Source organism: Streptomyces sp. NPDC025806, from assembly GCF_055558275.1.
In genome coordinates this window covers 223,013-277,529 of the sequence record NZ_JBVHMU010000006.1, presented here as the reverse complement: position 1 = coordinate 277,529, position 54,517 = coordinate 223,013, and the positions used below count along the sequence as shown (strand labels likewise).

General features: G+C 73.1%; 56 protein-coding genes (1 of these 56 only partly in view). 30 read left to right on the top strand and 26 right to left on the bottom strand.

Annotation, left to right across the window (positions count from 1 at the left end; all coding sequences use genetic code 11):
- The first annotated feature begins 106 nt into the window (after positions 1–106).
- Complete coding sequence (locus tag ACZ4E1_RS16735; protein WP_467539834.1) at positions 107–1,639, top strand: class I adenylate-forming enzyme family protein; 1,533 nt, start codon at positions 107–109, stop codon at positions 1,637–1,639.
- A 220-nt stretch (positions 1,640–1,859) separates the two neighbouring features.
- Here ACZ4E1_RS16735 and ACZ4E1_RS16730 read toward each other — a convergent pair whose 3' ends face one another.
- Positions 1,860–2,354 (bottom strand): EF-hand domain-containing protein, encoded by a 495-nt coding sequence (locus ACZ4E1_RS16730; protein WP_467539976.1) that lies wholly within the window; start codon positions 2,352–2,354, stop codon positions 1,860–1,862.
- A gap of 169 nt (positions 2,355–2,523) precedes the next feature.
- Positions 2,524–2,898 (bottom strand): STAS domain-containing protein, encoded by a 375-nt coding sequence (locus tag ACZ4E1_RS16725; protein ID WP_467539833.1) that lies wholly within the window; start codon positions 2,896–2,898, stop codon positions 2,524–2,526.
- A 342-nt stretch (positions 2,899–3,240) separates the two neighbouring features.
- Between ACZ4E1_RS16725 and ACZ4E1_RS16720 the strand changes: the two genes are divergently transcribed.
- Both ACZ4E1_RS16720 and ACZ4E1_RS16715 read left to right on the top strand, forming a co-directional pair.
- Complete coding sequence (locus tag ACZ4E1_RS16720) at positions 3,241–3,813, top strand: sigma-70 family RNA polymerase sigma factor (RefSeq protein WP_188337555.1); 573 nt, start codon at positions 3,241–3,243, stop codon at positions 3,811–3,813.
- Positions 3,810–5,078 (top strand): zf-HC2 domain-containing protein, encoded by a 1,269-nt coding sequence (locus ACZ4E1_RS16715; protein ID WP_467539832.1) that lies wholly within the window; start codon positions 3,810–3,812, stop codon positions 5,076–5,078. Before ACZ4E1_RS16720 ends, ACZ4E1_RS16715 begins: the two co-directional genes overlap by 4 nt.
- Before the next feature lie 285 nt (positions 5,079–5,363).
- Here ACZ4E1_RS16715 and purU read toward each other — a convergent pair whose 3' ends face one another.
- Positions 5,364–6,242: a formyltetrahydrofolate deformylase gene (purU, locus tag ACZ4E1_RS16710; protein WP_467539831.1), complete on the bottom strand. Its 879-nt coding sequence runs from the start codon at positions 6,240–6,242 to the stop codon at positions 5,364–5,366.
- A gap of 103 nt (positions 6,243–6,345) precedes the next feature.
- Positions 6,346–6,846, bottom strand: a complete 501-nt coding sequence (locus tag ACZ4E1_RS16705) for an SCO4402 family protein (RefSeq protein WP_467539830.1) — start codon at positions 6,844–6,846, stop codon at positions 6,346–6,348.
- A gap of 117 nt (positions 6,847–6,963) precedes the next feature.
- Here ACZ4E1_RS16705 and ACZ4E1_RS16700 point away from each other — a divergent pair, with 117 nt between their 5' ends.
- On the top strand, positions 6,964–8,238 hold the full coding sequence (locus ACZ4E1_RS16700) for an ABC transporter substrate-binding protein (RefSeq protein WP_467539829.1): 1,275 nt from the start codon (positions 6,964–6,966) through the stop codon (positions 8,236–8,238).
- 45 nt (positions 8,239–8,283) lie between these two features.
- Here ACZ4E1_RS16700 and ACZ4E1_RS16695 read toward each other — a convergent pair whose 3' ends face one another.
- Positions 8,284–9,984, bottom strand: coding sequence for a hypothetical protein (locus ACZ4E1_RS16695; protein ID WP_467539828.1), 1,701 nt, complete (start codon positions 9,982–9,984; stop codon positions 8,284–8,286).
- 143 nt (positions 9,985–10,127) lie between these two features.
- Positions 10,128–11,516 (bottom strand): transcriptional regulator, encoded by a 1,389-nt coding sequence (locus tag ACZ4E1_RS16690; protein WP_467539827.1) that lies wholly within the window; start codon positions 11,514–11,516, stop codon positions 10,128–10,130.
- 300 nt (positions 11,517–11,816) lie between these two features.
- On the opposite strand from ACZ4E1_RS16690, the gene ACZ4E1_RS16685 reads away from it, so the two are divergent.
- From ACZ4E1_RS16685 to ACZ4E1_RS16675, 3 genes are all read left to right on the top strand, one after another.
- Positions 11,817–12,503, top strand: coding sequence for a bifunctional DNA primase/polymerase (locus ACZ4E1_RS16685; protein WP_467539826.1), 687 nt, complete (start codon positions 11,817–11,819; stop codon positions 12,501–12,503).
- A 131-nt stretch (positions 12,504–12,634) separates the two neighbouring features.
- Positions 12,635–13,426 carry an ABC transporter ATP-binding protein gene (locus ACZ4E1_RS16680; protein ID WP_467539825.1) on the top strand — a complete coding sequence of 264 codons (792 nt, stop codon included), beginning with the start codon at positions 12,635–12,637 and terminating at the stop codon, positions 13,424–13,426.
- Entirely contained in the window at positions 13,423–14,988 is a 1,566-nt protein-coding gene (locus ACZ4E1_RS16675) for a transporter (protein WP_467539824.1), read from the top strand. Before ACZ4E1_RS16680 ends, ACZ4E1_RS16675 begins: the two co-directional genes overlap by 4 nt.
- 297 nt (positions 14,989–15,285) lie before the next feature.
- Here the strand turns inward: ACZ4E1_RS16675 and iscB are convergent, their stop codons facing one another.
- Complete coding sequence (gene iscB / locus ACZ4E1_RS16670; protein WP_467539823.1) at positions 15,286–16,950, bottom strand: RNA-guided endonuclease IscB; 1,665 nt, start codon at positions 16,948–16,950, stop codon at positions 15,286–15,288.
- Between the two features lie 302 nt (positions 16,951–17,252).
- Between iscB and ACZ4E1_RS16665 the strand changes: the two genes are divergently transcribed.
- A complete protein-coding gene (locus ACZ4E1_RS16665; protein ID WP_467539822.1) occupies positions 17,253–18,629 on the top strand; it encodes a PAS domain-containing protein in 1,377 nt (458 codons plus the stop codon).
- Between the two features lie 19 nt (positions 18,630–18,648).
- On the opposite strand, the gene ACZ4E1_RS16660 is transcribed toward ACZ4E1_RS16665, so the two are convergent.
- Positions 18,649–19,413: an SIS domain-containing protein gene (locus tag ACZ4E1_RS16660; protein WP_467539821.1), complete on the bottom strand. Its 765-nt coding sequence runs from the start codon at positions 19,411–19,413 to the stop codon at positions 18,649–18,651.
- A gap of 301 nt (positions 19,414–19,714) precedes the next feature.
- On the opposite strand from ACZ4E1_RS16660, the gene ACZ4E1_RS16655 reads away from it, so the two are divergent.
- Both ACZ4E1_RS16655 and ACZ4E1_RS16650 read left to right on the top strand, forming a co-directional pair.
- Positions 19,715–20,407, top strand: a complete 693-nt coding sequence (locus ACZ4E1_RS16655; RefSeq protein ID WP_188337565.1) for a metal-dependent transcriptional regulator — start codon at positions 19,715–19,717, stop codon at positions 20,405–20,407.
- Between the two features lie 497 nt (positions 20,408–20,904).
- A complete protein-coding gene (locus ACZ4E1_RS16650; RefSeq protein ID WP_467539820.1) occupies positions 20,905–21,768 on the top strand; it encodes an alpha/beta fold hydrolase in 864 nt (287 codons plus the stop codon).
- A 285-nt stretch (positions 21,769–22,053) separates the two neighbouring features.
- Here ACZ4E1_RS16650 and pdxH read toward each other — a convergent pair whose 3' ends face one another.
- Positions 22,054–22,689, bottom strand: coding sequence for a pyridoxamine 5'-phosphate oxidase (gene pdxH, locus ACZ4E1_RS16645; protein ID WP_467539975.1), 636 nt, complete (start codon positions 22,687–22,689; stop codon positions 22,054–22,056).
- A gap of 284 nt (positions 22,690–22,973) precedes the next feature.
- Between pdxH and ACZ4E1_RS16640 the strand changes: the two genes are divergently transcribed.
- Positions 22,974–24,086, top strand: a complete 1,113-nt coding sequence (locus tag ACZ4E1_RS16640) for a citrate synthase 2 (protein WP_467539819.1) — start codon at positions 22,974–22,976, stop codon at positions 24,084–24,086.
- Positions 24,087–24,336: 250 nt separating this feature from the next.
- Here the strand turns inward: ACZ4E1_RS16640 and ACZ4E1_RS16635 are convergent, their stop codons facing one another.
- On the bottom strand, positions 24,337–25,065 hold the full coding sequence (locus ACZ4E1_RS16635) for a helix-turn-helix domain-containing protein (RefSeq protein ID WP_467539818.1): 729 nt from the start codon (positions 25,063–25,065) through the stop codon (positions 24,337–24,339).
- A 255-nt stretch (positions 25,066–25,320) separates the two neighbouring features.
- Between ACZ4E1_RS16635 and ACZ4E1_RS16630 the strand changes: the two genes are divergently transcribed.
- From ACZ4E1_RS16630 to ACZ4E1_RS16615, 4 genes are all read left to right on the top strand, one after another.
- A complete protein-coding gene (locus ACZ4E1_RS16630; protein ID WP_467539817.1) occupies positions 25,321–25,989 on the top strand; it encodes a DUF4097 family beta strand repeat-containing protein in 669 nt (222 codons plus the stop codon).
- Positions 25,990–26,020: 31 nt separating this feature from the next.
- Positions 26,021–27,004 (top strand): ATP-binding cassette domain-containing protein, encoded by a 984-nt coding sequence (locus tag ACZ4E1_RS16625; protein ID WP_467539816.1) that lies wholly within the window; start codon positions 26,021–26,023, stop codon positions 27,002–27,004.
- 1 nt (position 27,005) lies between these two features.
- On the top strand, positions 27,006–27,785 hold the full coding sequence (locus tag ACZ4E1_RS16620; protein WP_467539815.1) for an ABC transporter permease: 780 nt from the start codon (positions 27,006–27,008) through the stop codon (positions 27,783–27,785).
- A 76-nt stretch (positions 27,786–27,861) separates the two neighbouring features.
- Positions 27,862–28,149 (top strand): hypothetical protein, encoded by a 288-nt coding sequence (locus ACZ4E1_RS16615; RefSeq protein ID WP_467539814.1) that lies wholly within the window; start codon positions 27,862–27,864, stop codon positions 28,147–28,149.
- Positions 28,150–28,235: 86 nt separating this feature from the next.
- Here ACZ4E1_RS16615 and ACZ4E1_RS16610 read toward each other — a convergent pair whose 3' ends face one another.
- The gene (locus ACZ4E1_RS16610; protein WP_384625910.1) at positions 28,236–28,646 is read right to left on the bottom strand and encodes a rodlin; all 411 of its coding nucleotides are present in this window, start codon (positions 28,644–28,646) and stop codon (positions 28,236–28,238) included.
- Positions 28,647–28,799: 153 nt separating this feature from the next.
- On the bottom strand, positions 28,800–29,870 hold the full coding sequence (locus ACZ4E1_RS16605; protein WP_467539813.1) for an LCP family protein: 1,071 nt from the start codon (positions 29,868–29,870) through the stop codon (positions 28,800–28,802).
- Positions 29,871–30,058: 188 nt separating this feature from the next.
- Here ACZ4E1_RS16605 and ACZ4E1_RS16600 point away from each other — a divergent pair, with 188 nt between their 5' ends.
- The gene (locus ACZ4E1_RS16600; protein ID WP_467539812.1) at positions 30,059–30,259 is read left to right on the top strand and encodes a hypothetical protein; all 201 of its coding nucleotides are present in this window, start codon (positions 30,059–30,061) and stop codon (positions 30,257–30,259) included.
- Positions 30,260–30,336: 77 nt separating this feature from the next.
- Here the strand turns inward: ACZ4E1_RS16600 and ACZ4E1_RS16595 are convergent, their stop codons facing one another.
- Positions 30,337–30,747, bottom strand: coding sequence for a rodlin (locus tag ACZ4E1_RS16595; protein WP_188337575.1), 411 nt, complete (start codon positions 30,745–30,747; stop codon positions 30,337–30,339).
- A 169-nt stretch (positions 30,748–30,916) separates the two neighbouring features.
- On the opposite strand from ACZ4E1_RS16595, the gene ACZ4E1_RS16590 reads away from it, so the two are divergent.
- Positions 30,917–31,327, top strand: coding sequence for a rodlin (locus ACZ4E1_RS16590; protein ID WP_467539811.1), 411 nt, complete (start codon positions 30,917–30,919; stop codon positions 31,325–31,327).
- Between the two features lie 413 nt (positions 31,328–31,740).
- Positions 31,741–33,009, top strand: coding sequence for a glycoside hydrolase family 26 protein (locus ACZ4E1_RS16585; RefSeq protein ID WP_467539810.1), 1,269 nt, complete (start codon positions 31,741–31,743; stop codon positions 33,007–33,009).
- Between the two features lie 31 nt (positions 33,010–33,040).
- Here ACZ4E1_RS16585 and ACZ4E1_RS16580 read toward each other — a convergent pair whose 3' ends face one another.
- The 8 genes from ACZ4E1_RS16580 to ACZ4E1_RS16545 form a co-directional block, all read right to left on the bottom strand.
- Positions 33,041–34,162: a GNAT family N-acetyltransferase gene (locus ACZ4E1_RS16580; RefSeq protein WP_467539809.1), complete on the bottom strand. Its 1,122-nt coding sequence runs from the start codon at positions 34,160–34,162 to the stop codon at positions 33,041–33,043.
- On the bottom strand, positions 34,162–34,815 hold the full coding sequence (locus ACZ4E1_RS16575) for a YveK family protein (protein ID WP_467539808.1): 654 nt from the start codon (positions 34,813–34,815) through the stop codon (positions 34,162–34,164). The genes ACZ4E1_RS16580 and ACZ4E1_RS16575 overlap by 1 nt, the downstream gene beginning before the upstream one ends.
- A complete protein-coding gene (locus ACZ4E1_RS16570; RefSeq protein WP_467539807.1) occupies positions 34,812–35,960 on the bottom strand; it encodes a glycosyltransferase in 1,149 nt (382 codons plus the stop codon). Before ACZ4E1_RS16570 ends, ACZ4E1_RS16575 begins: the two co-directional genes overlap by 4 nt.
- On the bottom strand, positions 35,957–36,754 hold the full coding sequence (locus ACZ4E1_RS16565) for a polysaccharide deacetylase family protein (RefSeq protein WP_467539806.1): 798 nt from the start codon (positions 36,752–36,754) through the stop codon (positions 35,957–35,959). The genes ACZ4E1_RS16570 and ACZ4E1_RS16565 overlap by 4 nt, the downstream gene beginning before the upstream one ends.
- Complete coding sequence (gene murJ, locus ACZ4E1_RS16560; RefSeq protein WP_467539805.1) at positions 36,744–38,393, bottom strand: murein biosynthesis integral membrane protein MurJ; 1,650 nt, start codon at positions 38,391–38,393, stop codon at positions 36,744–36,746. The genes ACZ4E1_RS16565 and murJ overlap by 11 nt, the downstream gene beginning before the upstream one ends.
- Positions 38,390–39,754, bottom strand: coding sequence for an O-antigen ligase family protein (locus tag ACZ4E1_RS16555; protein ID WP_467539804.1), 1,365 nt, complete (start codon positions 39,752–39,754; stop codon positions 38,390–38,392). The genes murJ and ACZ4E1_RS16555 overlap by 4 nt, the downstream gene beginning before the upstream one ends.
- A 4-nt stretch (positions 39,755–39,758) precedes the next feature.
- Positions 39,759–41,222 (bottom strand): exopolysaccharide biosynthesis polyprenyl glycosylphosphotransferase, encoded by a 1,464-nt coding sequence (locus ACZ4E1_RS16550; protein ID WP_467539803.1) that lies wholly within the window; start codon positions 41,220–41,222, stop codon positions 39,759–39,761.
- A gap of 124 nt (positions 41,223–41,346) precedes the next feature.
- Entirely contained in the window at positions 41,347–42,549 is a 1,203-nt protein-coding gene (locus ACZ4E1_RS16545) for a glycosyltransferase family 4 protein (RefSeq protein WP_467539802.1), read from the bottom strand.
- A 339-nt stretch (positions 42,550–42,888) separates the two neighbouring features.
- On the opposite strand from ACZ4E1_RS16545, the gene ACZ4E1_RS16540 reads away from it, so the two are divergent.
- The 9 genes from ACZ4E1_RS16540 to ACZ4E1_RS16500 all read left to right on the top strand — a co-directional run bounded on the left by ACZ4E1_RS16540 (position 42,889) and on the right by ACZ4E1_RS16500 (position 48,149).
- Complete coding sequence (locus ACZ4E1_RS16540; protein ID WP_188337585.1) at positions 42,889–43,128, top strand: chaplin; 240 nt, start codon at positions 42,889–42,891, stop codon at positions 43,126–43,128.
- A gap of 177 nt (positions 43,129–43,305) precedes the next feature.
- Positions 43,306–44,007 (top strand): hypothetical protein, encoded by a 702-nt coding sequence (locus tag ACZ4E1_RS16535; protein WP_467539801.1) that lies wholly within the window; start codon positions 43,306–43,308, stop codon positions 44,005–44,007.
- Between the two features lie 131 nt (positions 44,008–44,138).
- The gene (locus tag ACZ4E1_RS16530) at positions 44,139–44,420 is read left to right on the top strand and encodes a hypothetical protein (RefSeq protein WP_467539974.1); all 282 of its coding nucleotides are present in this window, start codon (positions 44,139–44,141) and stop codon (positions 44,418–44,420) included.
- 101 nt (positions 44,421–44,521) lie between these two features.
- Positions 44,522–44,761 (top strand): chaplin, encoded by a 240-nt coding sequence (locus ACZ4E1_RS16525; RefSeq protein WP_467539800.1) that lies wholly within the window; start codon positions 44,522–44,524, stop codon positions 44,759–44,761.
- A gap of 203 nt (positions 44,762–44,964) precedes the next feature.
- A complete protein-coding gene (locus ACZ4E1_RS16520; protein ID WP_467539799.1) occupies positions 44,965–45,462 on the top strand; it encodes a DUF5949 family protein in 498 nt (165 codons plus the stop codon).
- Positions 45,463–45,569: 107 nt separating this feature from the next.
- Positions 45,570–46,118: a vitamin K epoxide reductase family protein gene (locus ACZ4E1_RS16515; protein ID WP_467539973.1), complete on the top strand. Its 549-nt coding sequence runs from the start codon at positions 45,570–45,572 to the stop codon at positions 46,116–46,118.
- 61 nt (positions 46,119–46,179) lie between these two features.
- Positions 46,180–46,701 carry a hypothetical protein gene (locus tag ACZ4E1_RS16510; RefSeq protein WP_467539798.1) on the top strand — a complete coding sequence of 174 codons (522 nt, stop codon included), beginning with the start codon at positions 46,180–46,182 and terminating at the stop codon, positions 46,699–46,701.
- Between the two features lie 128 nt (positions 46,702–46,829).
- The gene (locus ACZ4E1_RS16505) at positions 46,830–47,273 is read left to right on the top strand and encodes a tyrosinase family oxidase copper chaperone (protein WP_467539797.1); all 444 of its coding nucleotides are present in this window, start codon (positions 46,830–46,832) and stop codon (positions 47,271–47,273) included.
- 6 nt (positions 47,274–47,279) lie between these two features.
- A complete protein-coding gene (locus ACZ4E1_RS16500) occupies positions 47,280–48,149 on the top strand; it encodes a tyrosinase family protein (protein WP_467539796.1) in 870 nt (289 codons plus the stop codon).
- A gap of 72 nt (positions 48,150–48,221) precedes the next feature.
- Here the strand turns inward: ACZ4E1_RS16500 and ACZ4E1_RS16495 are convergent, their stop codons facing one another.
- A complete protein-coding gene (locus ACZ4E1_RS16495) occupies positions 48,222–48,539 on the bottom strand; it encodes a chaplin (protein WP_467539795.1) in 318 nt (105 codons plus the stop codon).
- A gap of 245 nt (positions 48,540–48,784) precedes the next feature.
- Between ACZ4E1_RS16495 and ACZ4E1_RS16490 the strand changes: the two genes are divergently transcribed.
- The 3 genes from ACZ4E1_RS16490 (at position 48,785) to ACZ4E1_RS16480 (ending at position 50,579) form a co-directional block, all read left to right on the top strand.
- A complete protein-coding gene (locus ACZ4E1_RS16490; protein ID WP_467539794.1) occupies positions 48,785–49,984 on the top strand; it encodes an FAD-dependent monooxygenase in 1,200 nt (399 codons plus the stop codon).
- A gap of 59 nt (positions 49,985–50,043) precedes the next feature.
- Positions 50,044–50,232 carry a hypothetical protein gene (locus ACZ4E1_RS16485; protein ID WP_467539793.1) on the top strand — a complete coding sequence of 63 codons (189 nt, stop codon included), beginning with the start codon at positions 50,044–50,046 and terminating at the stop codon, positions 50,230–50,232.
- A gap of 95 nt (positions 50,233–50,327) precedes the next feature.
- Positions 50,328–50,579, top strand: coding sequence for a chaplin (locus ACZ4E1_RS16480; protein WP_467539792.1), 252 nt, complete (start codon positions 50,328–50,330; stop codon positions 50,577–50,579).
- A gap of 58 nt (positions 50,580–50,637) precedes the next feature.
- On the opposite strand, the gene ACZ4E1_RS16475 is transcribed toward ACZ4E1_RS16480, so the two are convergent.
- The 4 genes in view from ACZ4E1_RS16475 to ACZ4E1_RS16460 are tightly spaced (at most 35 nt apart) and all read right to left on the bottom strand, a layout consistent with a single transcriptional unit that may run on beyond the window.
- The gene (locus tag ACZ4E1_RS16475) at positions 50,638–51,246 is read right to left on the bottom strand and encodes a TetR/AcrR family transcriptional regulator (RefSeq protein WP_467539791.1); all 609 of its coding nucleotides are present in this window, start codon (positions 51,244–51,246) and stop codon (positions 50,638–50,640) included.
- Complete coding sequence (locus tag ACZ4E1_RS16470; RefSeq protein ID WP_467539790.1) at positions 51,234–51,977, bottom strand: enoyl-CoA hydratase family protein; 744 nt, start codon at positions 51,975–51,977, stop codon at positions 51,234–51,236. The genes ACZ4E1_RS16475 and ACZ4E1_RS16470 overlap by 13 nt, the downstream gene beginning before the upstream one ends.
- A 7-nt stretch (positions 51,978–51,984) precedes the next feature.
- Positions 51,985–53,547, bottom strand: a complete 1,563-nt coding sequence (locus tag ACZ4E1_RS16465) for a 4-coumarate--CoA ligase family protein (protein WP_467539972.1) — start codon at positions 53,545–53,547, stop codon at positions 51,985–51,987.
- A gap of 35 nt (positions 53,548–53,582) precedes the next feature.
- Positions 53,583–54,517, bottom strand: the 3' portion of a protein-coding gene (locus ACZ4E1_RS16460) for an acyl-CoA dehydrogenase family protein (protein ID WP_467539789.1). The gene runs 229 nt beyond the window's last position; only the last 935 of its 1,164 coding nucleotides appear in the window; its start codon lies off the right edge, out of view; the stop codon is at positions 53,583–53,585.

Sequence of the window (54,517 nt, the reverse complement as noted above, 5' to 3'; positions counted from 1 at the left end):
GCGGGGCCAGTCGCCCCGGTTGCCTCTCTCTCGCTCTCGCTCTCGTTCTCGTTCTCGTTCTCGTTCTCGTTCTCGTTCTCGTTCTCGTTCGCAGGGGGTCACGCACATGACGGACACCGCACACGCCCTGGGGGCCGCCCGCACCCTGTGGGAGCTGGTCGAGCGCCGCGCCGCCCTCACCCCAGACCGGCCCGTCCTGATCCAGGGCGACCGCACCCTGACGTTCGGGCAGCTCAGGGACCGTGCCGAGCGCGTCGCGGCCGGCCTGTACGAGCGCGGGGTGCGCCCCGGCAGCGTCGTCGCCTGGCAGCTGCCCACCCGCATCGAGACGGCCCTGCTCTCCTTCGCCCTGGCCCGCCTCGGCGCCGTCCAGAGCCCCGTCATCCCCTTCTACCGGGACCGCGAGGTCGGCTTCGCGCTGCGCGAGTCGGGCGCCGAGTTCTTCGCGACCCCGGGCGTGTGGCGCGGCTTCGACCACACCGCGATGGCACACCGGCTCGGTGCGCGCGGCGTCTTCGAGGCCTACGCGGACCTGCCCGAGGCCGACCCCTCGGTCCTGCCGCCGCCGCCCGCCGACGGCACGACGGTCCGCTGGATCTACTGGACCTCCGGCACGACCTCCGACCCCAAGGGCGTCCTGCACACCGACCGCTCCCTCATCGCGGGCGGCTCCTGCCTCGCCCACGCCCTGCACCTCACCGAGTCCGACGTGGGCTCCATGGCGTTCCCGTACGCGCACATAGCGGGCCCGGACTACACGGTGATGCTGCTCCTGTACGGCTTCCCGGCCGTCATGTTCGAGCAGTTCGCGCTGCCCGACGCGCTGGAGGAGTACCGCCGCCACGGAGTGACCGTCGCCGGCGGCTCGACGGCCTTCTACTCCATGTTCCTGACGGAGCAGCGCAAGGCGCCGACCGAAAAACTGATCCCGACCCTTCGCCTCCTGGCGGGCGGCGGAGCACCGAAACCCCCCGAGATCTACCACTCCGTGGTCCGCGAGATGGACGTCCAGCTCACGCACGGGTACGGCATGACCGAGGTCCCGATGATCACGATGGGCGCCCCGGACGACACGGCCGACAACCTGGCCACCACCGAGGGCCGCCCGCCCTCGGGCATGTCCATCCGGATCGTCGACGCAGACGGCAAAGAGGTGCCCGCCGGGGTCGACGGCGAGGTCCGCCTGCGCGGCGAGGCCGTCTGCCAGGGCTATCTGAACCCGGCCCAGAGCGCGGAGGCCTTCGACGCCGACGGCTACCTCGTCACCGGCGACCTCGGCCACGTCCTGCCCACCGGCCACCTCGTCCTCACGGGCCGCGCGAAGGACATCATCATCCGCAAGGGCGAGAACATCTCCGCGAAGGAGATCGAGGACCTCCTCCACGCCCACCCCGCGGTCCAGGACGCGGCCGTCATCGGCCTCCCCGACCCCGAACGCGGCGAACGCGTCTGCGCCGTCCTCGAACTCCGCCCCAGCGCCCCCGAACCAACCCTCCCCGACCTGACCGCCTACCTACGCGCCGAGGGCCTCTCCACCTTCAAACTCCCCGAACAACTAGAAATCCTCCCGACCCTCCCCCGCAACGAAACCCTCCGCAAAACCCTCAAGTACAAACTCCGAGAACAGTTCACGTCCTAGACCCTGGCTCGCGAACCAACACGCCCCTGGGACACGCGAAGCGTGTCTTCAGGGGCGCGGGGCTGTATCCGATCAGCGACTCCGTCGCGGGGCGCGAACCAACACGCCCCTGGGGCGCACGAAGTGTGCCTTCAGGGGCGCGGGGAACTGCGCGAGCAACCACGACGACACGTGTACCCGACCACGAAGCGGCGGAGCTACGGCGGCGCCGGGGACCCGGTTACTCGGGGACCGTGAAGTAGCGGGCGAAACCACCCACCGCCTCGTCCTCCGAGATCCGCCCGTCCCCGTCGGCATCGAGCGCCGCGACCGCCGCGGAAGCCACCCCCGCCTCGACCCCGAGCACCTTCAACACCCGCTCCGCGTCCCCACGGTCCAGATCCCCGGCCCCACCGGCGACGGCGATCGCCCCGCGCAGAAACGGCCGGGCGATCTCGGCGAACCGCCCGGGGTTGTCCCGCAGCCGCTTCACGGCCCCGGTGACGAACTCCTCCCGGGTCACCCGCTGGTCCCCGTCCACATCGGCGATTCCGGCCATGCCCTGCCAGAACGCCTCCGCCCCGGCGAACAGCGCCTGCCCCCGCTCGGAGCGCGCCGGCACCCCGAACTCGGCGAGCAGCGCCTTCGCCGCGACGGTGAAGTCCTCGCGGTCGATGTAACCGTTCCCGTCCTGGTCGAAGCCGGCGAACCGGGTAGCGATCCTCCGCTCGTCCATGCTCATGGGCCGCCTCTCGCATCGGTGGGGTGGGGTTCTCCGCATCGGAGCGTACGACGAAGAGCCGCACCGGGACGCCGAAGTGCGGGGGTTGTGTCAAGACAGGGAAGAATCCGGGACGTAAGACCGACAGGGCGGTCCGGAGCAGGGCCGATTTCCGGCCAGGACCTCAGGCCGAGAGCGGCTGGGCCCCATCGTCCGTGGCGGAGGCCACATCCGGGTACACGTCGAAGAGCCGGCGCACACCGAGCGCCCCGAGAACACGGTTCACATGCGAACCGTCCACCGCCCCCTGCGCGGGCAGGATCAGCCGCAGCCGCCCCCGGCAGGAGCGGATCAGCCGCCGGGCGGCGATCAGCACGCCGACCCCGCTGGAGTCACAGAACAGCACGTCGGAGAGGTCCAGGACCAGACTGCGCCGGCCGTCGGCCACGGCATCGTGCACCCGCTGACGCAGCGCCGGGGACGTCACCAGGTCCATCTCGCCGGACACCGACACGACGGCCCAGTCGCCTCGCACTCCCTCATTCACCCTGAGCGACACACGCCACGCCTTCCTGCTCCTACGTTCTTCCTGCGCGGCTGCCCTGCCCCACGCGGGCCGAAACTCCCCCGGGCAACCCCACCGACACCCTTGCAGGCCTATCACATATGAGCTGCTTGGACCCCAGCCGCCCACAACCCGCCCGATTCGGTCACACTTCGCCGGAGGCCCGGGCTCTTTATCACCGCCTGCCGTAGGACAGCGCACAATGCGGTAAAGGCGCATGCTCAGGCGGTGTGCCGGACTACCTTTGGGTAGCAGGCAGGCAGTACAGGTGCCCGTACAGGACCGGTACACGGCACAGAACGGCACGGCACGACGGGCAGTCGGTGAGGGGGCCTCATGCCCAAGGACACTCCGTCCCGCTGGGACCGGAGGATGCAGCAGCGGCTCGCGCACGGCGAGGCCGCGGCGCTCGGCGAGCTCTACGACCGCTTCGCATCCCTGGTGCACGGCCTCGCCCACCGCGTCCTGGACGACGAGGACGCCGCCGACCAGATCACCCGCGAGGTCTTCACCCGCGTCTGGGAGAACCCGGAGGCGTACGACCCGCGGCAGGGCCCGCTGCGCTCGTTCGTGGCGACGCTCGCCCACCGCCAGGCCGTGCAGCGGCTGCGCCAGACCGAGTCGGCCGCGCTGGTGCGCAGCGGCTGCGGCACCACCGAGGACCTGGAGCGCAAGGTGCGCCGCGCCTCCGCGGCCGCCCGCGCGGACTACATCGTGACCTCGATGCCCGCCCCGCTCAGGGCCGCGCTCGAACTGGCGTACTTCCAGCGGCGTGACTACCGCCAGACCGCCGCCGACCTCGGCGTCACCGAGGACGAGGCGCGCCGCCGGCTCCGGCTCGGCCTGCAGCTGCTCTCCACGGCCCACGACAGCGGCATCCCGCCGGGCGGCTACGGGAGGCCCGCGTGAGCGGCGCCGGCGGCCCGGACCGCTTCGACTCCTACGACCCGCGCGACGACGAGCCCGAGGGCCGGTCCGGCGCGGGCGGGGCCCGGGGCGGTGCCGCCCGCATACCGACGCCGCGCTCCTCCGTCGAGGACACCGGGCGCCCGCTGCCCGACCTGCCCGCACCGGAGCCGCTCGTGCTCGAGCACCGGGTCCTCAAGTCGCTGCTCGGCGCCTGGGCCCTCGCCGCCTGCTCGCCCGAGGAGGCGGCCGCCGTCGAGGACCATCTCGGCGGCTGCGGGGCCTGCGCCGAGGAGGCGCTGCGCCTGCGGGACGCGGTCGGGCTGCTGCACGCCGACGAGTCCCTCGACCTGGACCCGCTGCTGCGGGCCCGCGTCCTGGAGGGCTGCCTCGCCCGGCGCCCGGCCCGCATCCCGGTCCCGTCCTGGGCGACGCCGTTCGACGCGGAGACCGCCCGTCTCGACGCGCTCCTGAAGGACTTCGGCGACGGGGAGTGGCACGCGCCGGTGCGGCTGCGCTGGTACGAGGGGGACGAGCAGCTCAGCCGCAAGACGACCGTCGCGGGTGTCATAGCGCATCTGATCAGCGTCGACGGCCTGGTCGCCCGCGCCCTCGGCCTCGACGACCCGCTCGGCCCGCCCGCCCCGCCGCAGGCGCTCGGCCCCGCCGCGCGCACGGAGGCGCTCTGGCAGGCCTCGCACTTCCCGCCGACACGGGCGGTACGGGCGCCGTGGCGGGAGCAGGCGCACGAGCTGATCCGCACCGTGTCGTTCGCCGGGTCGGACGCGGAGGGCGGTGGCGGCTCGGGGCAACTCCCCATCTCGTACGGTGACTTCACGCTGTCGCTGCGGGACGCGATGGCGGACCGGGCGTTCGAGTGCTGGGTGCACGCGGGGGACATCGCGGACGCGGTCGACTACCCGTACGAGGCGCCGGCGCCGAAGCATCTGCACCGGATGATCGATCTGGCGGCGCGGATGCTGCCGGATGCTCTTGCCGAGCGGGGGCGGGACCGGGACCGGGAGGCCTCGGGGCGGGTGTTGCGGCTGGAGGTCGAGGGGGCCGGGGGTGGTCAGTGGCTCATCCCGCTCGACGCCTCCGGTATCGAGGGGGCGGACGAGGTGGCGCATGTCGCCCTGGACGGGGTGGAGTTCTGTCGCCTCGCCGCGGGACGGGTGCCTCCGGCCGAGGCGGCGGCCGGCTCCGTCGGCGACCGCACGGCCATCATGTCCGTCCTGTCGGCAACGGCGGGCCTGAGCCGCATGTAGGTGCGGGCCCCGCCCACTGTGGCTGCCCCTTGCGCGGGCCGCGCGACCACCGGCCGGTGGGGGCTGGCCGCGCAGTTCCCCGCGCCCCTGGAGATGCGCACTTCGTGCGCGATCTCCAGGGGGACGTCGGCGCATCGGGGAAATGCGACCCGAAGGGTCTGCATTTCAGGGGCGCGGGGAACTGCGCGCTCAGCCCCCACCGGGGCGGCAGTCGCGCGACGGCCGTACGGGGCGACCACCTGGGGCGCGACCAGCCCCCACACACCCGCAGGCCCGCGACGAGACCTACGCGAAGACCACCGTGCGGCGCCCGTCCAGCAGAACGCGCCGCTCCGCATGCCACTTCACAGCCCGCGCCAGCGCCTGGCACTCCACATCGCGCCCGACCGCGACGAGCTGATCCGGCGTGACCTCGTGCCCGACCCGCTCGACCTCCTGCTCGATGATCGGCCCCTCGTCGAGATCGGCGGTGACGTAGTGCGCGGTCGCCCCGATGAGCTTCACACCCCGCGCATGCGCCTGGTGGTACGGCTTCGCGCCCTTGAAGCTCGGCAGGAACGAGTGGTGGATGTTGATGATCCGCCCGCTGAGCTGCTTGCACAGGTCGTCCGAGAGGACCTGCATGTACCGGGCGAGCACGACCAGCTCGACGCCCTCGGAGCGGACGAGCTCCAGCAGCTGCGCCTCGGCCGCCGCCTTGGTGTCCTTCGTCACGGGGATGTGATGGAAGGGGATGTCGTAGGAGGCGACGAGTTCGGCGAAGTCGGTGTGGTTGGAGACGACCGCCGCGATCTCGACGGGCAGCGCCCCGATCCGCGCCCGGAACAGCAGGTCGTTCAGGCAGTGCCCGAACTTGCTGACCATGAGCACGACCTTCATCCGGTCGGAGGCCCGGTGGATCTGCCAGTCCATCTGGAACGAGTCGCCGATCGCGGCGAAGCTGGCCCGCAGCTTCTCCACGGTGACCGGCGCGTCCGCGCTGAAGTGGACCCGCATGAAGAACAGTCCCGTGTCGTGGTCACCGAACTGCTGGCTGTCCTCGATGTTGCAGCCGGTCATGAAGAGATAGCTCGACACGGCGTGCACGATGCCCTGCTTGTCGGGGCACGAAAGAGTGAGGACGTACTGCTCGGAGCCGGAAACAGGTGCGGACTGCGCATTCATAGAGGCAAGGTTCGCACAAGGCCGGGCGACGGTGAGACGCCATCCCGAGGAACGGACCACGGGGCCGGCCCCCGGCGACCGCTCCGAGCCGCCTGGAGCCTCTCTAAGCCGCCCGCGTCATGATCCGCAGCACCTCGAGCGTGCGGGGAACCGCGTCGGGATCGTCCCCGTCGCTCACGGCGAGCCGAAGGTGCGCCTCCCGGGACGCGGCCACCGCCTCGGCCCACTCCGGGTGATCGAGATACGCGGAGACGGGAGCGTCCGGCCCGACCTGGTGCATGATCCGCAGCACCCGCAGCACCGCCGCGTCGACGAGCACGGCCTCCTGCGCGTCACGGAAGATCGTCCCCACGTACTTCTCGGCGGACCAGTTGTCGAGCCAGGTGTCCTCGACGAGGCGGTACACGGCATCGGTGACGTCCCCGTACCCGTCCACACCGGCGAGCCAGACCTCCCGCTGGAAGACCGGGTCCGAGAGCATGTGCAGCGCGGAGCGCACATTGCTGCGCCAGCGCCACCACGGCATGTCGTTGAGTGGCATGCCGCCCATTTTCGTGGAGCGACGGCCGCGGCGGGAAGAGTTCTCCGAGCTTTGCACGGTCATCGATCGTACGTCCCGGGCCGCGGCGGCCCGATCGGCCCCCGCAATTCACCTCCGCGTCACCGACCGTTGACCGCAGGTCACCGGCCGGTTAGGCATGCGGCGGAATCGTGCAGGAACATGACCGGCCGGCGACACACCTCCATCAAGCGCACCTTCACCGCTCTCTCCGCCGTCGTCACGGGCGGCGCCCTGGTCGCCGGTTGCGGCCTGATCCCTGGAGCCACGGGGGGCTCCGGGGATCGGACCGTGACGGTGATGACCTGGGCACCCGAGAAGACCGACGCGACGAACATGCCCGGAATGCCCGCCATGGCCCGCGCCTACGCCCGCTGGACCAACGCGCACGGCGGCCTCGGCGGACGCAAGCTCCGGGTCCTGACCTGCAACGACCACGACGACAGCGTGGGCGCCGCGAAGTGCGCCCGCAAGGCCGCCGACGCGGGCGCCGTCGCCGTCGTCGGCTCGTACAGCCAGCACGGGCGGGCGTTCCTGTCCCCGCTGGAGTCCGCGGGGATCCCGTACATCGGCGGGTACGGGACGACGGACGCCGAGTTCACCAGCCCGCTGTCCTACCCCGTCAACGGCGGCCAGGCCGCCCTGCTCGCCGGGAACGGGCGGCAGCTCGCCGAGCGCTGCGCGCGCACCGTCCTCGTACGCCCCGACACGATCGCGGGCGACGAACTGGTGCCGCTCCTGAACGCGGGGCTCGCCGAGCGCGACCGGAGCGCGGTCGCCGACCTGCGCGCGCCCGAGGACGCCACCGACTACGGCGGCAAGGCCCGCGAGGCCCTGACCACGGCGAGCTCCGCCGGGCTCGGCCGCGAGGGCTGCGTCGCGGCGGTCCTCGGCGAGCGCACCAACACGTTCTTCGACTCCTTCCGCCGGCTGCGCGCGAGCTATCCGGCGGTGCGCACGGCGACGGTCCTCGGCAGCATCGACCAGTCCACGATCAACCGCACCGGCGGCGCGAGCAGCCCGTACGAGGGCGCCTACGTGACCGGCTGGTACCCGGCGGCGGACGACGCGCGCTGGGACCCGATGAAGCGCGTGATCAAGGAGCAGGCCTTCGACGACAACCGGATCGACCCGGCGGACGCGGGCGTGCAGACCACCTGGATCGCGTACGAGGTGCTGCGGCAGGCCGTCGGATCGCTCGGGGACGGCGAGGTGACGGCGCGGGCGGTCAGCTCGGCGCTCGACGACGGCCTTCAGGTGAACACGGGCGGACTGACCCCGCCGCTGCGCTGGGGCTACGACCACATGTCCGACGCGGGTGACTTCCCGCGCCTGGTCAACGCGCGGGTCACCTTCCAGCGGGTGGAGAGGGGCCGCCTGGTGGCGACCCGGAAGACGGCGGTGGACCTGACGCAGACCCTCGCGAAGGCCTCCTGACCCACCGCGCAGAGTGACGCCCGGCCCGCCGCCGTCCCGTCAGCGTCAGAGCTGGACGGCGGTGCGGCGGGTCAGCTGGTACTGGTCCGCGATCTCGTTCCAGAGCTTCGCGGCCTGGTTCTTCTGCGTGGAGGCCGTCCCGCTGGCCCGGTCGCCGGCGCGGCGCTGCGGGGTCGGCCGGGCGTGGCCCTTCTGGCAGCCCTTCTTGCCGGCGACCTGGTCGCCCCACGCCGCGTAGTGGCTGTCCGCCGAGGCGGACGCCTTCCAGGCGCTGGTCAGAGCGGCCTTGAGCTCCGCGTTCTTCGGCAGCTTGTCGATGGCCAGGCCGTTCAGCCGGGTCACCAGGCCGTTGCGCTGACCGGCCGCGTCGCGCAGGTCCTTGGAGGACTGGGGCAGGGCCTTGCACGCGCCGATGTTGGCGACGGCGCGCACCACGGAGTCGCGGCTGTTGTTGGAGTCGGCGAGCAGCTTGTCGAGCGCGACGGCCTGCTCCTTGGCCGGGTCCACGCTCGGCGAGGGCTCGGCCGGGGCCGACGAGGCGTCGGAGACGGTCTTGGTCTGATCGGTCTTGTCGTCGTCCGTGTCCCCGCCGCCGATGAGGGCGCCCGCGCCGATGCCGACGACGAGCAGGCCGACACCGATGGCCGCGACCATCGGCAGCTTGGACCCGGTGCGGGCCTTGCGGCGGGACGGCTCGGGCTCGTACGTGTCCTGGTACTGCGGGACGCCGGGCTGCTGCGGCGGGCCCTGCTGGTGGGCGTGCGGGTCGAAGCGCGGCATCTGCTGGGTGGCCCCGGCCGCGCCCTCCGGCTCCGTACGGAAGAGGGCGTCGAACTCGGCGGGCGGCTGGCGGTCGCCGGGAGCGCCCGGGCGGACGCCGTAGGCCTGCTCCTGGGAGCCGGCGGGGACGGGCGGTATGTACTGGGTGGCCTCGCTGTCGGAGGGGCCGCCGGGCACCGCGTCGGGCAGGGCGCCCGGCATCGGCTGCCGGTTCACGGCGCGGCCGAGGAACTGGGTGGCGTCGGCGGCGGGCTGCTCGGGCGGCAGCGGGGCGGCGGCCGGGGGCTGCTGCGCGGCGACGGGCGCGATGTACTGCGTGGCGTCACCGTCGTAGGCGGCGCCGGCCGGGGCGGCGGGCGGCAGCGGGCCCGCGCCGGGCATCTGCTGCGGCGGCAGCTGCGGGGCCTGCGACTGCTGGGGCAGCGGCTGGGGCTGAGGCTGGGGCTGGGGCTGGGGCTGGGGCTGGGGCTGGGGCTGCTGGTGCGCCTGCGGCTGCTGCGGTATCTGGGACTGCTGCGGCTGCTGCGTCCCGTACGGCTGCTGCTGCGGCTGCTGCGCTCCGTACGCCTGCTGCGGCATGTGAGGCGGCTGCGGCTGCTGCGGCACGTGCGGAGGCTGCTGAGCCTGTGCCTGCGGGGCCTGAGCGTGTGGGACCTGAGGCTGCTGGGCGGGCGGCATCCCGGCGCCACCGTGCTGCTGCGCCTCGGGCCTGCCCCACTCGTAGGACGGCATCGGACCCGCGTCCTGCGCCTGCTGCGACTGCGGCCCCCAGGGCTGGCCCCAGGGCGCGGCACCGGCGGGACCGGCGGGTGCGACCGGAGGCGTCGGGTCGCCGTAGGTGCCCGGCATCAGGGGCTCGGAGCCGTCGGCGGGCAGCACGACACCCTCGTGCGCCTGTCGGGCCTGCGGAAGGTGCGGGCCCTCGCCCTGTCCGCCCTGGCCGTTCTGGCCGCTGTGCTGCGTCACCGGGACTCCTACGTATGGGGGAAGTCGGAATCGTCGGCTCACGCTACCGGGTCCTCGCACGCCCGTGCTACGCACCTCAAATCCCGAGAACCTCCCCCGTGACGGGAGTAACAAAACAGGCCCCGGTGACGCTGGTATGAGAATCAGGCCGCCTGCAACTCCACGCGCGCCCCGAACTCCCGTACCACCGGCTCCTCCCGGTACGGATCGAGCCGCGCCCGGAGGTCCTCCAGGTACTCCGCGCCGCGGTTGGAGCGCAGGGTGCCGAGGAGTTCGACGGCCCGAAGTCCCGTGTGGCAGGCCTGTTCCACCTCGCGCTGCTGCACCTGAGCCGTCGCCAGAAGCACGAGCCCGATCGCCCGGCGCCTGGCCTTCGACGCGGGATGCCCGCCCAACGCCTCGCGCGCACACCGCTCCGCGTCCCGCCCCTGCCCCAAGTCCCGGTGGCAGTGGGCGAGTTCGTCGGCGAGATAGGCGGGCCCGAAGTGCCCGATCCACGCCGGGTCGTCACCGGAACCGCTCTGCCCCTCGGCCTGTTCCATCGCGGCGAGTGCCCGCGCGATGGATCCGTGCGCGGACCGCTCGTCGCCGAGCAGGGCGTGACCGCGCGCTTCGGCGGCGTGGAACATCGCCTCCGCGCGCGGTGTGACCCGCCCGCGCGCCCCCTCCTGAGCCGCGCGGGCGAGCTGGGAGATCTCCCGCGGATTGCCGAGCTGCGCGGCCAGATGACTCATCGACGCGGCGAGCACGTACCCGCCGTAGCCGCGGTCTCCGGCCGCCTGCGCGAGCCGCAGGGACTGGATGTAGTAGCGCTGGGCGAGCCCCGGCTGCCCGGTGTCGACGGCCATGTACCCGGCCAGCTCCGTCAACCGGGCGACGGACGCGAACAGTTCACGCCCCACCGCCTCCCGGTACGAGCCCGCGAGCAGCCCGCTCACCACACTGTTCAGGTAGTGCACCACCACGGGACGCACGTGCCCGCTGCCGTACTGGTGGTCCAGATCGGTCAGCGCCTGCGTCATCGCGCGCACGGCGCCCACGTCCGACATCCCGACCCGCGGCCCCGCGGACCGTGCGACCTGTGAGTCCGGGACCGAGATCAGCCAGTCCCTGCTGGGTTCGACGAGCGCGGACGGGGCGACGGCCGAGCCCGACAGGAAGTCCCGCCGCCCCACGTCGCTGCGCCACAGCTCACACACCTGCTCGATGGCGCCGAGCACCGTCGGCGAGAACTGCAGACCGACACCGGAGGCCAGGTTCTTCCCGTTGGCCATGCCGATCTCGTCGATGGTGACCGTGCGGCCGAGTTTGCGGCCCAGGGCCTCGGCGATGATGCCGGGCGCCCGGCCGCGCGGCTGCTGCCCGCGCAGCCACCGGGCCACCGACGTCTTGTCGTAGCGCAGGTCGAGTCCGTGCTCGGACCCGCACATGTTGACCCGGCGGGCCAGGCCGGCGTTGGAACAGCCCGCCTCCTGGATGAGCGCCTGCAGCCGTTCGTTGGGCTGTCGCGCGACGAGAGGCCGTGCGGCCATGACGTAACCCCCTGCTGTGCCCGTCCGGGTGGCCGGCTGTGCGGATCACGGCCGGTCGTGGAATGACTGCCCTGTACGAAAGGGGAAGATGCGCGACATTTACGTATCGATCGGGAGGAACCGGCCCGGAAATGACAGGCGACGGTCCGGCCCGTCCCCCGATGACTACCCCTCCCCCGCTGCCGTCCCGCCCGCGCGCCCCCGACCGTGCACCCATGCGCCCCACGTGCGGGAACGATGCTCCGGAGCCACCCGTACGTGCCCCCGTAACCCCAGCTGACGGCGGGAGTTGAGAACGTCGTGGAAGAGACCATCGCAGGCACCTCGGACGTCACCTCACCTGTCACCCCCACCGGGCAGATCCCGCCCCAGCGGGGTGAATCCCTCCTGGACACGGCCGTGCGCTACGCCGAAGAACGGCACTGGGACGTGTTCCCCGGCACCTGGCTGGAGTTCGAGCAGGGCGTGCAGCGCTGCTCCTGCGACGACGCCGCGTGCCCGGCGCCCGGCGCGCACGCCGCGCGGCCCGACTGGGCGACCCAGGCGACCGGGAGCGCGACCGGCGCACGCCGCCTGTGGTCCAAACACCCGAAGGCGTCGATCCTTCTTCCCACCGGCCGCACCTTCGACGCCATCGACGTCCCCGAGACCGCCGGATTCCTCGCGCTCGCCCGCATGGAACGCATGGAGCTCACCCTCGGCCCCGTGACCTGCACGCCCGACCGCCGCATGCAGTTCTTCGTCCTGCCCGGCGCCACCGCCAAGGTCCCCGACCTCGTACGGAAGTTGGGCTGGCCGCCCGCCTCCCTCGACCTCGCCACCCTCGGCGAGGGCCAGTACGTGGCCGCGCCGCCGACCCGGTTCGGCAGCCAGGGCGCCGTGCAGTGGGCCTGCCGGCCGACCGCCGCGAACCGGTGGCTGCCCGACGCCGAGGAACTCGTCTCCCCGCTCGCCTACGCGTGCGGGCGCGAAGGGCGCCGCCCGTAGCGACGGGCCCGTGCCACCTCCCTGTGCCCCGCCCTTGGCCGACGTATCGTGCCCAGACGTCAAGGCCGTCCCGCACCCGGACGCAGCCGCAGACGCCGGAGCACGACGACGCCGATGAAGGGCGGGCACAGTTGACCGACGCAGCCGTGGACGCGGCCGTACGCGTCCACGACCTCTGGAAGTCCTTCGGCCGGCAGACCGCCGTCGCCGGAATCGAACTCACGCTGCCCGCAGGCCGGTTCATCGGCCTCGTCGGCCCCAACGGGGCAGGCAAGACCACCACCCTCTCCATGGTCACCGGACTGCTCCGGCCCGACCGCGGCACCGTGCACGTCGCCGGGCACGACGTCTGGGCCGACCCCGCCGAGGTCAAGGCCCGCATCGGAGTGCTGCCCGAGGGACTGCGCCTCTTCGAGCGGCTCTCGGGGCGCGAACTCCTCGCGTACACCGGGCGGCTGCGGGGACTGCCCGGCGCCGAGGTCGACCGGCGGGCCGCCGGACTCCTCGACGTCCTCGACCTCACCGGAGCCCAGCACAAACTCGTCGTCGACTACTCGACCGGCATGCGCAAGAAGATCGGCCTCGCCGCCGCCCTGCTCCACAACCCCGAAGTCCTCTTCCTCGACGAACCCTTCGAAGGCGTCGACCCCGTGTCCGCCCAGACGATCCGCGGCGTCCTCGAACGCTTCACCCGCTCCGGGGCGACGGTCGTCTTCTCGTCCCACGTCATGGAACTGGTGGAGTCACTGTGCGACTGGGTCGCCGTGATGGCGGCCGGCCGGATCCGGGCGCAAGGGCCGCTCGCCGACGTGAAGGGCGACGCCGGGTCCCTGCAGGAAGCCTTCCTGGAGCTGGTCGGGGCCACCGGGAGCCCGTCCGGAGCGTCCCTGGACTGGCTCGGCGGGGGCGGGGCCGCACTGTGACCAGGGTTCTCGTCGGACTCAAATGGGCGCTGCTGCGCAACGGACTGCGACAGTCGGCGGGACGACGCGTGGCCTACGCCGTGTCCGCGCTGGTCTCGGTCCTGTTCGGCGCACTCGTGGTCCTCGGCCTCGTCCTCCTCCACGGGAACCGGCACGCCGGAACCGTCGGCATCATCCTGCTCGCGCTGCTCGCACTGGGCTGGGCCGTCTTCCCCCTGTTCTTCCCGAGCGGCGACGAGACCCTCGACCCGACCCGGCTCGTGATGCTGCCGCTGCGCCCGGACCCCCTCGTCCGCGGCCTGCTCGTCGCCTCCCTCGTCGGGATCGGCCCCCTGTTCACCCTGTGCCTGACGGCCGGAGCGGCGTACGCGGTCGGGCACGGGGCGGCCTCCACCGCGGTCGCCCTGCTCGCCGTACCGCTCGCCGTCCTCGTGTGCGTCGCCCTGGCCCGCGCCGTCGCCGCCGCCAACACCCGCCTGCTGACCAGCCGCAAGGGCCGCGACCTCGCCGTGCTCAGCGGCCTCGTCATCGCGCTCGGCGCCCAACTCGTCAACTTCGGCGCCCAGCGCCTCGGCCGCGCCGGCGGGCTCGGCGCACTCGACCCGGCGGCGGACGTCCTGCGCTGGGTACCCCCGGCGTCCGCGCTCGGCGCGGTCGAGGCGGCGGGCCGCGGCGCGTACGGCACCGCGACCGCGCAGCTCGCCCTCAGCGCCGCCGCCCTGGCCGCCCTGCTCCTCGTGTGGCGGCGCGCGCTGACCCGCCTGATGACGGCGCCGGACGGCTCGACCCTCCAGGCCGCGGAGCCCACCCGCCGCGCGGGCACCCGCCGCCTGTTCCCCGACAGCCGCACCGGCACCGTCATGGAACGCAGCCTGCGCTACGTGTGGCGCGACCCGAAGACCAAAGCCGCCTGGATCACGTCCCTGGCCATCGGCCTGATCGTCCCCGTGTTCAACGCCCTCCAGGGCACCGGCTCCGCCTACTTCGCGTGCTTCGCCTCGGGCATGCTCGGCATCCAGATGTACAACCAGTTCGGCCAGGACACGTCCGCGTTCTGGATGGTCGCCGCCACGATCGCCTCACCGCGCGACGCCTACGCGGAACTGCGCGCCCGCGCCCTCGCCCTGCTCGTGATCACCCTGCCCTACGCGACCCTGGTCACCGTCCTCACCAGCGCCCTGCTGGGCGCCTGGCACGAGCTCCCCGAAGTCCTCGGCCTCTCCTTCGCCCTCCTCGGAGCGATGCTGGCCACCGGGGCGTGGACCTCGGCCCGCTTCCCGTACTCGATCCCGCAGGAGGGCTACAAGAACGTCGCCCCCGGCCAGGCGGGCCTCGCCTGGATATCGATCTTCGGCGGCATGGTCGCGGCGGCCGTCCTGTGTGCCCCGGTCCTGGCCCTCACGATCGCCCTGCACGCGACGGACCACACCGACTGGTCCTGGCTGCTGCTCCCCGTGGGCGCGGCCTACGGCACCGCCGCGACCCTCCTCGGCCTGCGCCTGGCGGCCCCGCGCACGGCGGACCGCCTCCCGGAGATCCTGACGGCGGTCAGCAAGGGCTGACCGCCGAGGGCTCTGAAAGCCCCCGGAAACGCAGGCGACCCGCGAGCCTGGTTCCTCCCGTACGAGACGGTCGGAAGCCGGCCGGACGTACCGGCGGCTCGCGGGTCGGGTGACTGCTTGGGAATGGGGCCGGCTGCGCGCGTGCACACGCGCGGGTCCGGCGCCGAATTCGAGATGCGACGTCGGGCCGCTAGCCCGCAGTCACCTCAGACGTCCGGCGTACATACATGCTCCGAACCACCTCCTTTCAGCCTGTGCAGCACAGCCTAGGAACCTGCCCCGCGACCTTCAACCGGTTTAACGGGACAGGGGAGAACCCGGCCTCGAACCCGCCTCCGACCGGAGTGCGTAGCCATAGCCATCGCCTCGCTGGAGGAGGCTCAGGCAGCGGTACGAGACGTTGATCCGACCCTGCGGCGTAGCGAGACTGTGCTGGCCGCGGGCGCGTACCGAGATGCGGCCGGTGTGCACTCCCGCCCATGTGCCACCGGGGATGGTGGCGCGCACCAGGTCTCCGGTCACGTAGCCGAAGTGACGCTTGCGCCGGTCCCGCCTGAGGCGGGGGAATCCGAAGCGGTCCGGGGTCGTGCGGGCGTAGGAGCCCCGGCCGGTGGCGGTGATCACGAGAATCTGGCGCGGAACGAGGACGGTTCTGTCGTCCGTGTCGGTGCCCAGTGGGCCCACGGCGAGTGCGTCGAGGGTGTGCGACTTGTCCAGGCCGAGGAGCGCCCTGTTGGCGTGCGTCTGCGCTCCGGTCCAGGTGTGCACCGGTCGGCCCAGGGCGGTGAGCGCCAGGAGGAGCGACCTGCCAATCGAGTTCATCGCGGCGGCGTCCCGCAGTGTGGGCTTCGTCCGGGCTGTGAGCCTCGCGAGCCGCTCGGGGTCGTGAGCGAGGAACCGGCGCAGGGGCTGAGCGCCTTTGGCCTCGTTGCAGGGGACGCAGGCGAGGACGAGGTTGGTGATCCGGTCGGAACCGCCGCGGCTTCGGGGGTGGACGTGCTCGATATTGAGCGGCACGTCCGTGACGTCGCAGTACGCGCAGGCACGGCCCCACTTCTGACGCAGGTGGGTTCGGATGTCCGTCCCCGCGAGAACGCCCTGCTGGTACTCGGCTCCGCGCAGCCGGCGTCCCACGCTGATCGCGTGCGTGTCGAAGGCCGCGCTTTCGACATGGATCTCGGTGACGGGGGCGTAGCGGCAGAAGCGGCGGGTCAGGGACACGACAGTGTCGACGCGGTGCTGGAGGGAGGGCGGGAGCCAGCCGGCGGGCCGGGTGCGGTGGTCCGACCTGGGGGCGCGGTATCGGCAGTTGGCCGACCGGCGTCGGCGGCGGAAGCCTGCACGTTGCCGCATGCAGAGGCTGATGCGCTCGCTCCGGTGGCGGAGCTCGACGCCTGTCAGGCCTCGGCGGACCACTTGTGTCCCGCCGTCGCTCGCGCGCTCGTGCTTCTCCACGGTGAGGGCCATCCCGGTGCCTTGGGAGCCGGGGTCGATGCGCAGCTGTACGCCGTCGACTTGGGACCGGGAGACCGTTCGGTCCCGCAGACGGATCGTGAACGGGGCCTGTCGCACGATGACGGCCCGCCCCTTGCCCAGGAGTTCTCGGGCGCGTGCGGGGTGGCAAGGCATGAGTGGTTGCCCGTGCCTGTCGAGTACGAAGACCCGGCCGGTGCTCGGTTTCCATGAGCCGGGCGGGGTTTCGGGGGCGTCACCGCCTCCGTTCTCTACCGGGTCATCCGCCGCCGTGGTGACAGGTGGTCCGGTGTGACGCCGGCGGGGTTCGCTGCCGCTCCCGTCGGTCTCCCCTCGCCCATGTTCCCGGCCGGTGTCCCGGGCTGCGCCCGGGTGTCCGTGAGCCGTTTCGTCCCTGCTCCCAGGGTTGTCTGCTCCCACGGATTCCAGAGCCCGGCGCTGAGGAAGCACGCCGGGGTGGGTCTGCTCGCCTGCCGTGAACGGAGTCATCGTCGGGCAACTCCTTCTTGCCGATGACTGGGGCTGGCCACCCTTCGGTCTGTCCGACCGGGGAACAGGTGGCCTCCCTTCTTGTGTATGCCGGGAACGCTATGGCTCCCCGGGCGACCGCACGGAGGATCCCCGGCCGCGGCCACGAAGGCGGGAACTCCGGCCGGTTCCACTGATCTCTTCGCATCGAACGTGCTAGGCGCCACCCAGCGGGCCGAGCTGCTCGAAGAGGACCAGGAAGTTGACGGAACATGGTGTGGGGTGCGTCACGTTCAAGTTGAATGAGGTGGAGGGGGTGCCAGGTGAGTGCATCACGGCGTAGTGGGGCCACCGACGCGCTCGGGCCGGAGGACGAGCCCGAGCGGGACGGGGGCGATCTTCTGGCCGCGTTGTTGGACGGGATGGACGCGGCACTGTGCGCGTTCGACGCGGACGGCGTGGTCACGCACTGGAACCGGGAGGCCGAGCGGATTCTGGGCTGGTCCGCGGCGGAGGCCGTGGGGCGGGCCGGGTTCGCGGGCTGGGCGGTGCGCAGTGCCGACGCGGCGGAGGTGCAGGAGCGGCTGCTGTCCGCGATGCATGCCCCGGGGCGGCAGGTGCACGAGTTCGCGCTGGTCACCAAGAGCGGCGGACGGGTGCTCGTCCGGACGCAGTCGGCGGCGGTGCGCGGGCCGGGCGGCGAGCCCGCCGGGGTGTACTGCGCGTTCAGCGAGGTGCACGCGCAGATCGATCTGGAGCGGTCGATCGCGCTGAGCGAGGCACTGTTCGAGGACGCCACGGCGTGGGGTGTGGTCCTGGTCGACGCGGATCTGCGGCCGGCGCTGGTGAACGCGCACGCGGCGAAGGCGTTCGGTTCGGGGCGGACCGCGGTGCTGGGGCGGCCGCTGGGCGATCTGGTGTCGCAGGGTGTGGAGGAGTTGGAGAGCGCGCTGGCGCATGTGCTGGCGGAGGGTGCGCCGCCCGCGCCGGCCGAGGTGTGGGTGACGGTGCGCTCGGAGCGGGGTGAGCCGGAGCGGCGCTGCTGGCGCAGTGGTTTCGTACGGCTGTCGTCGCCGCTGGCGGAGGAGCCGGTGCCGCTCGGGGTGGCGTGGTTGTTCGAGGACGTGACTCAGGCGCGGCGGGCGGAGCAGGAGGCGGCGGCGCTGCGGTTCCGGACGCAGCAGTTGCACCGGGCGGCGCGGGCGGCGGCGGAGTGCGAGGACCCGGCGGAGGCGGCGACGACGCATCTGGACTTCGCGCTGGCCGGGTTCGCGGATCACGCGCTGATCGATCTGGTGGCGAGTGCGGAGGGCGAGGAGCCGGTGCGGCTGGTGCGGGCGGCGGCGACGCCTGCGGGGGCGCCGGGGCCGAGTCTGCTGGTGACGCGTGGGGCGCTGCCGGTGCGGTACGCGGCGGGGCATCCGGCGTTGCAGTGCGCGGAGCGGGCCGGTTCGGTGCGGGCCGGGGCGCCGGAGGGGGACGGCGGGGCGGAGTGGGCGGCGGCGCGGCAGTGGCCGGGGGACAGCCGGTTCGCGCTGTGCGCGGTGCTGCGCAGCCGGGGGCGGACGCTGGGCGTGGTGACGTTCCTGCGCGGGTCGGGGCGGGCCCGGTTCGAGCGGGGTGACGCGGTGTACGCGGAGAGTGTGGCGGTGCGGATCGCGGCGGCGGTGGATCTGGCGGCGGCGACCCGGCCGTCGTAGAAGGCTGCGCTTCCGCGGGTCAGTGCTGGTAGAAGATGCGGTCCTTGTACTGCTCGAAGACCTTGGCGTTCCAGTCGTGGCCGCCGTCCACGTTGCCGGAGCGGAGCAGTGGGGGCTGGATACCGCGGTCGGCGAGGGACTCGGCGCAGGTGGCGAGCATCGACTGCATGAGGGCGCTGGTGGTGACGGTGGAGGCGGAGGCGAAGGGGGCGTCCACGCCGTCGTGGGTGAGTTCGGCGTCGCCGACGGCGATCTTGGAGTCGAGGACGATGTCGCAGTGGTCGCGCAGGTACGTGCCGGAGGCGTGCCGGGACCTGGGGGCGTCGGGTCCGGTGGCGTAGGCGAGGGATGTGACGCCGATGACCTTGAGGCCGAGGGCGCGGGCGTTCATGGCCATCTCGACGGGCAGGGCGTTGCGCCCGGAGAGGGAGATGATCACGAGGGCGTCGCCGGCCCGGGCGGGGCTGGAGTCGAGGACGGCGGCGGCGAGTCCGTCGACTCGTTCGAGGGCGGAGCCGAGGGTGGCGGGCATGACGTCGACGCCGACGGCTCCGGGGACGGCGAGCAGGTTCATGAGGGCGAGGCTGCCGGCGCGGTAGACGACGTCCTGGGCGGCGAGCGAGGAGTGTCCGGCGCCGAACGCGAAGAGGCGGCCGCCGGCGACGACGGTGTCGGCGAGGAGGGTGCCGGCGGCGGCGACGGAGTCGGCTTCCTCGTCGCGGATGCGGCGCAGCAGGCCGATCGCGGTGTCGAGGTACTGCGCGGCCAGCTTGCTCTCGCTCATCGGCGTAACCCCTCGGTGGTGACGCGGCGTGTCCGCGCCCGTCGCGGATCGCGTCTGTCGCGGATCACCGTGCGGTCTGGACCAGTGCCGTGTCAATACGGCGCCGGTGGTGTCGGCGGGGCGGAACAAAGGCGCGGCTGTGGCTGTTTCGTACGGGCCCGTGGCGGTTCGGGGTGCTGTTTCCCCGGCGCGGCACGGTTGTCGGCGGTATGCGTCAGAATTGACGGCAGGGCCAGCGCACGCGCTGCGCAGCACGCCAGCGGAGCGGCTGCGGAGCTAGAGAGCTACACGAGGGGCACGTATGTCCGGACTGATCGACACGACGGAGATGTACCTCCGCACCATCCTCGAGCTGGAGGAGGAAGGTGTGGTCCCCATGCGCGCCCGGATCGCCGAGCGTCTGGACCAGAGCGGGCCGACGGTCAGCCAGACGGTGGCGCGCATGGAGCGGGACGGTCTGGTGGCCGTGGCCGCGGACCGGCACCTGGAGCTGACGGACGAGGGCCGGCGGCTGGCCACGCGCGTGATGCGCAAGCACCGGCTCGCGGAGTGTCTCCTGGTCGATGTGATCGGCCTCGAGTGGGAGCAGGTGCACGCGGAGGCCTGCCGCTGGGAGCACGTGATGAGCGAGGCCGTGGAGCGTCGCGTCCTGGAGCTGCTGCGGCACCCGACGGAGTCGCCGTACGGGAATCCGATCCCGGGGCTGGAGGAGCTGGGCGAGAAGGACGGGGCGGACCCGTTCCTGGACGAGGGCATGGTCTCGCTGGCGGACCTGGAGACGGGTGCGGACGGCAAGACGGTGGTGGTGCGGCGGATCGGTGAGCCGATCCAGACGGACGCGCAGCTGATGTACACGCTGCGGCGTGCGGGGGTGCAGCCCGGTTCGGTGGTCAGCGTGACGCAGTCGCCGGGCGGGGTGCTCGTGGGCAGCAGCGGCGAGGCGGCGGAGCTGGAGGCGGACATCGCCTCGCACGTGTTCGTGGCCAAGCGCTGAGCTTTTCCGGGGGCGCCCGAGTGGCGGGACCGCTTGCGTGCCGCGTGCGCCGGGCGCGCGCGGCGCACTGAAAGCAAGATTCAGTGTGCGGAATCGCAGCGCTCGGGCGTTTTGCGTGCCACGCTGTCGCGTGAGCACAGGGCCTGAGTGCCTGGGGACCGGAGGGGGCCAGCATGGACCGGCCGTTCGGCGTGCGACAGGTCCGCGGTGCGGGGGGCGGGGTGTCGGCAGAGGGCCCCGGCGCCTTGCGGCGCCGGGGCCTGTCCTCCCCTGTTCCGACCCGGAGCCCCGAGCTCCCAGGGTCGTCCCCCTCGGACCGTTTTCCCCGAGCGGTCCGCCTCCCGCTGAAGAGATCCCCTCGGCGACGCAGGTCATTCCTTGAGCGTTGTCACTCAAAAGAGGGGTGTGACGGGAACAGCGCCCGCTTTCGAATGTGAGTTCGATAACGTACGCGGATCAGCCACTGCAGGCGTGACCACGAGGGGGTGCCGGGGCCTATGGCGCGACGCATCGACGTGACCGGAGCGGGCGGGGTCCGGCTGGCCGCCTGGGAGTTCGCCGACCCGCCCAAGACGGGCGAGGCCGGCCAGGCTCCCGGAGTGCTGTTACTGCACGGCCTGATGGGCCGGGCGTCCCATTGGGCCGGCACGGCGCGCTGGCTCTCCGAACGGCGCCGCGCCGTCGCGCTCGACCAGCGCGGGCACGGCCAGAGCGACAAACCCGAGCAGGGGCCCTTCGACCGCGAGGCCTACGTGCTCGACGCGGAGGCGGCGCTCGAAGGACTCGGGCTCGGCCCGGCGGTGCTCGTGGGGCACGCCATGGGGGCACTGACGGCCTGGCAGCTCGCCGCGCGCCGGCCCGACCTGGTCAGCGGCCTCGTCGTCTGCGACATGCGGGCCTCGGCGCTCGGCGCGGCGTCCCAGCGGGAGTGGGAGGACTGGTTCCGGGCCTGGCCGCTGCCGTTCGCGACGCTCGGTGACGTACGGAAGTGGTTCGGCGAGGACGACCCCTGGGTGGAGCGGCCCAATCCGGCGCGCGGGGAGTTCTACGCGGAGGTCATGACGCAGGCCGAGGACGGGTGGCGGCCGGTGTTCTCGCGGCGGCAGATGCTCGCGGCCCGGTCGACGTGGGTGCGGGACGCGCACTGGGAGGAGCTGGCGGGGGTTCAGTGCCCCGCGCTCGTCGTGCGGGGGCTCGACGGGGAGTTGGGGCGGGCCGAGGCGCAGGAGATGGTGCGGGTCCTTCCCAGGGGGGTGTATGCGGAGGTCCCCGAGGCGGGTCATCTCGTCCACTACGACCAGCCCCTGGGGTGGCGGGAGGTCGTGGAACCGTTCCTCGACGGGGTCCTGGCCGGACGCTGAATCGCCGTTCTGGCGTCGGCGCCGTGGGCGAGTGCGGGTGCGTCGTGGCTGGTCGCGCAGTTCCCCGCGCCCCTGGAAGGCATGCGGCTTCGCCGCGCCTTCCCCAGATGAAAGGCGCCCCGCACCTTGATCGGGGAAATGCGCCCGAAGGGCATGCATTTCAGGGGCGCGGGGCTGTGTCGATTTGCGGCTCCGCCGCGGGGCGCGACCAGCCCCCACCGGGCCGCAGTCGCGCGACGACCGAACCCACCCGGACCTGAGGCGCGGAACCCACCCCGCACAAAATCAAGGGCTGAGCCGTTCCACATGCCAACCCCCCGGCACCCGCACATAGCGGAGCCGATCATGGAGGCGGTTCTCGCGGCCCTGCCAGAACTCGATCTCCTCCGGGGCGACCCGGAACCCGCCCCAGTGCGGCGGCACGGGAACATCCGACCCCACCGGATAGCGCCGCACCAATTCCCCGTACGCCGCGTCCAGTTCGGCCCGCGACCCGATCACGGAGGACTGCGCGCTGGCCCAGGCCCCGAGCTGCGACCCGTGCGGCCGGGAGTGGAAATACGCCGCCGTCTCCTCGGCAGAGGTCCGCACCGCCGTGCCGGAGACATGGATCTGACGGCCCATCGGGTGCCAGGGGAAGAGGATCGCGACCTGCGGGTTGACGTCCAGGTCCTGGGCCTTGCGGGAGCCGTAGTTGGTGTAGAAGACGAAGCCCTCGTGGTCGTAGGACTTGAGGAGCACCGTGCGGGAGGCCGGGCGGCCGCTCGCGTCGGCGGTGGAGACCACCATGGCGTTGGGCTCGGCGAGCGGCGAGCCGGGCTCGGCCGCCTGCCGGAACCAGCGGGCGAACTGGTCCATGGGGTGCGGGGCGAGGTCGGGCTCGAGCAGACCGCCGTCGTGCGTGCGGTACTGCTCCCGCATGAAGGCGGGGTCCGGGTCGAGGTCGTCGTGCGCGCTCACGGCGTCATCCTGCCGTACCCGCGCCCGTACCCCGAAGGTGAGCCATGGCACTGAGTGCCACCAACTCTCGCCAAGCGTGGCACCGGGAGTTATGGTCCAGAGACCCGAGGGTTGGGTGACCGCCTGCCGAACGGGGCATCACGGGTGTGACCGACCCGGACCGCGAGCCGCACGCCCCCTGGCCGTGGATCCGATCGCGCGCCCCAGTCCCCGTCCACGCATCACGCATCTAGAGGAGCCGCCTGATGTCCGACTTCGACCCCAGCTTCGTCCCTGGTCTCGAAGGAGTCGTCGCGTTCGAGACCGAGATCGCCGAGCCGGACAAGGAGGGCGGCGCCCTGCGGTACCGGGGCGTCGACATCGAGGATCTGGTCGGCCACGTGTCGTTCGGGAACGTGTGGGGGCTGCTGGTCGACGGCGCCTTCAACCCCGGGCTCCCGCCGGCCGAGCCCTTCCCGATCCCCGTCCACTCGGGTGACATCCGCGTCGACGTGCAGTCCGCGCTGTCGATGCTGGCGCCCGTGTGGGGCCTGAAGCCGCTGCTGGACATCGACGAGCAGCGAGCCCGCGACGACCTGGCCCGCGCCGCCGTCATGGCCCTCTCCTACGTCGCCCAGTCGGCCCGCGGCCAGGCGCGGCCGATGGTGCCGCAGAGCGAGATCGACAAGGCCGAGTCGATCGTCGAGCGGTTCATGATCCGCTGGCGCGGCGAGCCCGACCCCAAGCACGTCGCCGCGGTCGACGCGTACTGGACCTCGGCCGCCGAGCACGGCATGAACGCCTCGACGTTCACCGCCCGCGTCATCGCCTCCACCGGCGCCGACGTGGCCGCCGCCCTGTCCGGCGCGGTCGGCGCCATGTCCGGCCCGCTGCACGGCGGCGCCCCCTCCCGCGTCCTCGGCATGATCGAGGAGATCGAGCGGACCGGCGACGCCGAGGCGTACGTCCGCCGGGCCCTCGACCAGGGCGAGCGCCTGATGGGCTTCGGACACCGCGTCTACCGGGCCGAGGACCCGCGCGCCCGCGTGCTGCGGCGCACCGCCCGCGAGCTGGGCGCCCCGCGCTTCGAGGTGGCCGAGGCGCTGGAGAAGGCGGCCCTGGCCGAGCTGCACGCGCGCCGCCCCGACCGGGTGCTCGCGACGAACGTGGAGTTCTGGGCGGCGATCGTGCTCGACTTCGCCGAGGTGCCCGCGCCCATGTTCACGTCGATGTTCACGTGCGCCCGCACGGCCGGCTGGAGCGCGCACATCCTGGAGCAGAAGCGCACGGGCCGTCTGGTCCGCCCGTCGGCCCGCTACATCGGCCCGGGCACCCGCCCGCCGCAGGACATCGAGGGGTACGAGGACATCGCCCGCTAGAGCGTGCGTGCCGGGCGCCGCGGGGCAGGCGGGACTTTCGGCACACGCCCCAGGCCCCACCGGCGGCCCGGTCCGCGAAACGCGCCGCCTGTCGCTCCCCGGAGCGGGCGCGCCCCGGGGCTAGCCTGACTGTGCGCGGCAGGGATCACCCGGGCGAGTGCGACCGCCCGGCGTGGGATCGCCCCTTGCCGCGCGGCCACGTGAACCGACGGCCCGCCCCCGGACTTCCGGGGGCGGGCCGTCGGCATTGCTACGCCCGCTTGTCCTCGGCCTCTCGGCGGGCGGAAAGGATGTCACGGGCCTGGTCGGAGGCGCGGACCAGGCTCTCGGACACGTAGTCGAGGAACCGCGCGATGTTCTCCAGGCGGACCCCGGCCCGGCTGTCGGGACCGAGGATGCCGGTGCCCTGGCGGGCCGTCGTGGCGATCTCGGCGGTGGACCGGGCGCTGGCCATCATGGACTGGTACCAGACGTCGTCGTCGATGGAGTAGCGGTCGCGCCGCCGCTCGTCGCGATCGCGCCGCACGAGGTCCTGGCCGACCAGGAACGTGACGGCCTTGGAGACCGACGCCGGACTGACCTGGAGCCGCTGGACGAGTTCGGCCGCGGTGAGACTGCCGGACTCGCTGACGACCAGGCAGGCCATGACCCGGGCCATCATGCGGGGCGTGCCGGACGCCATGAAGACCGTCGTCAGGGTCTCCTCGTAGGCGCGTACGGCCTCGGCCCGCTGCCCGTCACCGGCCGGCCCGGCCTGGCCCGCGGCGCCGGCCGCCTTGCGGCGGTGGGCGCGGTGCCCGGTGGCGCGCTGGGCCAGGTCCGCGCGGTAGCCGGTGGGGCCGCCGTTGCGCATGACCTCGCGGGTGATCGTGGAGGTCGGGCGCTCCAGGCGCCGGGCGATCTCCGCGTAGGCGAGGCCGTCGCCCAGCCCCTGTGCGATCTGCTGACGCTCCTGCTGGGTGAGCCTGCCGCCCGGCATCGCGGCCTCCTTCGTGGTCCTGGGTGCTGTGCTCGGCGCTGTCCTCGGACGCCACCTTAGCGTTCACCCTCATTCCATTGCAACGCCACACCCTGCAACGCGTTGCGTTCCCCGCAGAACCATTGCAATGAAATCTGGCCTTCTATCTGCGATTACCGGTTTCTGACGCAACAAGCTTGTTGCCAATCTAGTGAATGCAACGTAGCGTTTTCAATGTCAGAAACACACGGAACGCCCACCGCAGGAGTGAGTCACATGCAGAAGTTCGACACCCCGAACCTCGTCCACACCACCCTCGTCGTCCCCGCCGGCCGCTTCCAGCTCATCGGCGCGGACCGCACCGACACCGTCGTCGAGGTCCGCCCGGCCAACCCGTCCAGGAGCCGCGACGTGAAGGCCGCCGAGGAGATCGAGGTCGGCTACGCGGACGGCGCCCTGCGCATCGCCGCCCGCGACCCGAAGAACCGCCTCTTCGGCCCGTCCGGCGCCGTCGAGATCACCGTCCGGCTCCCGGCCGGCTCGCCGGTCACCGTCGACAGCGCCGACGCGGACGTCCGGGGCGTCGGCCGGCTCGGCGAGCTCGCGATCGAGGCCGCCCGCGCCACCGTCAAGGCCGACGAGGCCGGCGCCGCCCGGGTCACCGTCGCCGCCGGCGACATCACCCTCGGCCGCCTCACCGGCTCCGCCCGCATCCGTACGCAGAAGGGCCACATCACCGTCACCGAGGCCGCCCGCGGCGACCTCGACCTGAAGACCGAGATGGGCGACATCACCGTCGACACCGCCCGCGGCAGCAACGCCACCCTCGACGCCGGCACCTCCTACGGCCGCGTCGCCAACTCCCTCGCCCACGACGGCGGCACCCCCGACGTCACCATCCGCGCCACCACCTCGTACGGCGACATCACCGCCCGCGCCCTCTGATCTCCCTCACCCCACCAAGGAGCGAACCGCCATGACCGACCTGGCCATCTCGGCGACCGGACTGCGCAAGGCCTACGGAGACAAGACCGTGCTCGACGGCGTCGACCTGGCCGTCCCGCAAGGATCGGTCTTCGCCCTGCTCGGCCCCAACGGCGCCGGCAAGACCACCACCGTCAAGATCCTCTCCACCCTCGTCTCCGCGGACCCGGGCAGCGGCCCGATCCGCGTCGGCGGCCACGACCTCGCCACCCACCCGCAGGCGGTACGCGCCGCGATCGGCGTCACCGGCCAGTTCTCCGCCGTCGACGGGCTCATCACCGGCGAGGAGAACATGCTCCTCATGGCCGACCTGCAGCACCTCTCCAAGAGCGAGGGCCGCCGGGTCACCGCCGAACTCCTCGAACGCTTCGACCTCGTGGACGCCGCGAAGAAGCCCGCGTCCACCTACTCCGGCGGCATGAAGCGCCGCCTCGACATCGCCATGACCCTCGTCGGCGACCCGCGCATCATCTTCCTCGACGAGCCCACCACCGGCCTCGACCCGCGTTCCCGCCACACCATGTGGGGCATCATCCGCGAGCTCGTGAGCGGCGGCGTCACCGTCCTGCTCACCACCCAGTACCTGGACGAAGCCGACGAACTCGCCGACCGCATCGCGGTGCTGCACGACGGCACGATCGCCGCCGAGGGCACCGCCGACCAGCTCAAGCGCCTCGTCCCCGGCGGCCACGTCCGGCTCCGCTTCACCGACCCGGCCGCCTACCGCAGCGCGGCCGGCGCCCTGAACGGCGCCGTGGCCGACGACGAGGCGTTCTCCCTCCAGGTCCCCAGCGACGGCAGCCAGCGCGCCCTGCGCTCCGTCCTCGACCGGCTCGACGAGGCCGGTGTCGAGGCCGACGAACTGACCGTGCACACCCCCGACCTCGACGACGTCTTCTTCGCCCTCACCGGCGGCGGCGCCGGCGTCCCCGCCCAGCCCGAGCCCCACACCAAGACCCTGACCCAGGAGGCCTGACATGAGCTCGCTGACCCTCGCCGTACGCGACTCCTCGACGATGCTGCGCCGCAACCTCCTGCACGCCAGGCGCTACCCGTCGCTCACCCTGAACCTGCTGCTGACGCCGATCATGCTGCTCCTGCTGTTCGTCTACATCTTCGGCGACACCATGAGCGGCGGAGCCGGCCGCGACGCCTACATCGCCTACATCGTCCCCGGCATCCTGCTGATGACCATCGGCTCCACCACGATCGGCACCGCGGTCTCCGTCTCCAACGACATGACCGAGGGCATCATCGCCCGCTTCCGCACCATGGCCATCCACCGCGGCTCGGTCCTGATCGGGCACGTCATCGGCAGCGTCCTGCAGTCGGTGGCCAGCGTGGTCCTGGTCGGCGCCGTGGGCGTCGCCATCGGCTTCCGGTCCACGGACGCCACGGTCCTGGAGTGGTGCGCCGCCTTCGGCCTGCTCGTCCTGTTCTCGCTCGCGCTCACCTGGATCGCGGTCGGCATGGGGCTCGTCAGCCCGAACGCGGAGGCCGCGAGCAACAACGCGATGCCGCTGATCCTGCTCCCGCTGCTGTCCAGCGCCTTCGTGCCGCTCGACTCGATGCCCGGCTGGTTCCGGCCGATCGCCGAGTACCAGCCCTTCACCCCGGCCATCGAGACGCTGCGCGGACTGCTCCAGGGCACGGAGATCGGGCACAACGGCTGGCTCGCCGTCGGCTGGTGCCTCGGCCTCGCGGTCCTCGGCTACTTCTGGTCGGCCGCCAAGTTCCAGGGCGAGCCCCAGCAGTGACCCGCGAGCGTGGGCCCGCCGGGTGGGCGGGCGGCGCGGACCGTGTCCGGCGCGGCGGGCGGAGCGTTAGAGATGCATGATCACACCTCGACGCGCTCTCACCGCCGCCCTCCTCGCCGTCGGAGCCGGCGCCCTCGCCGCCCCGGCGGCGCAGGCCGCACCGCTCGGCGGCGTGGAGCCCATCTCCCCTATCGCCACCCTCGACCAGGTCTCCACCCTGGGCGTCCCGGCCGAGCACAAGGCCGAACTGCCCACCGCCCGGGAGCAGCTGAGCGGCCTGAGCCACCTGAACGACCTCAACCAGCTCCACCAGGCCACCGACCTCGTGGCCCCGGTCACCGGCCTGCTCCCCGCGGTCGGCTGACCACCGCAGGAAACCGCACCACAGGCACGACAGAGGGGCAGCCGCACCACAGCGGCTGCCCCTCAGGTGTGTCCGTACGCGGAACGTCAGTGGTTCGCGACGCCGTTGCCCGACAGGACCGGGATGTCGTCGACGATGTGCGAGAGAGCCTCGTCGCCCTTGGCCTGCGTCGAGTTCTCGGTGCACTGCTGGTTCTGCGGCGAGGACAGGACGTTGATGTCCTGGACGGCGACCGGCACCAGGAGGCCGACGACCGAGCCGACGTTGGCCTTGGCGGGAAGACCGATGCAGGGCTTGTTCAGCGAACCCTGGACCAGGCCGAGCTGCGGGCTCATGTCGCCCTCGGTCTCGGAGTTGCCGAAGGACTGCTCGGCGCCGTTGCCGGACAGCGACGTCGTGCCCGTGTCGTCACCGATGGCCATGGCCTGCGGGGCGGCCACCGCTGCCAGGCCGGCGACGGACGCCGCGATCGTGGCGGATGCCCACAGCTTCTTCATGTGCTTTCCCTTCAGAACGGTGAACCCTGATTGCGGGGTCCGGGCTGAACAACTGGGCAGCGGCACGGGAGTTGCGCCCGGGAACCCGTTCGGCCTATCACCGTTCGAACAGACCGCGGCCCGCTCGCAGACCAGTGCCAGGTCGGCGCGGGTTCAGGCACAGTCCAGGGTGTCGCCGTGCACGATCGTCTGGACCTTCATGTCCGGCGGGTCCAGCGGCTGCGTCTGCGAACCCTCGGGCGTCAGCGGACGGTCCTCCCGCATGTCCGCGAACAGGGCGGCGGCGCGCTTGTCGTCCCACCGCAGCGTGGATCCGGCGCCCTCGATCACCGGGTTGAACCCGGCGATGGGCACGGTCCCGAACTCCGTACGGGACAGCGGCACCCGGCGCAGATCGCGGGCCAGGGACAGCAGCTGGTCCGGGCCGAAGCCCTGGTCGACGCGGGCGTCGGAGCCGAGGACCGTGGAGACGAGGTCCATCGCGCGGCCCGGGTCCGCGAGGGCGTCGCGCAGGCCCGCTCCGCGCAGGGCGTTGACGAGGAAGCGGTGCTGGCGCTGGATGCGGCCCAGGTCCGCGGCGTTGTCGACGTGGCGCGAGCGCACGTACTGGAGCGCGGGCCCGCCGGCCAGGCGGTGACGGCCGGGGGCGAGGTCGAGCTTGGTGGCGGAGTCGGTCAACTGCCGGGAGGTGCAGACGTCCACGCCGCCGACCGCGTCGACGCTGTCCATGAAGCGCCGGAAATCGATCTGCAGGAAATGGTCGATGCGCACGCCGGTCATCGATTCGATGGTCCGCACGGCGAGCGAGGGACCGCCCTCGTGATAGGCCGCGTTGAGTTTCGCGGGATGGGTGCGCGCGGAGTCGGCGTCGGGAATGTCCGCGTAGGAGTCGCGGGGCAGGCTGACGACGCTGATCCGGTCGTGGTCCCGGGAGACGTGGACGAGCATCATCACGTCGCTGCAGCCACAGGCCACACCGCCCGCGTGGAACTGCTCCTTCTCGGCGCGGGAGATGGTGTCCCGGCCGTCGGTGCCCATGAGCAGGACGGTCGTGCCGGGGCCCGCCGCGGGCCGGTTCTTCAGTGTGCCGAACACATCGACACGGGCGGGCAGGGCCGCCGCCACGGGGCCGGCCGCGGCCCCGGAGAAGGTCAGCAGGCCCAGGGCGAGCGCCCCGAGCACGAGTCCGCCGCGCCGGCCGCGCCGGCTTTCGTTCCGCTTCATTGCCGCTCCGCCGGAGAAAAGGGGATGGAATGAGGGACGAGGGTAGGCGTATTCGTATTTCCGCCCGCGAATGTCACGCCGCCCGGCGAAAAGGCAACCCTTTTGCCTCAGGCGGCGATTGAGAAAGGCCGCCGGGGAGGTAAGGGGACGGGGACGGGAAAGACCACCGGAGAGCGAGAGGCGATGAAATGGGAGAGTCGCACGAACGCTGGAGGTACCGGGCGCTGATTCCGCCCAGCCGTACGCCGTCGGACGCGGCCGAGAGCGAGCCGGTCTTCGCACGGCTCATGGCGGAGTGGCGCGAGCGCGGCAGGACACTGCCGAGCTGTTACGACGAGGAGTGGCGCCGGATCGCCGGCCGGGACTGCTGGCCGGACTCCTCGCCCTGAGACGTCCGGGACCGTCCGGGGCCGGAAACGGCGTCGGGCCGCCGGAAGACCGGCGGCCCGACCTGATCGGGGTGTGATCAGTGGTTGCCCGCACCGTTGCCGGACAGGACCGGGATGTCGTCCAGGATGTGCGAGAGAGCCTCGTCGCCCTTGGCCTGCGTCGAGTTCTCGGTGCACTGCTGGTTCTGCGGGGAGGACAGGACGTTGACGTCCTGGACCGAGATCGGCACGACGCCCAGGATCGAGCCGGCGTTGACCTTGGCGGGCAGGCCGATGCAGGGCTTGTTCAGCGACCCCTGGATGAGCGCCATCTGCGGGCTCATGTTGCCGTAGGTGGCGGAGTTGCCGTAGGCCTGCGAGGCGCCGTTGCCGGACAGCGACGTGGTGCCGCCGTCGTTGCCGATGGCCAGGGCCGACGGGGCGGCCGCGGCCGACATACCGATGACCGACGCGGTGAGGGCCGCAGCGGCGGCCGCCTTCTTCATCATGGTGAGGGGTTCCCCTTCATTCGCTTTTGCTGGGAGGCACCCGGGTCAACTCCGCAGCGGGCGATCGGTTGCGCACATTCGGGCATTCGGGTGAATCCGAAGAACCTCTCGGCACCCCGGGCCGTTGTCCCGGTCGCAGCAACCGGTGCCTGTTGAAAAGGAACAGCAAATGCTCAAGAAGGTTATGGCCACCGCCGCCGTCGCGGTCTCCGTCGTCGGCGTCTCGGCCGCGGGCGCTACCCAGGCCCTCGCCATCGGCGACGACACGGGCACGACGTCGCTGTCGGGCAACGGCGCCTCGCAGTCCTTCGGCAACTCCGTGACCGAGGGCGACATGAGCCCGCAGCTCGGCCTGGTCCAGGGTTCGCTGAACAAGCCCTGCATCGGCCTGCCGGTCAAGGGCAACGTCGGCTCGATCGTGGGCGTCGTGCCGATCGCGGTCCAGGACATCAACGTCCTGTCGAACCCGCAGAACCAGCAGTGCACGGAGAACTCGACGCAGGCCAAGGGCGACGAGCCGCTGTCGCACATCCTCAGCGACATCCCGGTCCTCTCCGGCAACGGTGCGGGCAACGGCTGATCTGCCTGACCCCCGCAACGCGGCCCGGGCCGCCCGTCTCCACGACGGGCGGCCCGGGCTTTCGCGTGTCCGGCGTGCGGGGGGCGCCGTACGGCCGGCAGCCGCAGTCGCCCGCCCAACGGCTGGTGGGCCGTCGGCTGGAGGCGGGCGGCTGCGGCCGGTCCCCTGGAGCCGGTCTCAGTGGACCACCGGCACGGCCGCACGACAGGACCGGTTCACTCGTTCGCGCGAGCCGTCACCCCAAGGAGGTCCACGGCGTACGGATGCGCGGTGTACGGCTGCGACCAGCCACGACGGACCCGTACGGCGTACTCCCGCCCCGTCCGGCCGTATCGCGCGGATCCCGGATGGCGCCACGGGGGCACTCATGACTAAGTGTCAGGAATGCAGTGAGTGCACCACGAGGAGCAGCCATGGCCCGACCACGCCGAGGGGCATACCGCGGAAGACTGCCGCTGATCGCGGCGGGGGCGCTGGCCTCCCTGGTGTTCGCGGCCGGTGCGCTGGCCGCGCCGGGGGCGACCGCAGCGCCCCGGGACGATCCGTCCCCGTCGGCCACGGCGACCCCGAGCGGCTCTCCGGACCCGGCCGACCCGACGACCGCCCCGACCACCGCCCCGACGGCCGATCCGACCGCCGCCCCCGCCGCGAAGTACCCCGCGTTCGGCGCGTATCTGGACTACGGGCCGGACGGGGTGGCCCGCATGGAGCGGCTGTCGCAGTGGCTCGGCGGGGCCGAGCTGCGGGTCGGGCACACGTATCTGCCCGGTGACCGGTGGAACAACATCGAGGGCGCGCCCACCTTCCTCGACGACTGGGCGAAGTGGCGCAAGGAGCGCGACGACCGGATCTTCGTGCTCAACGTGCCGATGCTGGAGCGCAACGAGGACCGGGTGCCGGACGCGCAGGTGCGGTCGCTGCTGCGGCGGGGCGCGGCGGGCGACTTCGACGCGCACTTCAAGGCGCTGGCCGAGCGGCTGGTCGAGCTGAAGATCCCGGACACCGTGCTCGTGCTCGGCTGGGAGATGAACGGCATCACGTACACGCACCGCTGCGGGCCCGACCCCGAGGCGTGGAAGGCGTACTGGAAGCGGATCGTGGGCGTGATGCGCTCGGTGCCGGGGCAGAAGTTCCGCTTCGACTTCACGCCGAGCCGGGGCCGGGACGCGGTGCCGTGGACGCGGTGCTATCCGGGTGACGACACCGTCGACATCATCGGGATGGACTCCTACGACCAGCCGCGCGGCATGGCCTTCGACGAGCAGGTATCCGAGCCGTACGGGCTCCAGGCGCAGGTCGACTTCGCGAAGGAGCACGGCAAGACCGTCTCGTACCCGGAGTGGGGGCTGTTCCGCAACGGGGACAACGCGGAGTACATGCGGCGGATGCTGGCCTGGATGGACGCGCACAAGCCGGTCTACAACACGTTGACCGACTACTGCCCGCACGGGGTGTGGCAGTGCTCGGACAATCCGCGGGCGTCCGAGGTGTACCGGGCCACGCTGTCCGGGCGCGACACCGTGGGCAACCCCACCGCGCCGGAGACACCGCAGCCCCCGGTCACGCCGACGCTGCCGCCGAACTGCACGCCGCTGCACCTCGGCGACTGGGTCGAGTACTGGATCGGCGGCACGCTGTGTCTGCGGCTCGACTGGTGGGAGCGGCTCCCCGACCGGGGTTAGTCCCCCGACTGTTCCGGCTTCCCGACCGGGGTTAGTCCCCCGACTGTTCCGGCTTCCCGGCCCGCCGCTGCCGCCAGGCGCGGCGGGCCGCGCCGGCCTGGGAGCGGGCGCGGTCCTCGGCGAGCAGGACGGCGAGCTGCGGGGCGCCGGCGCGGCGGGCGAGCAGCAGCCGCTGGTTGACGGACGGTTCGGGCCGCCAGTGCAGCTTGTAGGGCTCGGTGCCGCGCAGCAGGCTCAGGACACCGGGCGGGGTGCCGTCCTGGAGGTGCTCGGTGCAGGAGCGCAGCAGCATCGTGGCGACGTCGATCTTGCGTGCGCGCAGGCCGGGGTGGGCGCCGTAGAGGTAGCCGCCGGCCAGGCGCGGGGAGCGCAGGGTCAGGTCGGCGGCGACGACCTCGCCGTCGAGGGTGAACTCGGTGACGTGCGCGTCCCCGTTCTGCGCCATGAGGGTCACGGAGCGGACGAGGTGGTCGGCGAAGCGGGGCCGCAGGTGCTCGGTGGTCACCTTGCGCTGCTGCCACTGGAGCCGGTGCAGGTCGAGGAGGCGGCGGACCGATCCGGCGACCTCGTGCGGGGCGACGACGCGGCGCTCGACCCCGGCCGCGTCGAGCTTGCGGAGCTTGGCGCGGGCGCGCTGGGCGCGGGGCCGGGGCAGCCGGCCGACCAGGTCGTCCATCGGCAGTACGGGCAGGTCGAGGCAGGGCGAGTCGTCGAGGCGGCGGCGGAGGCCGGGCCAGCGCTCGTAGAGGGCCTCGGCGGCGGCGCCGGGGCGCACCTCGCGCAGGTCGATCGTGCTGGTCGCGGCGAGTTTCCACAGGGCGGCGGCCAGGTCGTCGAGGGCCTCGGGGCAGCTCGCGTCGGCGAGCACGTCGCCGTAGTCGGAGAGGGCGGCGCCGATCGCGGTCAGGACGGGGGCCGGGCGCAGCCTGCGCTGGAGCGGGGCGGCGGCGACGAGGCGGCCGTCGCGGCGGACGAGGACGACGCGCAGGGCGCCCCGGTGGCCGTAGGAGAGCCACCAGGAGTGGAGCCAGGCGTGGGTCTGGAAGGGGGTGGCGGCCGGGGAGGCGCGGTGCAGGCGGGTCCATTCCTCGCGCAGGGCGCCGAACGCCTCGCCGCTCGTGCAGAGCGTGACCTCGGGCGACGGGGCCGCCATCAGGCGCCGCCCCGCACCGCCGCGCCGGCCGCGGGTGCCGGGGCCGGGACCGTGGCGGCCGGGGGCTGCTCCTGTTCGCGGCGCGGGCGCAGCAGCAGGGCGAGGCCGCCGAGGAGGCCGCCGGCGCAGGTGCCGACGAGGGCGGTCAGGGCGGCGGACGGGGTGGAGGGTTCGGTGGGCTTCACGGCGCGGGTGAAGCGCAGGAGTTCGACGTGGGTGTCGTCCTTGGTGTGGGAGGCCTCGGTGGTGAGGGCGCGGGCGACCGCGTTGGCCATCTCCATCGCCTTGGCGGGGTCGGCGGAGGTCGCGGAGATGGACACCATGGGGGCGTCGGGCGAGGTCTCGGCGCGCACGCTGTCGCGCAGGGTCGCGACCGGCACGCCCGCGGCGACCTGGGCGTCGCTGAGCACGGCGACCTGGGTGGCGACCTTCCCGTAGGCCTGGGCGAAGCCGACGGCGGACATCGGGTCGGCCTTCTCGGTGGGCACCGCGATGACGTAGCCGGTCGCCGTGTACTGGGGGGTGGCGGCCAGGCCGTACCCGCCGCCGGCGAGGGCGCCGAGGAGGATCCCGGCGGGCAGCGGCCACCAGCGCGGCACGGAGCGGGTGCGGCGGGCGGCGCGGTGGAACGGGGTGCGCGCGGTGTCGGTCATCGGGTGTTCACTCCTGGGGTGGGGGCGGCGCCCAGAGCGGCCTCGTAGACCCCGAGGTGGCGGGCGGCGCTGCGGGCGATGCTGTAGTGGAGGGCGGCCCGGGCGGGTGTGCGGGGGGCCGGTGGGCGGGTGCGGGCCGCCTCGGTCTCCCGGGCGAACGAGGCCGCCTCGCAGGGGACACGGACGGTGTCGCCCGGCTGCCGGGCGCCGGGCAGGTCGTCGAGGGCCGGGCAGCGGACGTGGACGACGGGCAGGCCCGAGGCCTGGGCCTCGACGACGGCCAGGCCGAAGGCCTCGTCGGTGGACGGGGACGCGAGCAGGTCCATGGCGGAGAACAGGGCGGGCAGGTCGGGGCCCGCCGCGGCGGTGCGCGCGGTGTGCGGGCGTTCGCCGGTGAACACGACGCGGTCGCGGACGCCCGCCGCGCGGGCCGCCGCTTCGAGGGCGGCCTCCTCCGGCCCGGTGCCGACGAGCAACAGGCGGACGTCGTACGGGAGTTGTACGAGCGTCTCGATGAGTACGTCGAAGCGTTTGCCGGGGACGAGGCGGCCGACGCCGCCGATGACGAAGGCGTCCGGCGGGAGGCCGTAGCGGGCGCGGGTCGTGGCGCGGGCTTCCGCGTCGAAGGCGAAGCGGTCCACGTCGACGCCGTTCGGGACGACGTGCACGCGGTGCGGGGCGACGCCCCAGCGGTGCAGCCGGCCCGCGACCGCCGGGGACACGGCGATGGTGGCGCGGCCGAGCCGCTCCCCCGCCAGGTAGAGCGCGCGCACCCCGCCGGTGAGGGGGCGGCCCTCGATCTGGGTGTCGCCGAGGGAGTGTTCGGTGGCGACGATGCCGGGGACCCCGGCGAGCCGGGCGGCGATGCGGCCGTAGAGGCAGGCCCGGTAGAGGTGGGTGTGGACGATGTCGTAGCGGCCGGTGCGCACGAGGCGGGTGAGGCGGGGCAGGGCGCCGAGGTCGCGGTTGCCGGCCATGCCGAGGTCGGCGACGCGGACGCCGTCGTGGCGCAGCCCTTCGGCGACCTGGCCGGGGTTGGTGAGGGTGACGACGTCGTGGGTGCCGGGCAGATGGCGCAGCAGGAGCCGCAGTTGCTGCTCGGCGCCGCCCGCGCCGAGTCCGGTGATGATGTGCAGGGCCCTCATCGGCCGGCCTCCCCGTGCAGGGCCTCGCCGGTGGGCCAGGGGCGGCGGCGGATGGGGTGGACGCAGCGCTTGAGTTCGAGCCGCCAGGGCGTGTCGCGTTCGCCGACGAAGACGCGAGGGAGGGCGAACTGGCCGGTGAGCGGGCCGGGCGAGATCGCGCAGGCGTAGCGGTAGCCGACGGTGCGGACCGCGGCGGCGGTGGCCCGGTCGACGCTGCCGTACGGGTAGCAGAAGCCGTGCACGCGGCGGCCGGTGAGTTCTTCGAGGAGGGCGCGGCTCTCCTCGATCTCGGCGCGGCGCCGCTCGGGGTCGACGCGGGTGAGGTCGACGTGGGTCAGGCCGTGCGAGCCGATCTCCATGCCGGCGGCGGCGACGGCCCGGATGCCCTGCGCGGAGAGCAGGGGTTTGCGGGGCCCGTCGGCGTCCCAGGCGTTGTCGCCGCCGAGCCGGCCGGGCAGGACGAAGACGGTGGCGGCGCAGTCGTAGTGGCGCAGCAGGGGCAGGGCGTTCTCGGCGAAGTCGCCGTAGCCGTCGTCGAAGGTGAGGCCGACGAGACCGCGTCCGGTGCCGCGGCGGCGGGCGTCGAGGAGCTGGCCGACGGAGACGCCGCGCAGGCCGCGGGAGCGCAGCCAGCGCAGTTGCTGCTTGAGGCGGGCGGGGGTGACGGTGACGTTGTAGGGGTCGTCGGAGCAGTCGTCCACCGAGTGGTACATCACCACCCAGGGCGAGCGTCCCGGCAGCAGGTCGCGCGGCCGGGACCGCGCCGGTTGCCGGAGCACGGTGTCAGCGGGCATGGCGGAGCTTTCTGGTCGCGGTGCGGACGGCGGGCGCGAAGGCCCTCACGTGCAGGGCCCACAGGAGGAGGCAGAAGACGGCGCAGCTCACGAGGGAGCCGGCGGCGAGGGAGGCGACGGGGGCGGTGAGGCGGTCCGCGCTCAGCAGCCCGGCCCCGGTGGCGGCGACGGCGGCGAGCACCGTCTTACCGAGCTCGCGCAGCACGAGGGGCAGCCGTACGGGGATGCTGCGGCGGTCCATCGCGGTGAGCAGCAGGGCGGCGGTGAAGGTGATGCCGAGGGCGTTGGCCGCGGCGATGCCGCCGACGCCCCAGGCGCCGACGGCCCAGGTGCCGGCGCCGGCGGTGAGGACCATGCCGGCGGCCATCGCGGCGACCGGGTACCAGGTGGCGCGGCCCGCGGAGAAGTAGGAGCGGACGAGGGCGCCGACCAGGCAGTGGCCGAGCAGGCCGAGCGAGTAGACGCGCATGATGGCCGCGGTCGTGGCAGTGTCCTCGGCCGTGAACGCGCCGCGCTGGAAGAGGACTTCGACGATCTGCGGGGCGCACGCGAAGACGACGGCGGTGCCGAGCAGCACGACGCAGGCGGCGAGCGCGAGGTCCCGCTCGACGCGGTCGCGGGCCCGTTCGGTGTCGCCGCGCGCGAGGGCCTTCGCGACGACGGGGAAGGTGACGGTGCACAGCATCAGCGAGAGCACCATCGGCAACTGGGCGATCTTCTGGGCGTAGTTGAGGTGCGAGATGGCGCCCGAGGGCAGTTCGGAGGCGAGGAAGCGTTCGATGAAGACCTGCGCCTGGCGGCACAGCGCGAACAGGAGCACGGTCGCGACCAGTGCCAGGTCCATGGGCCGGGCCCCGGATTCCTTGGCGGGGCGCTCGCCCGCGCCGGTCGTCGCCACGGCGAGGCGGCGGCGCAGGGCGGGTGCCTGGACGAGGACCATCAGGCAGCCGCCGACCGCGACACCGGCCGCGGCGGCCCGGACGCCCCAGCGGTCGGCGAGGACGAACAGGGTGGCGATGATCCCGGTGTTGTACGCGACGTAGATCGCGGCGGGCGCGAGATAGCTGCTGTGGGCGCGCAGCGCGGCGCTGCAGTACCCGGTGAGCCCGAAGGTGAGGGCGCAGGTCGCGGTGAGCCGGGTGCAGTCGACGGCGAGCCGGGGGTCGGGCAGGCCGGGCGCGAGCAGCGCCACGATCTGCGGGGCGGCGGCGACGAGCAGCACGGACGCGGCGACGAAGGCGAGCGCGAGCCGGGGCAACGAGCCCGCCACCAGGGCCCGTACGGGGTCGGGGGCGCCCGGCGCGGTGCGGGCGCGGGCGGCGATCGCGGCGCTGAAGGCGGGCACCAGCATGAAGGCGAGGCCGTCCTCGATGAGGAGGGTCGAGGCGACCTCGGGGACGGTCCAGGCGACGAGGAACGCGTCGGTCTCGCTGCCGGCGCCGAAGAGGTGGGCGAGGGCCTGGTCGCGGCCGAGCCCGAGGATCGATCCGGCGGCGGAGAGCACGGCGGTCAGGAGGGCGGCGCGGGCCAGGAACGAGTTCGAGGCGCGGTGCCCGTCGGGGGTGTCGCGGCCCGGCTGGGCCGGGACCTTCGCGAGGGTGTCCTCGCCGGCCGGGGTCATCGGCTCCACGGGCTTCATGCGCGGGCCGCCGTCCCGCGGTCGGCGAGCGCCCACCAGGCGGCCAGGCCGAACACGACGGCGGTCAGCACCGTCGAGGGGCCGCCGATGTCCGCGTACGCGAAGTCGATGAGCTGCCAGACGAGAAGCCCGCAGGCGACGAGGGCGCAGTCGAGGCGCCCCAGGCGGGCGGCGGGCAGGCGGCGCAGGCCGAGGGCGAGGAGCGCGGTCCAGCCGCCGACGATCGCGCACAGGCCGAGCAGGCCCTGCTCGCTGAGGACCAGCAGGTACATGTTGTGCGGGGAGAGCAGCGGCTGGCGGCGGTAGGACTGGCCGGCGCCCGCGACGTCGCTGCCGGAGGACAGGGCGAGGGAGGCGTGGCTGTCGCGGTACGCGGGGAAGTTCTTGAGCCCGACGCCGGTGGCGGGGTGCTCCTGCCACATGTCGATCGCGGCGGCCCACATCGTGTACCGGTCGGTGACGGACTGGTCGGGCGCGGCGGTGACCTGGGTGATGCTGCTGAGCCGTTCCTGGAGCATGTCCGTGCCGACGCCGAGGCCGCCGACGAGGACGACGCCGAGCGCGGCGGCGGCGGTGAACAGGCGGGCGGCGCGGCGCAGTCCGGTGACCGCGACCTGCGCGGTGACGACGACGGCGGTGGCGATCCAGGCGCCGCGGCTGAAGGACAGGGCGAGCGGCACGACGAGCAGGGCCGCGCAGCCGAGCGCGCCGAGCCGTGCGCGCGAGGCACGGCCGCCCGGGCCGTCGGGGACCCGGCCCAGCGCGAGGGCGACCGAGCAGATCAGGCCGTACGCGACGACGGTCGACATGCCCATCACGTCGGTGGCGCCGAAGGTGCCGACGGCCCGCACGTCCTCGCCGGCGTACGAGGCGCCGGTCCCGGTGAGGTACTGGTGCACGCCGATGCCGCCCTGCCACAGGGCGAGGGCGACCAGGCCCCACGCGACGCGCCGGAAGTCGTCGCGGTCGCGGATCGCGAGCAGCACGGCGGCGGGGACGAGGACGAGGATCTGGTAGTAACGCGCGACCCCCACCAGGGCGTTGTCCGTCGAGCCCGCGCCGAGGGCGGCGATCGCGACGCCGACGACGGGCAGGGCGAGCACGAGCAGGGCGGTACGGGTGAGGGGGCGCTGCCGGGTGCGCACGGCCCGTACGGCGCAGAAGAGGACGAGGAGCCCGGAGACGGCGTCGGCGGGGGTGCCGCCGCTGCCCTCCTGGGCGCCGCTCGTGTCGAGCGGCAGGCCCAGCATGGCGATCAGGAGCAGCACCGGCAGGACGGGCCCGGCCCGGCGCACCGCCGCGAGGAGGGCGCGGACCGGGTCGGGCCGGGGCGCGGTGAGGGCGGCGGGCAGGACTGTCACCGGGTCAGCTCCCTGTGGGGCGGACGAACTCGGCGGCCGTGCGCAGCAGGATGGTGATGTCCCGCCACAGCGACCACTGGTCGATGTAGGCGTTGTCGAACCGGCAGCGGTCCTCGATGGAGGTGTCGCCGCGCAGCCCGTTGATCTGGGCGAGTCCGGTGATGCCGGTCGGCACGCGGTGGCGGTCGCCGTAGCCGGGGTGGGTCTCGCCGAACTTCATGACGAAGTAGGGGCGTTCGGGCCGGGGGCCGACCAGGCTCATGTCGCCGCGGAAGACGTTCCACAGCTGGAGCAGCTCGTCGATGGAGGTGCGGCGCAGGAAGCGGCAGAAGCGCGACATGCGGCGGTCGTCGGCGACACTCCAGCGGGTCGCGGACTCCAGCGCGTCGGCGGGCCGGATGGTGCGGAACTTCAGCAGGGTGAAGGGCCGCCCGTCCTTGCCGATCCGCTCCTGCCGGAACACGACGCCGGGCCCCTCGCACAGGCGCAGCCACAGCGCGCAGCTCAGCAGCAGGGGCGACAGGAGGACGAGGAGCACGGCGGAGACGCTCACGTCGAGGGCGCGCTTGCCGGGGTGCACGGGCAGGGAGGGCCCGGCGAGGGGACGGCACCGGAAGCCGGCGAGGCCGTCCTCGCTCCGGCCGCGCAGCGGCACGTACGGGGTGGGGTCGGGGTCCAGTTCCCAGATCTCGCAGCGCAGTTCGGACAGGCAGTGCAGCCGGGCGCGGTGTTCGGGGGCGCCGGAGCCGCCGAGGACGAGGGCGCGCCGTACGCCGTTCTGGATGACGGCGCGGCGCACGTCGCCGGGGGTGGTGAGCACGGGCAGTTCGGGCAGGTCGCCGTCCTCGCGCTCGGCGCCGTCGGCCGGGTCGCCGACCACGCCGACGGGCCGTACGCCGCTGCGGGGGTGGCGCTGGAGGGCGGCGGCGACGCGGCGGGCCTGCGCCTCGGGCCCCACGAGGAGGGTGCTGACGGGGCGGCGTACGAGGGCGAGGCGGCGGCGCCGGTGCACGAGGGCCCGCCCGGCGAGGGCGAGGGCGACCTGGGCGGCGCAGCCGGTGGCGAGGGCGGTGAGCCCGAGCGGGGTCCGCCCCGGCAGGGTGGCGAGCCCGGCGGCGAGGACGCACCAGGCGAGGACGCCGCGCCCGGCGACGGCGGGCAGGTCGTCGAGCATGTACGGCTCGGGTCTGTACCGGTACAGGCCCGCCCCGGCGTGCAGCACGAGGACGAGGAGCACGAACGCGGCCAGGACCAGCGGCCCGCGCTGCGCCTCGGTGAGGGCGAGCGTCGCGAGCAGGGCCGCGATCTCGTCGGAGGCCACCAGGACCGCGCGGGAGGGCCGGTCGCGGGGGCGGCCGCCGTCCCGGGCGAGCGCGGCGGCGCCGCCGGCGGCGCGCGGGGCGACGACGGTGCCCGAGAAGCCTCCCGGCGGGGCGGCCGAGGGGGCGGCGGTGCGTTCCGGGGTCACGTCGCGATCGGCTCTCTCTGCTCGGTGGCCTCCCGCCGGGGGCCTGTCCGGAGTTCCCCGTCGTCCGCGCGGAGCGCGGGCGCAGCGGCGGTCGGTGCGTGCGATCGGTGTGCGGGCGAACGGGTCATGTGGCGGAGCCGCCTGTCCCGGCCTCCCGTGCGTCGAGCGGGCGTGCCGGACGTCGGGGCGCGGACGGGGAGCTCCGGACCGGCTCCAGGAGGTCGCGGTAGACGTCGGCCACGGCCGCCGCGGTGTGCCGGACGTCGTGGTGCTCGCGGACGTGGCGGTGGGCGCTCGCGCCGAGGGCGGCGAGCTTCCCGGGGTCGGCGAGCAGCCGGGCCAGGGCGCGGGCCAGGGCCTCGGGCCGCCCCGGCGGGACCAGGCAGCCGGCGGCCCGGCCCGGCGGCAGGCTCTCGCGGGCCCCGTCGACGTCGGTGAGCAGTACGGGGCTTGCGCAGGCCATGGCCTCGAGCGGGGCGAGCGCCATGCCTTCCCAGCGGGAGGGCAGGACGACGAGGTCCGCGGCCCGGTACCAGGCGGCGGGGTCGGCGACGGCGCCGGTGAAGGTGACGCCGGGCGGGGCGGCGGCGCGCAGCCGGGCGGCGTCGGGCCCGTCGCCGACGAGGACGAGGCGGGCCCCGGGCACCTGCCGGCCCACCTCGTGCCAGGCCTTGACCAGGACGTCCTGGCCCTTCTGCCGGCACAGCCGTCCCACGCAGACGACGAGCGGCCCGTCGCCCTCGGGGAGGCCCTCGGGCGGGGGTTCGGTGCCGGTGCCGGGGTGGAAGAGGCCGAGGTCGACGCCGTTGGGCACGAGGCTGACGGGCCCGCGCACCCCGCGCCGGCGCCCGTGGTCGCGTTCGGCCCGGCTGACGCAGATCAGCCGGGTGGTCCAACGGGCCCCGAACCGCTCCCAGTTCAGGGCGAGCCGCGCCGCGGGACCGCCGACGGCCTCGAAGGACCAGGCGTGCGGCTGGAAGACGGTGGGGACACGGCCGCGCACGGCGAGCCGGGTGACCAGGCCCGCCTTGGCGCTGTGCGCGTGGATCAGATCGGGTGCCGTACGGGTGACCAACTCGCCCAGGCGGCGGACCTCGTCGCGCACGCCGCGGGCCGGGGAGCGCACGGCCGCCCAGTCGAGGACCTCGCATCCCGCGGCGTCGAGGAGCGCGGGCAGGGCTCCGGCGGGCGGGCAGGCGACCGCCACCCGCATTCCCGCGGCCCGTTGCAGACGTACGAGATCGGCGACCACACGGGCCACGCCGCCGTCGACCGGCTGCGTCACGTGGAGGACACGCGGCGGCAGGGATGCGGGCGTCACATGCATCGCCTCTTCCTTGTCCGCGGACGATCAGGAAATGACTGAAAGACCGACACCGCGACACCGGGTGAGCAATCAGAAATTCATACTTGTCCGTCTACCCGGTGCCGCATTCCACCCTTTAGGGGTCGCCAACAGTAACGTCAGGAAAGCGACTTTCACTTGATACACGAGGTGTGTTGGAGTTGTGAAATTCCCGCTCCGCGAGCGTCGGATTCACGTGCGGGTGTTCAAGCGACGCACGGTCATTCACCCGTTCGGAGCCGCAACTCTTGCCGCGCCCGTCCGTTGCACCACGCGTCAGGCGCCAGCCCTGACCGAGCAGAACGATCAAGGAGCAGTTTCATGTCGCGTACCGCGAAGGCAGTCGTCTTCTCCGCAGTGGCCGCCGCCGCGATGGCCGGCAGCGCCGGTGTCGCCTCCGCCGACGCCGGGGCGCACGGTGCCGCCGTCGGTTCCCCCGGCGTGCTCTCCGGCAACCTCGTGCAGGTCCCGGTCCACGTGCCGGTCAACGTCTGCGGCAACACCGTCGACGTCATCGGTCTGCTGAACCCGACCTTCGGCAACACCTGCGTCAACAACTGACGCCGCAGCACGACTCTTCCGCAGCCGCCCCCTTCCCTCACCGGGAGGGGGCGGCTGTTTGCGTTCCGGGTCGTTTCCGAGGCCCCGTTACCCGTTTGGCGGCGGGGCGCTTGCGGCGCGCCGCGCGGGATTCCACGGTGAAGTCTGCATCACCGAAAACCCTCGGAAGGTTCCCTCATGTCCGCTTTTCCCGTACGGCCGCTCGCCGGCTCCCTCCTCTGCGCCACTCTCCTGATAGGCGCGGCGGCCCCCGCCATCGCCGCGGGCTCCGCCCATGAGCCGACCAGCCGCACGGACGTGTCGTCCGCCCCGGTCCCGGGCGCCGACGGCCTGCTCGCTCAGACCAAGACCCTGCACGACGTCGGTGGCGTCCTGACTCCGGTCACCGACCTCCTCGACGCCGTCCTCAAGGCCGACGGCGGCAAGCTGTCCCCCGAGGACGTGACCAAGCACGCCGACGCGGTGAAGTCCGCGATCGACGCGGCGAAGGCCGCGGCCCCCGCGGTGCCGAACGCCCCGGCCGCCGGTGCCCCACGCGCCGCCCAGGCCCCGCTCGACGTGAAGGGCGACGCCCTCACCGCGCTCCAGTCCGCCGTGGACGCCCTGCTGAAGGCGGCCGCCGCGGGTGACGCCGCGACCGTCGCCACCCAGGCCCCGGTCGTCCTCACCAACCTCGTCAACGTGGTCGCGGCCACGCTGCTGAGCGGCGGTCTGCCGGCGCCGAACCTGCCGGGCCTGCCCGCGCTGCCGCAGCTGCCGACGTCGAGCCTGCCGTCGACGTCCACGCTGCCCTCGACGTCCACGCTCCCGTCGACGTCGACCCTGCCGACGTCCTCGCTGCCCGCGGCGCCCGCGCTGCCCTCGACTCCGCTCACGTAGCGGCGGTCGGCCCCGGAGGGCCCGCCGGACGGTTCATCCGTCCGGCGGGCCCTTCGTCGTGCGTTTCCGCAGCCGGGGCCGCTCGTTGGACAGGCCGCACTCCCCCCACCCCCGTGACGAAAGTGACGATGATGAAGGTTCTGAAGGCCGCCGCCGTGGTCGCCGGCTCCCTGACGCTGGCCGGCGCCGCCGCCCCCGCCTTTGCCGCCGACGCCGCCCCCGCGATGCCGCCCATGAGCCTGAACGGCGCGCTGAACGAGATCACCAGTCAGCCCACGCTCGACGTCGAGCCGGTGAACACCAACCTGCTGGACCCCAAGCGCCAGGACAACGCGATCGGCACCGTCACGACCGCCGCCCAGGCCCTCAACTCCGGCGGCGGCCTCCTCGGCGGCGTCCCGGTCGGCAAGTAGCCGCCCGAGCCGTCCCCTTTACGGCGGTGTGTCCTTACCAGGTTTCGGACGATCCCGCCCCATACGATCCAAATCCTCTCCCTGTCACGAAAGGTTCTCCCATGAGCACTTCGAAGAAGGCCGCCTTCGTTCTCGCCGCCGCCGGTATCGCCGCGGGTGCCGCGTCGGGTGCCGCGTTCGCCGACGCGGGCGCCGAGGGCGTCGCCGCCCACTCCCCGGGCGTCCTGTCGGGCAACCTGGTCCAGGTCCCCGTCCACGTCCCGGTCAACGTCTGCGGCAACACGGTCAACGGCATCGCGGGCCTCAACCCGGCGTTCGGCAACACCTGCGTCAACAACTGAGGCTGACGTCACGCCGCGAAGGCCGGCTCCGGGAACGCTCCCGGCGCCGGCCTTCGGCATTTCCCGTTCCGCATTCCGCCCCCCTTTCCTCGAACTCTCCTGTGCGTACTCGTGTTTGACGTCTTATCGAAAGAGTGGGAGACGTTCGGCCGATGGGGTGATGTGCGCCCGGGAAACCCGAATGCGCTGGCTAGGCTTCTGCGGTGACTTCGACGTCGAGTATTGAGACCACTTTCCGGCCCGGCGATCTGGGCACCCTGGCCGTCATCGCCTGGAGCGGTGAACACGACGACGGGCAGGGCGACATGCCCTTCCTGCTGGCGTACTCGCTGGGCGACTCCCCCGCCGGTCCGGCCGGCTCGGAGGCCGCCGTGCGCGCGCTGCTCGGCAACAACGGACTGAGCATCGGCACCACGGTCCACGACGCCACCCGGCACCCGAGCTTCCCCGTGTCGCTGCTCGTCGAGGCGGGCCAGGCCGTCGTCACCATGCCGTGGCTGAACGCCCAGTGCCCCGTGCCGCCGGAGTGGCTCGCGGCCGCCGAGGCCCGCGACGGCGCCTACTTCCTGTTCACCGCGCGCCCCTGGTCCGCCGTACCCGGACAGCCCGTGGACGAGGAGGAGTTGCGGCGGTTCGCCGGCGCCGAGGAGACCCTCACCGCCGCCGCGCACTGCCTGCTGCCGATCCGCCGGCTGCGGTGAGCACCGGACTGCACCGGTCGACCGCGCGGATCGGCCCCCAGGCGGGCCATCGCGCACCGGCCGCCGCCGACGCCCCCGCGGGCCGCGCCGCGAGCAGGCCGCTCGCCGTGCTGCTCGCCCTCACCGGCGTCGCGGGCCTGCTCGCGTCCTGGGTCATCACCCTCGACGAGTTCGAGCTGCTGAAGGACCCGGACTTCACCCCGGGCTGCAGCCTCAACCCGGTGATCGCCTGCGGCAGCGTCATGAAGAGCGCGCAGGCGTCGGTCTTCGGCTTCCCGAACCCGATGCTCGGGCTCGTCACGTACGGGATCGTCGTCTGCGCCGGCCTGAGCCTGCTCACCGGTGCGCGGATGCCCCGCTGGTACTGGCTGACCTTCAACGCGGGCTGTGCGTTCGGCGTCGGGTTCGTGAGCTGGCTGCAGTTCCAGTCGCTCTACCGGATCAACGCGCTGTGTCTGTGGTGCTGCCTCGCCTGGGTCGCCACCATCCTCATGTTCTGGGCGGTGACCTCGTTCACCGTGCGGGGCGGCTTCCTGCCGGCCCCGCGCGGCGCACGGGTCCTCGCCGAGGAGTTCGGCTGGGTCATGCCCGTGCTGCACCTGGGCGCGATCGGGATGCTGATCCTGACGCGCTGGTGGAGCTTCTGGACGGGCTGAGTCCGCTCGGCCGGACAGCCGGGGGGCTCACAGGGGGGATTCTCAAGGAGGTCGGAAAGACATGAGCTTCACCCGCTTGACCGTGCGCGGAACACTGGCCGTGTTCGCGGGCTGCGTCGCCGCCGCCGCGGGCGGTGCGGCCCCGGCCGCGGCCGCGAGCGCGCCCTCGGTGCCCGTCGAGGTGCCGCTGGCCGGTGTCGAGGACGCGCTGCACGTGGACGCCCCGCACCTGAGCACCGCCGCTCCGCTGCCCATCCCCGGCGCGCCCGAGGGCCCGACGTACGACGAGCAGCACCTGCTCCCCCAGGGCCTGCTGCCGCGCGTACCGCTCGGCACCGAACTGCCCGCCACCGCCGCCGAACTGCCCGTGCCGCAGCTCCTGCCGACGGACACCGTGAAGGAGGTCGGGCTGCACACCGAGGCGTCCCCGGTGCACGCCGAGTCGCCCGGCGCCTCGGTGAACCCGCCGCTGACCGGGCCGCGCGCCGAGCGCCTCGGACTGCCGGACCTGTCCGCCCCGCAGCTGGGTCTCGGCGTCCCGGACCTGCGGGCCCAGCCGGGCGCGGACCTCGGCCTCGGCTAGGCGCACGTGCCATCGGTGGGCCGGGCGCCGCTCGCCGGCCGGCCCACCCGCCCGTTCCGTACGGCGAGCCCTGGACCCGTAGAAGAGAGGCGGCCGTGAATCCCGCTGCGCCCCTGACCACTGTGCCCGTGACCGATGCGCCCCCGACCGAGACCGTCACGGCGCCACCCGCGCCCGCACCCGAGGGTGCCGGGGCCGGGCCGCGCCGGCGGCTGCTCACCCGCCGCAGTGCCGGGCTGATCCTGCTGGGCGGCGGCGCGACGGCCGCGGGGCTCTGGCAGATGGGCCGGGCGGGCACGGAGTCCGACGGGGCCGCGCGGGCGGCCGACGCGTTCGACGAGAGCTACCGGGGGCGCCGCATCCAGGGGGCCACCGGTCCGGGCGGCGCCTTCGAGGTGCGGGTCGACGGGCGGCCCCTGCATCTGATGCGGCGCGCCGACGGCTCGTACCTGAGCATGGTCGACCACTACACCTCGCACCCGACGGCCCGGGACGCGGCGCGCGGCGCCGTCGACGAGCTGGACGGCCAGGCTCTGCGGGCGCACCCCATGTCCCCCGAAGCGAAGGTGTGAGGGCCCGTGGCGTACACACGGCAGAACCAGCGGTCCCTGACGAGGGCGCAGAAGCGCCGCTTCGTGGACGCGGTCCTGACGCTCAAACGCAGGGGCCGCTACGACGACTTCGTGGCGATGCACATCGACTTCTACCAGGGCGACGGTGACGGCGGGCTGCGGGTCGCGCACATGACGCCGTCGTTCTTCCCCTGGCACCGCAAGTTCCTGCTGGAGTTCGAGCGGGCGCTGCAGCGGATCGACCCGGGGGTCGCGGTGCCGTACTGGGACTGGACGGCGGACCGTTCGCCGGCCTCGTCGCTGTGGGGCGAGGACTTCCTCGGGGGGAACGGGCGGCGCTCCGACCGGCGGGTGACGACCGGCCCGTTCGCGCGGAGCACCGGGCACTGGACGGTCCGGGAGGCGGTGACCGAAGGCGACTTCCTGATGCGGGACTTCGGGCGCCCGCAGGCACCGGTGTCGCTGCCGAGCGCGGCGCAGCTGGCGTCCGCGATGGACGAGACCCGCTACGACGCCGATCCGTGGAACTCGGTGGCGTCGACCGGCTTCCGCAACAAGCTGGAGGGCTGGCCGGTGCGGCGCGGCTCCGGCACCTGGTTCAACCACAACCTGGTGCACCGCTGGGTGGGCGGGCACATGCTGGGCGCCGGCTCGGTCAACGACCCGGTGTTCTGGCTGCACCACTCGTTCGTGGACCTGTGCTGGTCGCGCTGGCGCAAGAAGCACCCGGACGCCGATCCGTATCTGCCGCGGCGGGCGCTGCCGATCACCGACCGGCAGCACGACCGGGTGCTTTCGGCGGACGACGTGATGCCGCCGTGGGACACCCCGGTGCGGGACATGCTCGACCACGGGGCGCTGTACCGCTATGCGTGACGGGGAGACATGACAGAGCCCCCGGCTCCACCGTGCCGGGGGCTCTCGTCCGCTGGACGCGGGCGGGGTGCGTCAGCCGCCGTAGCCGGCGTCCTCGTAGCCCGAGTCGCCGTAGCCGCCGCCGTGGCCGCCGTCGTCCATGCCGCCACCGCTGTTGTTGACGCAGGTGTTGCCGAACGCCGGGTTCAGCAGACCGATGACGTTCACCGTGTTGCCGCAGGCGTTGATCGGGACGTGGACGGGGACCTGGACCAGGTTGCCCGACAGAACGCCCGGGGAACCGACGGCAGCGCCCTGGGCGCCGGCGTCGGCCGCGGCCAGTCCGGCGCCGCTGAGCACCACAGCACCCGTGCCGAGAGCGACAGCGGCTGCCTTCGCGATGCGAGACATCACGTACTCCTTCTGCTTGCCCGTGCGGCCGCGTGGTCGCAGCCGTCGCCTCTTCAACGGCGGAGCACCGGCCTCGTAACGGCTGATACTTGGATACTTCCGGAAAAGGGTAGGAATCATGACCCTTCTGGAGTCACCTTGTGCGCCTCCGGTGGGAGAAATGCACGATAACTCCACGAACGCCCCGTCGTTCCTGAAGTAATGACGCGACGTCAGGCATCGGGCGACGAGGAGAGCGAACGCGCATGAAGGTGATCTGTGTCGGCGGAGGGCCCGCGTCCCTGTATCTGGCCGTGCTCCTGAAGCGCCAGGACCCGGGCCACGAGATCCGGGTGTACGAGAAGAACCCGGCCGGTGCCACCTATGGCTGGGGCGTCACCTACTGGCCCGAGATGCTCGACACCCTCATGACGCACGACGAGCCGTCCGCGCGGGGCGTCGACCGGCACTCGCTGCGCTGGCGCGACGGCGTCGCGCACGTCCGCGACCGGGTCACCGTGCACGAGGGCGACGAGGGCCGCGCGATCGGCCGGCACCGGCTGCTCGCCCTGCTGTCCGACCGGGCGGCGGAGCTGGGCGTCGAGGTGACGTACGGGCGCACGGTCGCGCCCGACGACGCGCTGCTGCGCGACGCCGATCTCGTCGTGGCCGGCGACGGCGCCCGCAGCGCGCTGCGCACCCACCACGCCGAGCGGTTCGGCACCCGCGTCACCACCGGCACCAACCGCTTCGTCTGGCTCGGCACCACCAAGGTGTTCCGCTCCTTCACCTTCGCGTTCACCGAGACCGAGCACGGCTGGGTGTGGGCCTACGCGTACGGGTTCGACGGCGAGCACAGCACCTGCATCGTCGAGTGCGCGCCCGCCACCTGGGCCGGGCTCGGGCTCGACACGATGGAGCGGGAGGAGGCGCTGCGGCTCCTGGAGAAACTGTTCTCCGGGCCGCTCGACGGACACCGGCTGATCGGCCGCACCGACGCCGACGGCCCCTCCCAGTGGCAGTGCTTCCCCACGGTCACCAACGAGACCTGGTCGCACGGCAACCTCGTGCTCTTGGGCGACGCCGCCCACACCACCCACTACTCGATCGGCGCGGGCACCACCCTCGCCATGCAGGACGCCATCGCGCTCGCCGCCGAACTGCGCGCGGGGCGCCCGCTCGGCCCGGCCCTCGCCGCGTACGAGCGCACCCGCAGGCGGGAGCTGCTGCCGCTGCAGAGCGCGGCCCGCTACAGCGCCGGCTGGTACGAGAACCTCACCCGGTACATCGACCTGGAGCCGCACCAGATGTTCGCCCTGCTCGGGCAGCGTCACTCGCCGCTCCTGCCCTATGTCCCGCCGCAGCTGTACTACCGGCTCGACCGGGCGATCGACCGCGCGCAGCCGCTGCGGGAGCTGAAGCGGCGGCTCGGGCACGGACTCGCGCGGATGCTGCAGAGCCGCTGAGCAGATTGCAGCGGCATAACGCACGGTGCCCCGAGCCCGCGGGCTTCGTTGAACAGTCCATGGAGCAGCAGACCGTGGAGCATCAGCACAAGAGCGAGCCCTCCGAGACGCCGATCTACGAGACCGTCGTGCGCCTGTGGAGCTCCCGCGGCAAGACCCTGCCGCGGCAGGCCGCGCCCGTCCGGCCGTCCCGGGGCTGGGTGCGGGTCGAGCCGTCGGCCGGCGGCCCGGCGGCCCGCGGGTACTGAGCCGCGACGCGCCCCCGTACGGCGCAATCAGTGGGGTACGGCGACCGCCGTTGGTCAGATATACGGGTCATATCCCCCACCTACAGGGAGAAACGATGCGTCTTCGCGCATTCGCCGCAGCCGCGGCACTGGCCGGCGTCGCCGTGCTGGGTTCCGCGTCCATGGCCTCCGCGCACGACGGTCCTGACGGCGCCACCGCCGTCGGCGTCGCCAAGGACAGCCCGGGCGTTCTGTCCGGCAACGTGGTGCAGGTCCCGATCGACCTCGACGCGAACGTCTGCGGCAACTCGATCAGCGTGATCGGCCTGCTCAACCCCGCCGCCGGCAACGTCTGTGTGAACGACTGACGCCACGGTCGCACGTGTGCGCCCGCCCCTACCGGTAGGGGCGGGCGCACCCGCGTGCTCAGCCGAGCGCCTCGTCGACGATGCGGGTCCACTGGGCGACGACCCGCTCGCGCCGCGCCCCGTCGTCCTTGAGCAGGGTCGCGAGGCCGAGGCCCCGGGCCATGTCGAGCAGGCCCTGCACGGTCTCCCGCACCCCGGGCCGTGCCTCGTCGGCGCCGAGCAGCTCCACCGCCATGCGGTGCGCCTCGCGGCCGACCCGGCCCTCCAGTTCGGCGACCCGGTCGCCCAGCTGCGGCTCGTTCGACGCGGCCACCCACAGGTGCAGGGCCGCGCGGAACAGCGGGCCCGTGTACAGGTCGACCAGCGCGGCGACGGCCTCGGCGCGGCCCGCCGGGGTGATCGCGCGCAGCGCCGTCGAGCGCTCCTCCGCCACGTACTCGACGGCCGCCGTGAACAGGTCCTCGCGGGTCGGGAAGTGGTGCTGGGCCGCGCCGCGGGAGACCCCGGCGTGCTCGGCGACGACGGAGACGGTCGACCCGGACCAGCCGCGCTCGGCGAGGCAGGCCACGGCGGACTCCAGGAGCCGCTGGCGGGTGGCCCGCGAGCGGTCCTGCTTCGGCGGCGTCGCAGCGCGTGAGCCGGCTGCGCGCGGGGTCACCACACCCATGCGGGGTCCCGTCGTTCGAGGAAGGCCGTCATCCCCTCCCGGGCCTGTTCGGAGGCGAAAAGGCGGGCGGACAGGTCCTGCAGGGTCCGCGTGTCCCGGTCGAAGGCTTCCAGGACCTTAACCGTGAGCAGCGCTTTCGTCTCGGCCAGGGCCTGTGGTTCGGCCCGGCGCAGTCCGTCGAGGACGGGGGCGAGCGCCGTGTCGGCGTCCTCGCCGGACGCCGTGACGAGCCCGATCCGGGCGGCCTCCGCCGCGTCGAACTTCTCGCCGGTCAGGTAGTAGCGGGCGACCGCGCGCGGGTCGAGGCGGGGCAGCAGCGGCAGGGAGATCACGGCGGGGGCGACCCCGATGCGGACCTCGGTGAACGCGAAGGTCGACGCGGTGGCGGCCACGGAGATGTCGCAGGCGCCGAGCAGGCCGAGGCCGCCCGCGCGGACGTGCCCGGTGACGCGGGCGACGACGGGCTTGGGCAGCTCGACGATGCCGCGCAGCAGTCCGACGAGGGCGTCCGGGTGCGGCGGGTCGCGCAGGTCGGCGCCCGCGCTGAAGGTGTTGCCGGTGTGGGTGAGGACGACGGCGCGTACGTCGGGGTCCTTGGCGGTGTCGGCGAGGCGCGCGGTGAGTGCGGCGACCAAGGTGTGGGACAGGGCGTTGCGGTTGCCCGGTGAGTCGAGGGTGAGGGTGGTGACGCCGCGGTCGTGGGCGGCGCGGATCAGGGGCTGTTCGGGCATGGCGGGGTCAGCTCTCCCTCAGCAGGCGGCGCAGGATCTTTCCGGAGGCCGCGCGGGGCACGGCGTCGGTGAAGGCGACGCGGCGGATCTTCTTGTACGGGGCGACGTGCCCGGCGACGAAGGCGAGCACGTCGTCCTCGGTGAGGGACGGGTCGGCGCGGACGACGAACGCCTTCGGGATCTCGTTGCCGTCCGCGTCCGTGGCGCCGACGACGGCCGCGTCGGCGATGCCGTCGTGGGTGAGCAGCAGGGCCTCCAGTTCGGCGGGGGCGACCTGGAAGCCCTTGTACTTGATGAGCTCCTTCACCCGGTCGACGACGAACAGCCAGCCGTCCTCGTCGACCCGGCCGACGTCCCCGGTGTGCACCCAGCCGTCGGCGTCGATCATGTCGGCGGTGGCGTCGGGCCGTCCGAGGTAGCCCTTCATGACCTGCGGGCCCCGGATGAGGATCTCCCCGGACTCGCCGGGCGGGAGGTCCTTGTCGGGGTCGTCGAGGGACACGATCCGCATCTCGGTGGAGGCGATCAGCTTGCCGACGGTGCCCGGGGGCGGGTTCTTCGCGGCGAGCGGCACGACGTGGGTACCGGGCGACAGCTCCGTCATGCCGTAGGCCTGGCCGACGGGCGGCAGGCCGAGGCGGCGGGAGCAGGCGGCGGCGAGGTCGGCGTCCAGCGGGGCGGCGGCGCTGATCAGGTACTTCAGGGAGGAGAGGTCGTAGCCCTCGACGGCCGGGTGCTTGGCGAGGGCCAGCACGATCGGCGGGGCCACGTACAGGGCGGTGATGCGGTGCTTCTCGATCGCGGCGAGAAAGGTGTCCAGCTCGAAGCGGGGCAGGACGACGACGGTGGCGCCCTGCCGCAGCGGGGCGTTCATCAGGGCCGTCAGGCCGTAGATGTGGAAGAAGGGGAGGACGGCGAGGACGCGGTCCTCGGGTCCGGCCGGGACGAGGGGGGCGAGCTGGGCCAGGTTCGTGGCGATGTTGCGGTGGGTGAGCATGACGCCCTTGGGGACGCCGGTGGTGCCGGAGGAGTACGGGAGCGCGGCCACGTCCTCGGCCGGGTCGACCGGCACGTGCGGTTCGGGGGCGTCGGTGCCGAGCAGGTCGAGCAGGGAGCGCAGGCCGGAGTCGCCCGCGGGGTCGCAGACGAAGATCTCCTGGATCCCGCCGGCCAGTTCGGCGGCGGCGCGGGCCGGTGCGGCGAGCGGGGTCACGGAGACGATCCAGCGGGCGCCCGAGTCCTTCAGCTGCTTCGCGAACTCCTCCGGGGTGGCCAGCGGATGCACCGTGGTGACGGCGGCCCCGGCGCGGGTCGCGGCGTAGAAGGCGACCGGGTAGGCGATCGTGTTGGGGCTGTGCAGGGCGAGGACGTCGCCGGGGCGGACGCCCGCCTCGGCGAGGCCCGCCGCGATCCTGCGGTGGTACTGGTCGACCTGCGCGTAGGTCAGGGTCGTGCCCGCCACCCCGTCGACGAGGGCGGGGGCGTCACCGCGCGCGGCGGCGCCCCCGAGCACGGCGTCGTGGATCGGTTCGTCGACGTGCTCGACGTCCGCGTAGTCACTGAAGAACACCATGCCAACTCCTCGTGAGGGGGAACCGGTCGGGATCAGTACGACTTGGGCAGGCCCAGGGTCTGGTGGGACACGTAGTTGAGGATCATCTCGCGGCTGACCGGTGCGATCCGGGCCACGCGGGAGCCGGTGATGAGGGAGGCGAGGCCGAACTCGCGGGTCAGGCCGTTGCCGCCGAGGGTGTGCACGGACTGGTCGACGGCGCGCACGCAGGCCTCGGCGGCGGCGTACTTGGCCATGTTGGCGGCCTCTCCGGCTCCGATGTCGTCGCCCGCGTCGTACAGGTGCGCCGCCTTCTGCATCATCAGGCGGGCCAGCTCCAGCTCGATGTGGACCTGGGCGAGCGGGTGGGCGATCGCCTGGTGGGAGCCGATGGGTTCCTTCCACACGGTGCGGTCACGGGCGTACTCGACGGCGCGGCCCACCGCGTAGCGGCCCATGCCGATCGCGAACGCGGCCGTCATGACGCGCTCCGGGTTGAGCCCGGCGAACAGCTGGAGCAGCCCCGCGTCCTCGTCACCCACGAGAGCGTCGGCGGGCAGCCGCACCTCGTCAAGGGTCAGTTCGAACTGCTTCTCCGGAGCCTGCAGTTCCATGTCGATCTGGCGGCGCCCGAAGCCGGGGGTCTCGCGCGGCACGATGAAGAGGCAGGGCTTGAGCTTGCCGGTGCGGGCGTCGGAGGTGCGGCCCACGATGAGGGTGGCGTCGGCGATGTCGACGCCGGACACGAACACCTTGCGGCCGTTGAGGACCCAGGTGCCGTCGTCGTCCTTGCGGGCGGTCGTGGTGATGCGGTGCGAGTTCGATCCGGCGTCGGGCTCCGTGATGCCGAACGCCATGGTGCGGCTGCCGTCGGCGAGGCCGGGCAGCCAGGCCCGCTTCTGCTCCTCGGTGCCGAAGCGGGAGATCACGGTGCCGCAGATCGCGGGCGACACGACCATCATCAGGAGCGGGGAGCCGGCGGCGCCCA

Bases quoted from the DNA above. Each gene is read 5' to 3' on its own strand.
- ACZ4E1_RS16735 (WP_467539834.1), top strand. From the start codon at position 107: ATGACGGACACCGCACACGCCCTGGGGGCCGCCCGCACCCTGTGGGAG.
- ACZ4E1_RS16730 (WP_467539976.1), bottom strand. From the start codon at position 2,354: ATGGACGAGCGGAGGATCGCTACCCGGTTCGCCGGCTTCGACCAGGAC.
- ACZ4E1_RS16720 (WP_188337555.1), top strand. From the start codon at position 3,241: ATGCCCAAGGACACTCCGTCCCGCTGGGACCGGAGGATGCAGCAGCGG.
- purU (WP_467539831.1), bottom strand. From the start codon at position 6,242: ATGAATGCGCAGTCCGCACCTGTTTCCGGCTCCGAGCAGTACGTCCTC.
- ACZ4E1_RS16705 (WP_467539830.1), bottom strand. From the start codon at position 6,846: ATGACCGTGCAAAGCTCGGAGAACTCTTCCCGCCGCGGCCGTCGCTCC.
- ACZ4E1_RS16700 (WP_467539829.1), top strand. From the start codon at position 6,964: ATGACCGGCCGGCGACACACCTCCATCAAGCGCACCTTCACCGCTCTC.
- ACZ4E1_RS16690 (WP_467539827.1), bottom strand. From the start codon at position 11,516: ATGGCCGCACGGCCTCTCGTCGCGCGACAGCCCAACGAACGGCTGCAG.
- iscB (WP_467539823.1), bottom strand. From the start codon at position 16,950: ATGACTCCGTTCACGGCAGGCGAGCAGACCCACCCCGGCGTGCTTCCT.
- ACZ4E1_RS16660 (WP_467539821.1), bottom strand. From the start codon at position 19,413: ATGAGCGAGAGCAAGCTGGCCGCGCAGTACCTCGACACCGCGATCGGC.
- ACZ4E1_RS16655 (WP_188337565.1), top strand. From the start codon at position 19,715: ATGTCCGGACTGATCGACACGACGGAGATGTACCTCCGCACCATCCTC.
- ACZ4E1_RS16650 (WP_467539820.1), top strand. From the start codon at position 20,905: ATGGCGCGACGCATCGACGTGACCGGAGCGGGCGGGGTCCGGCTGGCC.
- pdxH (WP_467539975.1), bottom strand. From the start codon at position 22,689: ATGCGGGAGCAGTACCGCACGCACGACGGCGGTCTGCTCGAGCCCGAC.
- ACZ4E1_RS16640 (WP_467539819.1), top strand. From the start codon at position 22,974: ATGTCCGACTTCGACCCCAGCTTCGTCCCTGGTCTCGAAGGAGTCGTC.
- ACZ4E1_RS16635 (WP_467539818.1), bottom strand. From the start codon at position 25,065: ATGCCGGGCGGCAGGCTCACCCAGCAGGAGCGTCAGCAGATCGCACAG.
- ACZ4E1_RS16630 (WP_467539817.1), top strand. From the start codon at position 25,321: ATGCAGAAGTTCGACACCCCGAACCTCGTCCACACCACCCTCGTCGTC.
- ACZ4E1_RS16625 (WP_467539816.1), top strand. From the start codon at position 26,021: ATGACCGACCTGGCCATCTCGGCGACCGGACTGCGCAAGGCCTACGGA.
- ACZ4E1_RS16620 (WP_467539815.1), top strand. From the start codon at position 27,006: ATGAGCTCGCTGACCCTCGCCGTACGCGACTCCTCGACGATGCTGCGC.
- ACZ4E1_RS16615 (WP_467539814.1), top strand. From the start codon at position 27,862: ATGATCACACCTCGACGCGCTCTCACCGCCGCCCTCCTCGCCGTCGGA.
- ACZ4E1_RS16610 (WP_384625910.1), bottom strand. From the start codon at position 28,646: ATGAAGAAGCTGTGGGCATCCGCCACGATCGCGGCGTCCGTCGCCGGC.
- ACZ4E1_RS16605 (WP_467539813.1), bottom strand. From the start codon at position 29,870: ATGAAGCGGAACGAAAGCCGGCGCGGCCGGCGCGGCGGACTCGTGCTC.
- ACZ4E1_RS16600 (WP_467539812.1), top strand. From the start codon at position 30,059: ATGGGAGAGTCGCACGAACGCTGGAGGTACCGGGCGCTGATTCCGCCC.
- ACZ4E1_RS16595 (WP_188337575.1), bottom strand. From the start codon at position 30,747: ATGATGAAGAAGGCGGCCGCCGCTGCGGCCCTCACCGCGTCGGTCATC.
- ACZ4E1_RS16590 (WP_467539811.1), top strand. From the start codon at position 30,917: ATGCTCAAGAAGGTTATGGCCACCGCCGCCGTCGCGGTCTCCGTCGTC.
- ACZ4E1_RS16585 (WP_467539810.1), top strand. From the start codon at position 31,741: ATGGCCCGACCACGCCGAGGGGCATACCGCGGAAGACTGCCGCTGATC.
- ACZ4E1_RS16580 (WP_467539809.1), bottom strand. From the start codon at position 34,162: ATGGCGGCCCCGTCGCCCGAGGTCACGCTCTGCACGAGCGGCGAGGCG.
- ACZ4E1_RS16575 (WP_467539808.1), bottom strand. From the start codon at position 34,815: ATGACCGACACCGCGCGCACCCCGTTCCACCGCGCCGCCCGCCGCACC.
- ACZ4E1_RS16570 (WP_467539807.1), bottom strand. From the start codon at position 35,960: ATGAGGGCCCTGCACATCATCACCGGACTCGGCGCGGGCGGCGCCGAG.
- ACZ4E1_RS16565 (WP_467539806.1), bottom strand. From the start codon at position 36,754: ATGCCCGCTGACACCGTGCTCCGGCAACCGGCGCGGTCCCGGCCGCGC.
- murJ (WP_467539805.1), bottom strand. From the start codon at position 38,393: ATGAAGCCCGTGGAGCCGATGACCCCGGCCGGCGAGGACACCCTCGCG.
- ACZ4E1_RS16545 (WP_467539802.1), bottom strand. From the start codon at position 42,549: ATGCATGTGACGCCCGCATCCCTGCCGCCGCGTGTCCTCCACGTGACG.
- ACZ4E1_RS16540 (WP_188337585.1), top strand. From the start codon at position 42,889: ATGTCGCGTACCGCGAAGGCAGTCGTCTTCTCCGCAGTGGCCGCCGCC.
- ACZ4E1_RS16535 (WP_467539801.1), top strand. From the start codon at position 43,306: ATGTCCGCTTTTCCCGTACGGCCGCTCGCCGGCTCCCTCCTCTGCGCC.
- ACZ4E1_RS16530 (WP_467539974.1), top strand. From the start codon at position 44,139: ATGAAGGTTCTGAAGGCCGCCGCCGTGGTCGCCGGCTCCCTGACGCTG.
- ACZ4E1_RS16525 (WP_467539800.1), top strand. From the start codon at position 44,522: ATGAGCACTTCGAAGAAGGCCGCCTTCGTTCTCGCCGCCGCCGGTATC.
- ACZ4E1_RS16510 (WP_467539798.1), top strand. From the start codon at position 46,180: ATGAGCTTCACCCGCTTGACCGTGCGCGGAACACTGGCCGTGTTCGCG.
- ACZ4E1_RS16495 (WP_467539795.1), bottom strand. From the start codon at position 48,539: ATGTCTCGCATCGCGAAGGCAGCCGCTGTCGCTCTCGGCACGGGTGCT.
- ACZ4E1_RS16490 (WP_467539794.1), top strand. From the start codon at position 48,785: ATGAAGGTGATCTGTGTCGGCGGAGGGCCCGCGTCCCTGTATCTGGCC.
- ACZ4E1_RS16485 (WP_467539793.1), top strand. From the start codon at position 50,044: ATGGAGCAGCAGACCGTGGAGCATCAGCACAAGAGCGAGCCCTCCGAG.
- ACZ4E1_RS16480 (WP_467539792.1), top strand. From the start codon at position 50,328: ATGCGTCTTCGCGCATTCGCCGCAGCCGCGGCACTGGCCGGCGTCGCC.
- ACZ4E1_RS16475 (WP_467539791.1), bottom strand. From the start codon at position 51,246: ATGGGTGTGGTGACCCCGCGCGCAGCCGGCTCACGCGCTGCGACGCCG.
- ACZ4E1_RS16470 (WP_467539790.1), bottom strand. From the start codon at position 51,977: ATGCCCGAACAGCCCCTGATCCGCGCCGCCCACGACCGCGGCGTCACC.